Origin of the sequence: Roseburia sp. OM04-10BH, from assembly GCF_003462605.1 — a bacterium.
Classification (GTDB): Bacteria; Bacillota; Clostridia; order Lachnospirales; family Lachnospiraceae; genus Roseburia_C; species Roseburia_C amylophila.
In genome coordinates, this window is sequence record NZ_QTZI01000014.1 from 1 (window position 1) to 57,671 (window position 57,671).

Below are 57,671 nucleotides of genomic sequence, written 5' to 3' on the forward strand. Positions count from 1 at the left end.
TCCATTTTCTGCAAAAAGAGCATCACATCTTGAGTGGAGATGGAAAGAATCATGTAAAAGGCAACAATAGAAATCACCAGGGAGCTGAAAAACAGACCGTTTTCCTTTCGGCTGCGGTGGCTGTTCCGAAGAATGAGATTAGAGAACATTTGCGCTGCCCCCTCCCAGTTGCGCCATCACCTTCAGGATGCGCCCGTAGAACTCCTGCTGGCTTTCGTCTCCACGCCGAAGCTCATGAAAGATCACGCCGTCCTGGATGAACAGAATGCGCTTGCAAAAGCTGGCGGCATTGGAATCATGGGTTACCATCAGGATCGTAGCTTGTTCGTCACGATTCAGGCCGGACAGCTTCTCCATAAGACTTCTTGCGTTCTTAGAATCCAGCGCACCCGTCGGTTCATCGGCAAGGATCATTTGGGGATGTAAGATCAGAGCCCTTGCTGCCGCAACACGCTGACGCTGGCCGCCGGACATCTTGGACGGAAACTTATCCAGAACATCAGTGATTTCCAGATAGTCAGCCAACTGCTTCAGCCGCTGGCTGCTTTCTGCTTCGGATACCCCATGCAAGGAAGTCGGGAGCAGGATGTTTTCCCTGCCAGTCAGGTTGTCCAGCAATTCAAAGTTCTGGAATAGATAACCAACTTTTTTGCCACGGTACTCTGCAAGAGCCTTTCCCTTGAGGGATTGCAGAGTATCGCCTTCCACCTGAATGCTTCCACCTGTGGGTTGAATCACAGTCGCAATACAATTGAGCAGTGTGGATTTACCGGAACCGCTGCTTCCCATAATGCCGAGAAACTCTCCCGGCATCACCTGGAAGGTGATCCCATTCAGTGCCTTTGTTTGACTTGGCACATTGCCATAGATTTTTGTTAAATTTTCAATATTCAAAATGGGTTTCATGTGAATACCTCCTATCATTTGTAATAAAATGATAGCATGGGAACACAGCAAATACCACTTACAGTGGTTGTAAGGATTCAAGATATAAGTGGCGGCTCAAGGGGGACGAGCATATATTTTGTAAGAGCATCAGGCGACAATGATAAAATATACCGGATCGCCTCCTTGGCAAACCAGTTCGTTTTAATTGTATCCCAATCAGCAAGTCGGATAATCTCTGCTGTGCCGTTCTCAAAATCAACTGAAATTTCGCCCCATTCGCCGTCGCAGTCTGCTTGATATTCGTAGATTGCGGCGGCGATTTTCTTTTTGCGCTTGGTTTTGGTTTTCTGTTTCAGCCGGACAGCATGGAGCGCACCTTCGGCAACCAGCAGTTCTGTCAGTTTGTCCACCGCTTTCCGGTAGGCTCGCTCTGCACCGCTGGCTGTGCTGCCCTCAAACATAATCGCCAATTCTTCAAAAGTGGGGCGGTTCTTCCATGAGCCAACTCGCCCGCAGGTCATACAGATTGCTAACCGTTTTTCGAGCAAGGTCTGTTCCCGGTAATTCAGCTTCTCAAATGCCCGCTGTACCTTTTCTGCTTGTATGCCGTTCCAGAGGATGTCGGTATAGTTCCAGCTATCGTCAAGGGCTATATCCTCGCCTGTTTCCTCGCCGTCCTCGTCCGTTATATAGAACGGCTGCTGGTTGCGGATTCCACGGACAACTTTCAGATATTCTTCCGCAAGAGCAAGGTCGCAGTTATACTTCTTGGAAAACTGGTTGACCGCATCTTTGGTGTTATGGTACAGCCACGCCATTGATCGCACCATTTTGTAATTGGTCAGAGAGGATACCGACCATTTTTCTTCGCCCATGCGGAAACGGAGCATAGAATCCCAGATGAACGGATAGATGTATGTAGCATACTCCGCACCCTTGGCAGGATCATAGTCCATCAGCTTTTGGAGCATTTGCTCCCGGCAGGAGATCTTTATATCGATAAATCGGTCTGTGTCGTACAGATTGCCGCCGTCCACACTGAGAAAGCCTTTGATGCGCTTGTTGAGCTGCGTTTCGTAGTGGTGCAGAAAGAACGAAAAATATAGCAAATTCTTTTCCCGCAAAGCAGACAGGATATATTCATTCAGACTGTCCACCGCTGGCGGTTCCGGTTCCAGTTGGAAGATGCGCTCTGCCACATAGGGGATGATGCCGTCACCGTGTGGATTAACTTGGTGCTTCGGTATGTATCCGGTCATGTTCCACGAAAAATCATTTAGCATAGCGCACCTCCCTTCTAAGTAATCAGCGGGAATAATTAACCATAATTCCAAGTTTGTCTTGCAGCATTTATATTATCCAGAAGAACAGATGCAGGATTTGCCTCGTAATAGTACGTGCTCATATCCAAAATGCCTTCTTCCATTTCACCCCACTCTGCTGTGCGAGAAACAAAGATTCTATTATATACACACCAATCGCATGTGGTGGTGAAAGCAGCAATATCTGCAAAGTCTTTTGGAAATACAATTCTTCTTCCATTTGATGTTGGCTTAAGATAGTTCTCCATTATTTCTTTGAAATTCTTCAGATCATAATCCGTAGCGTTTTCCAAAGCTTTACAGACAATCAATTCTTCGTGCGTGAATTCTGTAAGTGTTTCTAAATGGTTTGCAAGAATTAGACCATAAATAACGCAAACCTTTGGGCATTCTGCATTTACGGTTTGTTTGAACAGATTGGCTACGATAATAGCCTTTTCCGGGCTGGAGTTTACATAGTTGTAAAGCTCGTTCAATCTTCTTTCGAGATTAAAGCCAGATGCAAGACCGTTCAGTAGATGGCCGAGTTTGAAGGTATTGTATTCAGATAGAAGATCATTTCCTATTCCGCCTACAATTCCCGCAACTGGGTTTACTACGCCCAACACACCAATAGAGCCAGAACGGATTATTTTGGTCATAGGATTGTCCATAACCCGGCTAAGCGCATTCCCAATATCAGTTAAATCATATTTCTGTGCCATTACATATTCCTCATTTCGTCCGTAATTTTGCTTCTTTCTTCAAAGCAGCCTGTCCCATCTCTTTTTCGTAATCACCTTTGGCATAGGCGACATTGCTCAGCGCTCGAAGCATTTTATCCTTTGCCAGCTTTTTCATAACCTCTGCAAGATCAGCGTCCAGAGTACCACGCTTCACATAGCGGTTTATGGTGTTCAGCCGTTTCTCATAAATCTGTTTCACCGGATGATCGTCCGCAAGCTCCCGTTGTTCTCTGCCTTTCAGGTTGCCGATCTGTCGGCAAGTGCGGTGCAGCTTGTCCCCCGGTGCATAGCCGCCGCAGTATTTGGTGTGCCTTGCGTTGGTGGTGAGGAACCACTTGCCGCAGATTTTGCATTTTTTCGGGGCATGACCAACACATAAGCCCTCAAAAAGATCAGACCGGAACATCCCTACAAAGGATACATAGTGCATCCGCTTGACCAGCTTCGCAACTTTTTCGCCGGGACGGATGACCGATATATACTGAACGGAATTATTCAAAGTAGACATCCAGGCATTGCCCTCCGTGATAGAGAACTCCGGCGGAAAATAGTCGCCGAACATTTTTGCAAAACCCTCTGCGGTGCGTTCTGCTTCATTGCCGTCTGATTTTTCTGCAAAATCAAGCATGGCCGTTTGGTATTCCCCAAGGGAGTATGCCAGATGCCCGAAAACTGCGGTATAGCGTTGGAGCATCATCGCATCGGCAAAGTTCTGGATTTCTTCAAATTGCAAAGAATTGGTTGCGGCTTTTATGGCAAACTCCACATATTTCAGCGCATTGTCCACAGTAAAGACTTTTTCAATCCGTTCTCTGTGCTTTGAGATATTCATATAGGAGAACGGCGGTGTTTGACTGAGAATATCAAGCATCGTCAGAGCAGCTTCCGTTGCAATAGGACAGAGTGCAGAAGCATCCTGTCCGGCGTTTAATATTCCAAGCAGCAGATTGATTTTCTCGCATTGCTCGTTCATCTTTGCGATGGTATCCGCAGGGACATTCAGCGCATCACAGGCAAGAGCGCCGACAGGAAGTGTTTTTCCCTCATATATGACCGTATCCTGCCAAAAATCCAATGTCATCAGTTCTTGGTTCATGCTTGCCCCTCCTGTCCTGTTTTTTCATTTTCTTAATTCTATCATGCTAATGTAAAGAAATCTACATCTATCCATAAGTTGTCCTGTTTTTTGAAACGGGGTTGTCCTCCGATTAGCCTGTTTTTTGAAAAATCCGGCATAACCATAGTAGAAGGAGCCAAACCCCTGCCAATCACGGCGGGTGTTTCGTGCTTTCTAAATACTATGAACGGAGGTTTTTCTATGACAATCTATGAAATCATCAAGGCGGCAATCAGCGTAAAGCAAGCCGCAAAACACTACGGGCTGAATGTCAACCGCAATGGTATGGCTTGCTGCCCGTTCCACAACGACAGGCATCCGAGCTTGAAGCTGAACGAGGATTATTTCTTCTGCTTCGGCTGCGGAGCCAAGGGGGATGTAATCGACCTTGTGGCAAGACTGTTCGATCTGAGCAGTTATGAAGCAGCGCAAAAGCTGGCTGCGGACTTCGGGCTTGACCCGAAACCGCCCACTGCCGCAGCTATGGTCAAGCCAAAGCGTCCCTATATCCGTCAGTTCCGGGAGAATGAAATGCTGTGTTTCCGGGTGCTGACGGATTATCTGCATCTGCTGGAAGATTGGAAAATACGATACGCACCCAAGACACCGGAAGATGCTCTGGATGACCGTTTTGTGGAAGCCTGCCAGATGCTTTTGATTTACAATTCGGTGCAAAGGCTACTCCCCAAAGCGGAGCAGATGCACCGAACAGTGAAAAATCTGCTTTCTCCAAAATCGCTTTCATTTTGTGAGTGCGATACTCTGTCCATACAGGCATATATCCCACTTTGCTGTTCCGTGGGATTTTGTCTGAAACAGTGAAAACACCCATTGTTTCGTAAACTGGGTGCATGGTTTGGAGAAGCACGATTTGGTGAAATGGTTTCGTCCTGCGGTCAAGAACTTTGCTGTTTCCATTACCATTGATTTTCAATGCCCGAAAACAGGTCAGTTCTGACAGCTGATTATTCCTATAAAAAAGGAAAACAGGTAAAACGCTGTGTACATACATACAGAAAACGAAAGACAGGAATCAGTCCTGCCATTCCTCCGGTACGTACGTACATGGCGAAACGTCGTAAAACCCGTTTATATTAGGTCGTGCCACAGCTTCCACACCCATAAATCCCCATACCCGCCGTCCGGCTGAGTTGGTGATGTTGTTGCAATGCTCCAAATTAAATTTCTTTGCATTGGCAACCATGGCATCGCTGAAGCTGCGGGATTTCAGAGGGGCAAGGGAGTTTTCCTCACACCACAGGCGATAGATAGCGTAAAAGTCCTTGGAACTGATGGACGCATCCGCCTTGCGCCGGATATATCCCTCGGAATCCATGAAGTCAAAAATGTTGTTATTGTCACGCTTGACCGCTTCCCGGTTTTCACGGATGCGGTCGCTCTCCGTAAACTTAAAGTTGTTGGCAACAAGCCGCTGCAAGCCTTCAAATGCCCAGAGGAAAATCCCCTCGGCTTCGGCTTTCATCTTCTCTGCAAGATCGGGATCGTCGGCTCTGTCCACGGGCTTTTCCTTGGTAGTCAGCACAAGCTGTCTACGGTAAAAACCATCGCTACGGTCATACAGGGCTTGCAGATCGCCATTGCTGAATGCCATCAACCGGGCGAACATCCAGCCCCGATAGCTCTGTTTACCTTTGCGTTCCAAATCCATCTTGCCCTGTGCGGTTACAATGGATTTTACATAGTTGGTCTGGCGCAGAGCTTCCATCCGCATATCATCATCCACGCACAGCAGGATGTGTTCCAGATCGGCACGGGCGAAGCGGTTTTCGAAAATTTTACCGATACTGCCGTCTTTCATATTCGTGCCGAATATGGTGGACAGCACTGCACCGATTTGAGATTTGCCCTCGCCGCCGTTGCCCTTAATCACCATCATGCGCTGCCCCTTGTTGGAGGGAATCAGGCAGTAGCCGATAAACTCCTGCAAGGTGGGAATATCTTCTTCATAGAGCAAACCGTCCAAAAAGTTCAGCCACAGAGCAGGTGCAGCAGCGTTTGGATTGTAGGAAACAGGCAATCGGCTCTGTACGATTTCCTTTTTCCCCTCGATAAATCTTCCATCCAGCATGAGCGTTCCGTTGGCAACATGGATGCGGTCAGGCTGGGGAGGAAGATCCTCAACCATGGCTTCCAGTTTCAGCAATTCCATGATGTTTTTGATCTTCTGCGGTACGCTGCTGATGGTGTAGCTTTTCAGCTTTTCGTAGACCTCGCCCCGCAGGACAATATCATCCGTTACCCGTCCATTGGGCGTAAAGAAAGCCCTGTTTGCAAAGATGATTCTGCTCTCTTGCAGAAATTCTTCACAAAACAGAGCTTCATTGATATTCTGCCCATCAAACCAGACAGGCAAATTCATATCAGGCGTTTTCCGGTTCTTCGCCATGGTGTGCCACCTCCTTTTTCTTTCGTGCAGTGTACTCTTTCAGAAAGTCGATATACCCGTCCTTCATCAGTTTGTCCACAACAGCTACACGCTGTTCCAATTCGCCCACGGTCAGCACATCTGCCATATATTCGATATGGCAGTGCATCTGGCAGGCTTCCACAAAACGGTCATCATAAGGCTCGTCCGGTGTCTTTGGTGCATAGCGCACTTTCCAATCCTCCAACAGATGCAGATAATCCGTCAGCACCCGGAAACACAGCATTTCATCCTCCCGGAACTGACGGATATAGGGACGCTTTGGCTTGACCATAGCTGCGGCAGTGGGCGGTTTCGGGTCAAGCCCAAAGTCCGCAGCCAGCTTTTGCACTGCTTCATGGTTACTCAGATTGAACAGCTTTGCCACAAGGTCGATCACGTCTCCCTTGGCTCCGCAACCGAAGCAGAAGAAATAATCTTCATTCAGCTTCAAGCTCGGATGCCGGTCATTGTGGAATGGGCAGCAAGTCATACCGCTGCGGTTGACTTTCAGCCCATAGTGCTCGGCAGCTTGCTTCACGCTGATCGCCGCCTTGATGTTTTCATAGATTGTCATAGAAAAACCTCCGTTCATAATAGTCTGGAAAGCACGAAGCACCCGCCGTGATTGGCAGGTGCTTCGCCCTTTCTACTATGGTTATGACGGATTTGAAAAAAAGCAGGCTAAAAGCAGGACAACCTCATTTCAAAAAACAGGACAACTTATCTGATGATGTAGATTTCTTCACATTTGCATGGTATAATTAGAAAAGTGAAAAAACAGGACAGGAGGGCAAGCATGAATCAAGAACTGATGACATTGGATTTTTGGCAGGATACGGTCATATATGAGGGCAAAATATTTCCTATCGGTACTCTTGCCTGTGATGCGCTGAATGTTCCTGCGGATACCCTCGCAAGAATGAACGAGCAATGCGAGAAAATCAATCTACTGCTTGGAATGTTAAACGCCGGACAGGATGCTTCCGCACTCTTTCCTATGGCAAAGGAAGCTGTGCTGACAATGGTGGATATTCTCAGCGAAACGCCGCCGTTCTCCAATATGAATATTCCAAAACATAGAGAACGGATTGAAAAAGTCTTTACTGCGGACAATGCGCTGAAATATATGGAGTTTGCCATAAAAGCCGCAACTAATTCCTTGCAGTTTGAAGAAATCCCGAACTATGCCGATGCAATGATGCTCCAACGATATACTGCTGTATTCGGGCATCTGGCATACTCCCTTGGGGAATACCAAACCGCAATGCTTGATTTTGCGGAAAAATCAGACGGAAATGAAGCAGACCGTACCGCAGAGGGCTTCGCCAGAATGTTCGGCAGCTATTTCCCGCCGGAGTTCTCTATCACGGAGGGCAATGCCTGGATGTCTACCCTGAACAATTCCGTTCAGTATGTATCGGTCATCCGTCCCGGCGAAAAAGTTGCAAAGCTCGTCAAGCGAATCCATTATGTATCCTTTGTGGGGATGTTCCGGTCTGATCTCTTTGAGGGCTTGTGTGTCGGTCATGCACCGAAGAAATGTAAAATTTGCGGCAAATGGTTTCTGACAACCAACGCAAGGCACACCAAATACTGCGGCGGCTATGCGCCGGGGGACAAGCTACACCGCACCTGCCGACAGATCGGCAATCTGAAAGGCAGAGAACAACGGGAGCTTGCAGACGATCATCCTGTTATCCAGATATACGAAAAGCGGCTGAATACCATAAACCGCTATATCAAGCGTGGCAAACTGGATGAGGATTTAGCAGAGGTTATGAAGAAACTGGCGAAAGATAAGATGCTCCGGGCAAAAAGTAATGTCGCTTATGCCAAGGGAACTTATGAGAAAGAAATGGAACAGGTTGCTTTGAAGAAAGAAGCCCAAAAGTGCATTTGAATTTGTTAGGAGGAACAGTCAATGAAAATAGGATTTTTGTTTTTCTTGGTTTTCTGTATAATTGCAATTTTTGCGAGTAAGAAAAAGAAATAAATTTGAAATTGGACGTTGAAAGGAGGTGCGCTATGCTAAGTGATTTTACATGGAATATGACCGGATACATACCAAAATACGCTGTCAATCCGCACGGTGATGGTATCATTCCCTATATGGCAGAGCGCATCTTCCAACTGGAACCGGAACCGCCAGCGGTGGGCAGTCTGAATGAATATATCCTGTCTGCCTTGCGGGAAAAGAATTTGATATATTTCTCGTTCTTCCTCCACCATTATGAGCCACAGCTCAATAAGCGCATCAAAGGCTTTTGGGGTGTGGATGGCGGCGATCTGTACGATACAGACCGTTTTATAGATATAAAGCTCTCCTGCAGGGAACAAATGCTCCAAAAGCTGATGGACTATGATCCTGCCAAGGGTGCGGTCAGCGAGTTTTCCAAAAAGTATAACTGTGACTTTGCCCTTGCGGAAGAATATCTGAGAGTTGTTCGAGGTATCCGCAATCAGCAACCATTCTATGTGACAGATGAGGACGGCGAGGAAACGGGCGAAGATGTTGCTCTTGATGATACTTGGAACTACTCCGACATCCTCTGGAACGGCATACAGGCAGAAAAGGTGCAGCGAGCTTTTGATAAGCTGAACTACCGGGAACAGACCTTGCTTGAAAAGCGGCTGGCAATCTGCATGACCTGCGGGCATGTCGGCTCATGGAAAGGCCGTCCCACCTTTGAGGAACTGGCTGTAATGTTTGAGGGCAGCACTGCCAGCGGTGCGGAGCGAGCCTACCGCAGAGCAGTGGACAAACTGACAGAATTGTTGGTTGCCGAGGGCGCAATCCATGCTGTCCGCTTGAAACAGAAATCCAAGACCAAACGAAAAAAGAAAATCGCCACCGCAATCTACGAATACCAAGCAGACTGCGACGGCGAATGGGGCCAGATTTCATTTGATTTTGAGAACGGCACATCAGAAATAGTCCGACTTGCCGATTGGGATACAATGAAAACAAACCGCTTTGCGAACAAGGCAATAGCCTACCTTCTAAACTGCGAAAACGAGAAGTTGCCAAAGGAAACGATAGTAGCGTTTGAACTATAAAAGGAAATTGACGAGGAACGAGAATGAAAACAATCGCAATCATAGATGATGATATTCATATTGGAGATATGCTGAGAGAAGTGCTGGTGCAAGAGGGCTATTCTGTTCTTCGTGCATACTCCGGCACAGAAGCGTTATATCTTCTTTCACAAAACAAGCCCGATTTGGTGCTGCTGGATCTGATGTTGCCGGGATTGTCTGGCGAGGAAGTTCTGCCCCACATTGAGAACATTCCTGTTATCGTTCTCAGCGCAAAAGTAGATGTGCAAGACAAGGTAAATCTTCTGCTGGGCGGTGCGGCAGATTACATGACCAAGCCTTTTGATACAAAGGAGCTTCTTGCCCGTATCACTGTTCAGCTCCGCAAGGCAGAACAACATGGCGAAACCAAATCTCTTTCCGTTGGCGATTTGGTTTTGGATATGGTTTCCCTTTCTCTGACAGTACAGGAGCAGCCTGTGAAGCTGACCCGAACGGAGTATGCCATCTTAAAACTGCTGATGGAAAATCCCAAACAGGTAATTTCAAAGAGTGTCCTGCTTGACAGAATCAGTCTGGACACACCCGACTGCACCGAGCGTTCTTTGAAGCAGCACATCAGCAATCTTCGTAAAAAGATGCAGGATGTCAGCGGTGTAGACTATATCGAAACAGTCTGGGGAATTGGTTTCAAATTGGCAGAACAAAAAATCTTGACCAAATCTTGACGTTTTTCTTGACCACTTTCTTGACTTTTGTTTTGTAAACTTAGGTCAGCAAAGGAGGTAATACAATATGAACTATATTTTGCAAACAAACAGCCTGACAAAAAAGTATAAAAACTTTCAGGCATTGAATGGTCTTACTATGAATGTTCCCAAAGGTTCCATCTATGGCTTTGTGGGAAAGAACGGCGCTGGTAAGACAACCCTGATCCGCTTGATCTGCGGATTGCAGGAACCGACTTCCGGTAGCTTTTCTCTGTACGGCATCCGCAATGACAGCAAGGATATTATCAAATCCCGCCGTCGCATGGGTGCTGTGGTGGAAACACCGTCCATCTACATGGATATGACTGCGGAGGAAAATCTGAAGCACCAGTATCTCATTCTTGGTCTGCCATCATTTGATTGTATTCAGGAATTGTTGAAGCTGGTAGGTCTCGACAACACGGGAGAGAAAAAAGCGAAGAACTTCTCCCTCGGTATGAAGCAGCGTCTGGGCATCGCTATCGCATTAGCCGGTGATCCCGACTTTCTTGTTCTTGATGAGCCTGTAAATGGTCTCGACCCTCAGGGTATTGTGGAAATGCGAGAACTGATTTTGAAGTTGAACCGAGAAAAACAGATTACAGTTCTTATTTCCAGTCACATTCTGGATGAACTTTCCCGTCTGGCTACTCATTACGGTATCATTGATAATGGTCGCATGGTGAAGGAACTGAGTGCAGAAGAACTGGACACAGTTTGCCGCAAGTGTGTCCGCATGGAAGTGACCGATACTTCTACTCTGGCTCGTGTGCTGGATTCCATGAATCTGGAATATAAAATTATCTCCGCAACAACAGCCGATGTGTTCGCAAAGATCAATGTGACACAGCTGACCGTTGTACTGGCAAAGGAAAACTGCGAAGTGCTGTCTATGCAGGAAAAAGATGAAAGTTTGGAGAGTTATTACATCTCTCTGGTTGGAGGTGATAATAATGCGTAAACTTTTTCGAGCAGCCTTTTACCGTACAGAGAATAAAAAAATGATTCGAATAGAATTAGTGATTGCTGTATTGCTTTCCGCATTCATCATCCTCAACGGTTACTTCCAGACGAATTTGACTAATGCATACATCTATAAGCTGGTCGCCCGTTTTTTTGGATATTCACCCCTGATGGGACCATTTATCGCCGTATTTGCCGCATATTTGTGGGGAACAGACTATGAATATGGAACTCTGCGCAATAAACTAATCTGCGGACACACTCGTGAAGAAGTTTATTTTTCCAATCTTCTCCTGACCATATGTGCTGGACTGAGTACTGCACTAATCTGGTTGATAGTTAATGGGATGCTGGGTATTCCGCTACTGGGTACGGCAAGCCTGAACCTCTCTTTGGGAGAGATGGCATTTTATATTTTTTCAAGCCTTTTGATGGTCGTTGCACTCTCCAGCGTATGTTGTCTGTTGGCAAGTCTGGCGGAGAACAAAAACTCAGCGACACTTCTTTGTCTGGGAGCTGTAGCTGCAATGGTCATAATCGGGATGCTCCTTTATGATCGTTTTGCAGAACCAGAGTTATTGGATGGATGGATGTGGAGTGATACAGACCCAACTGTGCGATGGCATCCCCAAAATATCAAATTCATCGGTGGAACATTTCGTATCCTGCTGGAATTTCTTATCTGTCTGACACCTGGAGGACAAGGTGTAATTCTTTGCGAAGAAGGGGTGGAACACCTGATTTTTCTTCCATTGTGCTCTGCGTTTGTAATTTTTTCAACATCTCTTATAGGAAGTCGTTCCTTTAAGAAAAAGAACCTAAAGTAAGGAGGTAGAAAGATGTTCCCTTGGATTTTGTGTTGTATTTTGCTAATTGTTGTATTTTTTCTAATCACAAAGATTATTTTTATAGAAAAAAGTATTGATGAAATTCATACAGAATTCCAGGAACGTCTTTCCTCCGACACAAACACTCTGATTGATATTTCTTCCAGCGACCCTCATCTGAGAAAACTGGCTTCGGAGATTAATATCCAGCTTCGATTGCTCCGCAAGGAACGCCATCGTTACCAACAGGGCGATCTGGAACTGAAAGAAGCTATCACCAATATTTCCCATGACCTGAGAACTCCGCTTACGGCGATAAACGGTTATCTTGACCTATTGGAACGAGAGGAAAAAAGCGAAACGGTACACTGCTATCTTTCTCAAATCCAAAACAGAACAGATGTTTTAAAAAATCTAACCGAAGAACTATTCAGATATAGTGTGGTTACTTCTTTTCAGGAACTGAAACCAGAACGTATGGATGTTGTCCGGGCATTGGAGGAAAGTCTGCTGTCTTTCTATGCGGTCATGCAGGAAAAAGGCATCCAACCGGAAATCGAATTGCCGGAGGAACCGGTTTTCCGTGAACTGGATGCAGGTGCGGTCAACCGTATCTTTTCCAACATTATCAGCAATGCGCTGAAATACTCTGACGGCGATCTGTCCGTAGTCATGGATAAGAACGGCTGTGTTACATTCAGCAACACGGCGCACAATCTGAATTATGTGACGGTCGGCAGATTGTTTGACCGTTTCTATACAGTAGAAGCCAGTCGCAATTCAACCGGTTTGGGATTGTCCATCGCCAAGCTGCTGATTGAGCGTATGGGCGGAAGTATTGGAGCAATCTACAACAATGACAAACTGCAAATCAAGATAATCTTTGCAAAATGAAATAAAAAAGAGTTTATATGAACGGAGGTGTTTTGATTATGAAGAAATACTTGAAGGAGATACTAATACTCTTAATTCAATTATTTATGTTTTATGTATTTCCATTATTTGCAGGACCAACAGACGTTATGGGAATGATAGTTTTGCTTATTTTAGCAACATTATTGCTTTCAATTCTAATTGGCAGCATTTCAAATCTGAAAGTAAAGTACTTGTATCCAATAATCATAGCAATTACATTTGTGCCATCTGTGTTTATATACTATAACGAGACAGCATTGATACATTCGCTTTGGTATTTGGCAGTATCATCCTTTGGTTTGATAATCGGCATGGTCATTCATAAATTGATTCTTAAAAAGTAGAAAGAGCAAAACTTTCAAAGGCTACCCAGTCAAAAAGATTGGATAGCCTTTATTTATGTTTTCTAAAATTAAAGTTGAATATCTGCCTTAGCCAATAACTATGGGCTTAGAGGTTTAGTGAGCCAGGCAAATCGCTCCAATCGCCGTATCCACAGATTTATACTCTGTAACAGTTTTTCAAATAGGTTTTGGAATCTCCGTTCAATATCAAATCAGCATATCCAATCGGGTCATTGTAAATCAGATAATCCAGTTCCGACCTCTGATACATATTGTCGGCAACCTCGTTCTCAACCGCAATCGTATCAATCGCAATCATACTACCATCAAAGAATTTCAGTTCCACACAAGCGGTATCCATGTTAAACTTACAAGAAATCAATCTATCCATAAGAAACCTCCATTTTACGGGATGTTATATCATCCCAAAATATTTGAATGCTTCTCGGATTGCTTTCTCTTTTTCCGGTGGACACAGAGGCTGTCTGGAATCTTCGGACTTCGGCAGATTGTAGTTCTTACCAACCTCAATCCCACATTTCCGCTTAATCTGTGAGATATACAGGTTTGATACCTTTAATCCGCTATGTTCCAGTACATAGTCCTTGATCTGCGTGTAGGTTGCCCCATCTTGAAATTCGGACATATCCATATCTTCTAAAGAGAACTCAACCCGAATCTTTTTCGAGTCGACCTCACCCTTGGAAAGCAAAACAACCGTCTCAATATTTCCGGACCATGGGAACATGTCCACGCAGCACATCCTCTCCACCTGATATCCTCTGGCGGTTAAAACCTCTAAGTCTCTTGCAAGACTGGTTGGCTTACAGGAAATATAAATCATACGGTCTACGCCATAGTGGATAATCTTCTCCAATGCCTTTGGATGGATGCCATCGCGCGGAGGATCCAATACGATAAAATCCGGTTTTTCGGTAATATCGTCCAATACTTTTAAGACATCGCCGGCTAAAAATTCGCAGTTTTCAAGACCATTTAATGCCGCATTTTCCTTTGCGGCTTCCACTGCCTCTTCTACTATTTCCACACCCACTACCTTTTTTGCGGCAGGTGCTAACATCTGTGCAATGGTTCCGGTTCCGCTGTATAAATCGAATACCACCTTGTCTGCCTTCTCGGTCAGCGTATCTCCGATATAGTCCCTTGCAGTCTGGTAAAGCACCTCTGCTCCAAGAGAGTTGGTCTGGAAGAAAGAAAATGGTGTGATTCTAAAACGAAGTCCTAATAATTCTTCGTAGAAATAATCTTTTCCATATAAAATCTCTGTTCCTTCATCCTTTACTACATCTGCTACACTGTCATTTTTCGTATGAAGAATTCCTGCAATGCTGCCATCTAAATCAAGTTTACATAACGCGTCTTTCATTCCGGTCAGCAAATCTTTTTCTGAAGATACTGCTTCTGTCAGACCATCCAGTATATGCTCTGCACCTGCCGTTACAAGGTCAATCAGGATCTCTTTGGTCTTTACCGCTTTACGCACCAGTAAATGACGCAGATATCCGGTATGCCGCATTCTGTGATAATAGGAAATCTTTTTTTCTGCAAAATACTGCTGCACACAGCTTAATATCTTCCGATAATCTTCATCTACAATTTTACAGTCCGTTACCGAAACAATATCATAAAAGCTGCCACGCTTATGCATGCCAAGAGCAAGGGGGCCATCCTTATATTCATCCCCAAAAGTAAATTCCATCTTATTACGGAATCCGAATTCATTCGGACTTGCTTTTACGCCCTCAAAGCTGTAGGTTTCCGGGTCTACTACCGCATCCATCAGTTTCTTCACCTGCTGTCCTTTTAATGCAAGCTGATCTTCATAGGATAAATTCTGATAAGTACAGCCTCCACAGATTCCAAAATGCGGGCATGGTGCTTCCGGCAGCTCATTTGGTGCTTTCTTCAAAACTTCCAGTAAGCGGCCTTCGCCTTTTCCCTTTCTTACCTTATTTACAGAAAAGGAAATCTCCTGTCCCGGTAATACGTTTTTTACGATTACCTGCTTTCCTTCTTCTACTTTTACGACTCCCTTATTCGGGAAATCCACATATGCAACAGTTCCCTGTAATACCTGACCTTTTTTCATACTTACCTCACACGAACAATTCTTTTCCAGAAACACATGTCATCCGCAGCGTTTCCGGCACACTCAGTAAAAGGGCTGCATGATATCACACAGCCCTTTACATCTTCACCTGTTAAATTATGCAAATGATAATGATTATTTCTCTTCCTCGTCATCCTCGTCAAAGAAATCATCTTCAAAATCATCATCGAAATCGTCTTCAAAATCCTCCAGATAATCTGGTGCAAAGAAACGATATAATCCATAAGCAGCTGCAGCAACTACTACAACAATACCAATGATTGCAAAAATTAAACCAGCTTTTGATTTTTTCTTCTCTTCCATTATTTCCTCTTTCTCCTTTTTATGCAATAATTCTGTTACTTTGTTCACATTTGCGGTTAATAAATTCTTTAATTCTTCCATTTTTTCCATTTCTGACCACTCCTTTTTATGCCAACAACAGTTTTTCATTTTCCTGCCACCTAGAACTCTTTTTATTAATTCATTATAGCATATGTTTCCCCAATCTACTAGAAAAAATTACAAATTCATAAAATTTTTATAACTTTTTCAATTTGGCAAAGGATGCAAACATCTTCTTCACACCTACACCGGAAAAATCAACAGTAACCTCATAATCCCTGCCGCCGTCAATAATCTGCTTTACGACTCCGGTGCCGAATTTCATATGGGAAACGGTATCACCCACAGCATAATCCAACGGCTTTTTCATTGCGGAATTGCCAAAGTTTCTTGCCTCCGGTACGCCAGTTCTGCGCAGTGCCATCGGCTTTGCCGAAAATGCATTTTTCGCCATCATACTTGGTTTCGGAATATCCGGCATTTTTTCCTTCTGGATGGTTCCCGCTAAAAGTTCCCGCGGAATCTCTTTTACGAAACGGGACACCTTATTATACTGTGTTTCTCCTCGTATCATACGCATTCTTGCGCAGGATATGGACAACCGCTCCTTGGCTCTTGTGATTCCCACATAGGCAAGACGACGTTCTTCTTCGATTTCCGCTGTTGGATTTTCCGCACAGATAGCACCGAATCCCGGAAACAGTCCGTCTTCCATTCCTGCCAGATAAACCTGTGGAAATTCAAGACCCTTCGCACTGTGCAGCGTCATCAGCACTACATAGTCCTGTGTCTCATCCACACTGTCAATATCTGCAACCAGTGCTACTTCCTCTAAGAATCCGCTTAAGGTCGGCTCTTCTTCGCTTTCCTCATAAGTAACCGCTTTGGAAATCAACTCATCGATATTTTCCATTCGCTGCTGTGCTTCCTCTGTATTTTCTGCTTCCAGCTCACGGACATAACCGGTTTCTTCAATGATTTCCTGCAAAAGCTCTGATACACTGATATACGGCAACTTGCTCCGCATACTCTGAATCAGCATTACAAACGGTCTGATTTTTGCAGATGCCCGTCCGATTGTGCCAATCTCTTCTGCCATTTTTAAGGCATTATAAAAGGTAAGACCGTTTTCATCGGCATAATCCTGCACCCTGCTTAATGTCGTTGCTCCAATTCCACGTTTTGGCACATTGATAATACGGCGTACCGCCAGATCATCCATGGCATTGTCAATGGTCTTAAGATAAGCCAGTAAATCCTTGATTTCTCTTCTGGAATAGAAGTTTACTCCTCCCACAATCTTATATGGTATGCTGGCTGTGATAAAACGTTCCTCGAAAAGTCGGGACTGGGCGTTGGTACGGTATAATACGGCACAGTCTCCGTAATGATACATGCCTTCCCGCACTTTGCTCCGGATATCTTTTGCTACATAGTCTGCTTCATCAAATCCGGTTTCAAACTGATGAAATGCAATTTTTTCGCCTTCCTCATTCTCCGTCCAGAGACGTTTTGCCTTTCGTCCCACATTATTTGCAATGACCCCATTGGCTGCATTTAAAATATTCTGGGTGGAACGGTAATTCTGCTCCAGCTTGATGGTGACTGCATTTGGAAATTCTTTTTCAAAATTCAATATATTATAAATGTTTGCTCCACGGAATTTGTAAATGGACTGGTCATCATCACCTACCACGCAGAGATTCTTATATTTGCCTGCCAGCAGTTTAATCAGCTGGAACTGTGCCGTATTGGTATCCTGATACTCGTCCACCATAATATAACGGAACCGCTCCTGATAATAATCCAGCACTTCAATATCTGACTGGAAGAGCTCTACCGTCTTCACAATTAAATCGTCAAAATCCAGCGCATTATTTTTCCGCAATACCTGCTGATATTCCCGGTAAACGGCCGCTTCCTTCATTTTCCGGAAATCTCCCTGTGCCCGGAGGGCATATGCTTCCGGGCTGATCAGCTCGTCCTTTGCAGAAGAAATCGCTGCAAGAAAACTTTTTTCCTTATACATCTTCGTATCGATTTCCAGACGCTTGCAAATATCCTTCATAATGGTCTTCTGGTCTTCTGTGTCATATATGGTAAAGTTGGTTCCAAATCCGATATGGTCAATAAAACGGCGCAAAATCCTCACACAGGTAGAATGAAAGGTAGATACCCAGATATTTTCCGAGCCATAACCCACCATGTCATCAATACGCTCCCGCATTTCGCCTGCTGCCTTATTGGTAAATGTAATCGCAAGAATATGATAGGGATTGACTCCCAGCTCCTCAATCAGATATACCGCCCGGTGGGTCAGTACACGGGTCTTTCCGCTGCCTGCGCCCGCCAGCAGCAACACAGGTCCTTCTGTTGTAAATACACCTTTTTTCTGTTCTTCATTTAATGAATCGTATATACTCATAATGCTCCTTTATTCTCCTCAATACCACTTCGCTCAGTATACCATACTTCCTTAGGGGATGGGAACATATTTTCTGTATTTCTTTTTAGATTTCTTTTTGTACTGTCCGTTGAACGCATTCATGGGTTCTTTCCCCATATGTTCATTCTATTGTAGTTGCATCACGCAATGTCATTTACACATCACAGCGTCATTGTATATGCTTTCTGTCATTTTTCTTCTTGTTATCTAGTTTTCAATACTATATAATAGGTATGAGGTGAATTCAAATGACAATTGATGCTAAAGATTTATTAAACAGTATTTTATCCAGTCTGTCGCGGATTGACTATATCCGTCCGGAAAGTATTCCAAATATTGACCTTTACATGGATCAGATTACAACCTTCATGGATACCCAGCTTGCAGCTTCCAAGCGTCATCCCGATGACAAGATTCTGACCAAAACCATGATTAACAACTATGCAAAAAACAATCTGCTTCCACCGCCGGTCAAGAAGAAATACAGCAAAGAACATATTCTGATGCTGATTTTCATTTATTATTTCAAAAACATATTAAGTATCAATGATATCGAAAGTATCTTAAATCCTCTGGCAAAACGTTTCTTCAATGCAGAAGGAGAATTCAATCTGACAACTGTCTATGAAGAGGTGTTCAGTCTGGAACGGGATGAAGTAAAAAATCTGATGAAAGATATTACCAAGAAATTTAACACCAGTTCTACCACCTTTGCAGATGCGCCGGAAGAAGACCAGGATTTTCTTCATACCTTTTCTTTTATCTGCATGTTAAGCTTTGATGTATTTGTAAAGCGTATGTTGATTGAAAAGCTGATTGACGAGACAAAAGAAATGGAAAAAGAAGCCGAAGATGAGCAGCGTGCTGCAGAAAAGAAAGCTTCCGAAGAGAAAAAAGCTTCTGAGAAAAAGACTTCCGGAAAAAAGTCGAACGAATAAAAAGCCATATGCCAGGAAAAAAGCACCGGTTCGAACCGGTGCTTTTCTTTAGCATTTGCGTAATTTTGTACAAAATTTAAATATCGTTTTAATTTTATTTCTACTCTTCGCTTTTCTTTTCCGTTTTTTTCTCTTCTTCCAAAGGTTTCACATTCGTTCTTGCAAATACCATATCATATCCATCACATCCATAATTCAGGGAACGATTCACACGACTGATGGTTGCCGTTGATGCGCCAGTTTTCTCTGCAATATCAAGATAAGTTCTCTGCTCACGCAACATCTTTGCCACTTCATATCTCTGTGAGAATGCCAGTAATTCATTTACCGTACAGACATCTTCAAAGAATTTATAACATTCCTCTTTATTTTCAAGGCTTAAGATTGCATCAAACAAATGATCCACTGCTTCCGTTCTTACATTCTTACTCATTCTGCCTCTCCTTTTCGTATTATACTTTTTTCAATACAAAAATGTTAGCATATTAAAGTGTGAAAGTAAACCGTTTTTCGAAAAATTTTCTTTTCAATTTTTTTCTTTTTCTGAACCTCAAAATTTCTGTTTCTGGAAATTTTTAATCCAGAAGATTCTGCATACTCTTTAAGGTAATTACCAATGTAGATGTATTATGAAGTAATGCAGATACGGTTGGCTGCAGGACTCCTGCCACGCCAAGCACAATCAGTCCTGTATTGAATCCAACAATTGTCCGGTAATTCTTATGAATCCGCTTCATCAATGCATTACTCAGCACCTTTAAGGTTACTATCTCATAAAGATTATCTGCACCGATAGTTACATCTGCAATTTCTCTTGCAATCTCTGCTCCATCACTGATGGCTATTCCAATATCTGCCGCAGATAATGCCGGTGAATCGTTGATACCATCTCCAATCATAATGACCTTGTGTCCTTCTGCTTTGGCTTTCTCTACAAAACTTGCCTTATCTTCCGGAAGTACCTCGGAGTAATACTCGTCTACGCCCACTCTTGCTGCAATGGCGGATGCTGTACGTTCACTATCCCCTGTCATCATAACAACTTTCTTAATTCCGGCTGTCTTTAAGGAATTTACAACGGCTGCTGCTTCATCACGAAGCGGATCTTCAATGCAGATAACGGCTGCAAGGCGGTTCTCAATTGCCATATAAAGGTGTGAATATTCTGATGGAAGGCTGTTAAACTGTTCTTCATAGCCTTCCGGAACCACACATTTTTCATCTTCAAATACAAAGTGATAGCTTCCGATTACCACACTCTTTCCTTCTATGGTGGAAGAAATTCCGTGGGCTACAATATATTCCACCTTAGAATGTAGTTCTTCATGCACAAGATTCTTTTCCTGGGCTGCATCTACGACTGCCTTTGCCATGGAATGAGGGAAATGTTCCTCTAAGCAGGCAGCAATACGTAAAAGCTCTTCCGTGGGCTTATCCGTAAAAGAAACCACATCTACTACGGTAGGCTGTGCTTTGGTCAGAGTACCTGTTTTGTCAAAGACGATGGTATCTGCTTCTGCCATTGCCTCTAAGAATTTGCCACCTTTTACGGTAATATTGTGCACACTTGCTTCACGGATTGCAGACAATACAGATACCGGCATTGCAAGTTTTAATGCACAGGAAAAGTCCACCATAAGAACTGCTAATGCTTTTGTGGCATTTCTGGTAAAGAGCCAGGTAATGCCTGTTCCTAGTAATGTATATGGAACCAGACGGTCTGCCAGATGCTCGGCTTTACTTTCCAGGGAAGATTTTAACTTCTCTGACTCTTCAATCATCGTGACAATTTTTTCAAATTTGCTGGAGCCATTTACTTCTTTGACACGAATGGTCAGTTCTCCTTCTTCCAATACGGTTCCGGCATAGACATAACCTTCTACACTCTTATGCACCGGAAGGGATTCGCCGGTTAAGGATGCCTGATTTACCATCGCATCCCCTTCCGTTACCACGCCATCAAACGGAATGACATTTCCCATATGAATACAGACTTCATCGCCTTCTTTAATCTCAGATGCCGATACCAGTATTTCCTGTCCATCCTGACACAGCCATACTTTACTGACATTTAAGGACATACTTCTTGCCAGATCATCGACGGATTTCTTGTGTGTCCACTCCTCTAAGATTTCTCCAATGCCCAGTAAGAACATAATGGAACCTGCTGTATTGATGTCATTGCGAAGCAGGGATACTCCAATAGCTGTTCCATCCAGCACCGGAACCTCTATCCTGCCCTTCGCCAATGTAGAAATGCCCGCCCATAAATATTTTACAGAACGGAGCATGGTAATTCCTGCACGGATTGGATATGGCAGGAACATCTTACTACCCATACGGAGTACCACTTTATTTACCAGCTTGTCCCAGTAAGTCCGGTTCAGCTCCCTGCCGGAATTCTGTAAAAAAGTCTCTGGCACATCCACTTTCTGATAAGAGAAATGACGCAGTGTCTCTATCATCTCCTCACGATTTCCCACATAACAGACTACTGCATCCTGTAAACGTTCATTTACTTTCACTGAAGTGACACATTTGCAGTTACTCAGGTAATATTCCATCATATCTGCCTGGCGGAAACTCATCCCGCCCTGAATGATATGAATACGAAGTCTTCCTTTTATCTCATGTTTTATAACAAATCTCATATTACATACTTCCTTAGATAAAGAATCACCTACAGCATATTCTGCAGGTGATTCTCATAGTTTACGTGAACAGCGAGCAAAATCGCATGCCCAATGTTTATTCTGCTACAGTTTCTTCTGTTGCATCTTCTACAGATTCATCTGTATATTCTGCTGCTTTAGCAGCTCTGTCTTCATTAATCTGCTGTGCCTCTGCATAAATATCCTCTGCATTCTCCTGGATATTAGAAGCAGTCTTCATGACACATTCCTTTGCACGTAATGCTGCTGCTGTACAGTTTGTGTAGACTTTCTTTGCATCCTTGCTACCTAATATTTTAATTCCGGCTGTTCCAAACAATACACCGGCAGCAAAGATTCCGGTCTTCTTCCAGTTAAATTTTTTCACAAAATCAAACATATGTATTCCTCCTATTTCTGTTTGTTTTTTAGCTTACCGCCATTAAAACCCATTGTCCATACTCTTTTTCGTTATTGAGAATTCTTATCAACAACAGAATCTTATCTTGAAATTTTGATTACGGAAATAATTTCTTCCCAGTGGTCTAAGACATACTGTCCAATAATCGGATCATACATCTTGCCAAGATTATTTTTGATTTCCTGATAACAGTAGTCAAAATCATGTGCTTTGCGATAACTCCGGTTTGAAGTCATGGCATCAATGGAATCGCAGATTGCAATGATTCTTGCCCCCACCGGAATTTCTTCTCCTTTGAGTCCAAGCGGATAGCCCTCTCCATCGAATCGTTCATGATGACAGAGCACGATATATTTCAGTTCTTTTAAATGTCTTGATTTACTCAAAATCTCAGCTCCAATAGAGGGATGTTTCTTCATTGCCTCCCATTCCTCATCATCAAGCTTTCCTTCTTTATTTAAAACAGCATCCGGAACACCAATTTTTCCAATATCATGGAGATGTGCCGCAATATGGATTTGCTGTATATTCTCCGTTTTTAAGCCAATTAACTGGCATACTTTCATAGCCATATCACTGACACGCTGGGAATGCCCCGCCGTATAAGGGTCCTTTGCATCCAGTGCACAGGTAATGCATTCTATAATTTCATGATAATCTATCTCGCCGCAATATTCACAAGTTTTCAAATAATCCCTTCACTTTCTATCCTTCAATGACAAATTTTGCAAATGATAATTCTGCTCCTTTGCCGATTCTGCTGCAGATATTTACCACTCTGGTCATAACACCTGCAAACTGGTTATCTTTGGTTACAATTTTAAGAAGCTGTGTCTCTGCCTCATATTCTGCTTCCTCTACATCTTCTAATTCTAATGTTTCACGAAGAATTTCTTTTACCTGATCCTCTGTTACTTTTTTAGACATCCGATAATATCTTCCCATAATGTGCTTCCTTTCTTAGTTGTTACTACTTTATGTTAGTTCTTTCTAATCCAGTTGTATTATAACACCTGCTATTGAAAATAGAACCTTTCGTATTGATATTTTTTCTCATTATTTCTTAATTTGATTTACCCCTGTATCCACGTTATAATAGTCCTATTACATAAATCTGATTTATCAGCAGAATACTAATACAAAAGAAAGATAAAAGGAGGCTATTTTATGTGCACCGCAGCTACTTATCAAACAAAGAACTTCTACATGGGCAGAACCCTTGATTATGAATTTTCTTATGGTGATGAAGTCACCATCACCCCTCGCAACTATCCTTTTCATTTCCGTCATGCCGGGACTTTAAGCTCCCACTATGCCATGATTGGCATGGCTCATGTAGCACCAGACAATGGTGTTGACTATCCTCTTTATTATGATGCCTGCAATGAAAAAGGTGTCTGCATGGCAGGGCTTAACTTTGTGGGAAATGCCGCTTATGCTGATATTATTGATACAAAAGAAAATGTTGCACAATTTGAATTTATTCCATGGATTCTAAGCCAGTGTGCTTCTGTTTCAGAAGCCAAAGAAAAATTAGTACAGATGAATCTCGTTGGAACTGTTTTTGCCAGCCATTTTCCGGCAGCACAGCTTCACTGGATGATTGCCGACAAAAGTGAAAACATCGTTGTGGAATCCATGGCAGACGGGCTTCATATCTATGACAATCCTGCCGGTGTGCTGACCAACAATCCACCTTTTCCAATGCAGATGTTTGCTTTAAATAATTATGCGGCTCTCTCATCCAGGCAGCCGGAAAATCATTTTTCCGACAAGCTCAACTTACAGGCTTACAGCCGCGGTATGGGGGCTTTGGGTCTGCCGGGCGATTTATCTTCCCAATCCCGTTTTATCCGGGTTGCTTTCACCAGACTACATTCCATTTCCGGCAGTTCAGAAATCGAAAGTGTCAGCCAGTTCTTTCATATCTTAGGTTCCGTCGACCAGCAGCGGGGCTGCTGTGAAGTTGCTGATAACAAATATGAAATTACAATCTACACCTCCTGCTGCAATGCGGATAAGGGAATTTATTACTATACGACCTATGATAATCATTCAATTAACGGAATCGATATGCATCATGAGAACCTGGACAGTGCAGAGTTGATCCGGTTTGCGGTTCTTGATGCGGGTGGGATTCACTGGCAGAATTAGGGGATTGCGATGTGGAGATAACATTTAGAATCAAAGAATTTTGCAGCAGTCAAAGCACATCTGATTTTCTTTTATGTGAAATGTCAACCGTTCTTAGGGGTCTGTTTTTCTTGATGATAAACTGTCTTTTCGGTTGCTTTGACAGAATATTGGTACTGTCCGTCGAGGACAGATGCCACCTAATGTCTGCAAGGGGCACTGGGAATTTCGATATACTTTTCATTTCATCTGGCAACCGGCACAAATTCACATCCATGTTCAAATGTGCCTCGACTGCTGCAAAATTTTTTAATAAATTTTTCTCCCACATCGCAATCCCCTAATGGATGACATATAAAAGGAGCAGACCCGCATCAAAAGTCTGCTCCCTTTACGTCCAAAGTATTTTGTGTGTATTGTAATGTTCCTTACAAGAGTTAGTTTATGCTAACTCTTGTTTTCTGTCAATACCGCTGTTGATATTCTTTTCTCACCTGTGATAACTCCTTATAGATGTTCCGGTGATTTAAAATAATTCAAAAAACTCTTCGCCAGTTCCACATTGGTATTGACCACCAGTTCTTCCGGAAAATCTACCATCTGAATAACTTCCAATGGATATTGATGATTCCCAACTGCAGTATCCACATGTGCATCGGAATCCATGATAACCGGAACTTTATATTCCTTGCAAAGTTCTAACATTTTGCAGCTGTTTTCCTTCGTATTCTGCCGGAAGCCACCCGGTGTCAGGGAGCCATTGTTGACCTCTAACAATACATGATGTTCCTTTGCACCTTCCACCAATGCACGATAATCCACCGGATAATAAGAATCATCCGGATGTCCGATAATGTTTACATAGGGATTTTTCATCACATTCAGATAAGTTTTCGTATTTTCTTCTATGGTTCCCGGATGAAAACACGGACCATGCATACTTGCAACGCACAAATCTATCTGCTTTAAGGTACGCTCCGGCAGATCCACATGCCCTTCCATATCCATGATATTAAGTTCTGCGCCAAACAGCGTATACATTTCTCCATGCTTTCTTTCCAGCACGCGAAGATTATTAAAATATAACTCGCTGCAGGTTCCCGGCATTTTCGGAGCATGCTCTGTAATACCAAAGAGACGGATTCCTTTCTGCTCTGCCGCCTTTATCATTGCTTCAATAGTACTGTAAGCATGTCCGCTTGCAATTGTATGAGTATGAAGGTCTACGTAGTCGTTCATGTTCTGTTCTCCTTTTATATCTCTTGTCTTAATACTGTTTTCTAAATTTCAGACAACCCTATCCTATCCATCATAGCACATTTTCATCTGTCTTTCATACTATAATACAAATGTCTTTTAAGGATGCTCTATGAAACGATTTTATAAAAAAGGTATTTCTCTTTTCTTAATTCTTCTTATGTCCTTCCCGCTTTGTGCCTGCAAATCAGATGATTCTAAAGCATTAACAACCGTAAAATTAAACGAAGTGGCACATTCCATCTTTTACGCACCGATGTATGTGGCCATCGAAAAAGGCTACTTTGAAGATGAGGGAATCGAGCTCTCATTGACCACCGGCTTTGGAGCGGATAAAACCATGGCTGCCGTTGTTTCCGGGGATGCAGATGTAGGATTCATGGGAACGGAGGCAAGCATTTATGCCTACACGGAAGGCGCAAAAGACCATGTCATTAATTTTGCACAGCTTACCCAGCGTGCCGGTAACTTTGTGGTTGCAAGGGAAAACACCGATTCCTTTTCCTATGAAGATATGATTGGAAAAGATGTGCTGGGCGGAAGAGCCGGTGGCACACCGGAAATGGTATATGAATATGTACTCCGGGAAAATGGGGTTTCTCCTTCCGAAGTCAAAATCGACCAGAGTATTGACTTTGGTTCTACCGCAGCGGCTTTTTCCGGCGGGCAGGGGGATTATACCATTGAATTTGAACCATCCGCTACTGCTTTGGAGCAGTCCGGTGACGGCTATGTGGTAGCGTCCATTGGCGTGGATTCCGGCTATCTTCCATATACTGCTTTTTGTGCCAAAGAAAGCTATCTTAAGGAAAATGCCGACCTTATCCAGCATTTCACCAATGCTTTACAGAAAGGCATGGATTATGTAGCAGGTCACAGTCCGGAAGAAATCGCAACTGTCATTGCACCACAGTTTAGTGAAACAGATCTTAAAACCCTTACACTTATTGTAAGCCGCTACTACGACCAGGAAACCTGGAACACAGATTTAATACTCCGGGAAGAAGGCTATGACTTAATGCTTACTATTTTAGAAGAGTCCGGTGTTCTCTCCGGTGCCGCTCCTTATGAAGATCTTGTAAATACAGATTTTGCAGAAAAAGCATCCACACCGTAGTTTAAAATATCAGAAATTAAATCATTATTTAAAAAGCACAGAATATATAGTAAATAACATTACTATACATGCTGTGCTTTTATCACTTAGATATCCTTTTTACATTCCACCCTGTTAGCGAATCATAGAAAATGCACCAACACTGATTAACATCATAATTACACCAGCCAGCAATACGCCAAGCATCACTGCAATAACAGATGATTTAAAATCCATATCTAAGATGCTGGCTGCCAGAGTTCCTGTCCAGGCTCCGGTTCCCGGCACCGGGATTCCAACAAAGAGCAGTAATGCCAGGAATAATCCTCTTCCAGCCTTTGCCTGCAGCTTCTTACCACCCTTTTCACCTTTTTCCAGACACCAGCTGAAAAATTTTCCAATAACAGGCTTATCTGCACCCCAAATCAGTACTTTTCTTGCAAAGAAATAAATAAATGGTACCGGCAGCATATTTCCAATGATAGAAATAATATAAGATGGTATCAATGGAAGTCCAAACCCCTGCGAAAACGGAATTGCTCCTCTCAGTTCAACCAATGGTACCATAGAAACCAAAAATACGATCAGATAATGTAATAACATAATACTCCTTTCCTAATGAATTATGACTGTTTATAGTTTTTCAAAAACGTAATCAGCGTATCCATTTCTTCATCTGTACCAATGGTAATACGCAGGTAATTTGCAATCCGCTCCGGTTTAGAGAAATGACGGACATAAATGTCTTCCTTCTTCAAATCTTCAAACAGCTTCTCCATGGAAATCGTATCGTGGGTTACAAAGAGGAAGTTACTCTTTGAATCATCCATCCGGTATCCCAGTGCCCGAAGTTCTTCCTTGGTACGCTCTCTCGTTGCAATAATCTTCTGTGTTGTCTCTTTAAAATAAGCTTCATCCAAAATAGCAGCCGTTCCCATTTCAATCGTAAGGGAATTTAAGGTGTAAGAATTAAATGAATATTTAACATCATTCAAATATTTGATTAATTCAGGCTGTGCCATCGCATATCCAATCCGCATGCCTGCCATGGAACGGGATTTACTAAAGGTCTGGACTACCAGCACATTGTCATATTTATCAATAAGCGGCAATGCTGATGTTCCACCAAAATCAATATATGCTTCATCCACAATAACAATGACATCCGGATTCTGTGCAATGATGCGTTCCACATCTTCTAACGGAAGCAGTTTTCCTGTCGGTGCGTTTGGATTTGGAAATACAATTCCTCCGTTTTCCCCAGCATAATCCTCCAGGCGAATCGTAAAATTCCTATCCAGTGGAATCTGTTTATATGGAATACGGAATTCCTCTGCCCAGACATCATAGAAAGAATAAGTAATATCCGGAAACAGAATCGGACGACTGGAATTAAAAAATGTCATAAAGCACATGGCAAGTACATCATCTGAGCCAACGCCCACAAATACCTGATTGGAATTTAAACCATATCGTTCTGCAATGGCGTCCGTCAGTTTCTCAATCTTTGGATCCGGATAAAGACGCAGCCGGTCGGTATCAAAAGAGGTTAAAACATCCTTTACTCCCGGTGCCGGTGGATACGGGTTCTCATTGGTATTCAGTTTTATCATTTTCTCTTTCTTCGGCTGTTCTCCCGGAACATACGGGATAACTTTGCGTATATTATTTTCCCATGCTTTCATGTCTTACTCCTTCTATCTGCTGCTTGATTTTATCATTCTTTCGTTTTCCGATTTTTTATTCTGCTGCCTTCAGTCCATACTCTGCTGCCAGCTTTGCAAATGCCTGCATGGAATTTACTACTGTCTCATAAGAAGTGCAGTATGCAAGACGTACATAACCGCCATAGCCGAAGGCACTTCCTTTTACCAGAATCAAATGGTATTTCTTCGCAGCTTCTACAAATTCTTCTTCCTTTGCAACCGGAGATTTCAGCCACAGATAAAATGCTCCCTGTGGTTTGATGCAGGTGAATCCAAGCTTCGTCAGTCCTTCATATAAAGCAATACGGTTGCGGTCATAAAATTCAAGATTAGTCTTTTCCTTTAAGCACTCTGCCACTGCTTTCTGAATGAGGGATGGTGCATTTACAAAGCCAAGAGTACGGTTTGATACGGTAATTCCCTCGATTAATTCTGCGGAATCTGCCGCTTCATCCGGCACTACCACATAACCGATCCGCTCGCCCGGAAGTGATAAAGATTTACTGAAGGAATATCCTACCAGCGTATCTTTATAATATTTCGTCAGGAAATTCTCCTGTACGCCGTCGTAAACCAGTTCACGGTATGGTTCATCGGAAATAAGATAAATGTCGGTTCCAAATTTCTCTTCCTTCGCAGTTAAAATTCTAGCAATCTCTTTTAAGGTTGCATCTGAATATACCACTCCGGTCGGGTTGTTCGGATTGTTGATGATAACCGCTCTTGTATCTTTTGTAATTTTTCGTTCAAAGTCTGCTAAATCCGGCATAAAATCTGCTTCATCTGGCATGACTTCCACAATCTTTGCATCGAAGTTTGCGGCATAGCTTTTATATTCACCAAAATACGGAGCAAATACCATAACTTCATTGCCCGGATCTAAAATCGTCTTAAAAATAATATTCAGACCGCCTGCTGCACCAACTGTCATAATCAGGTTCTTCCCATGGAAATTGGTTCCGAAGCGTTCATTTAAGTTCTCTGCAATTGCCTCTCTTACTTCCTCATAGCCTGCATTTGCCATATATCCATGCACCACAAGTGGGTCTTCTTTATCCAAAATATCATAAATTGCTGTCTTAATTTTTTCCGGTGCCGGTGTAGCTGGATTGCCAAGGCTGAAATCATACACATTTTCTGCCCCATATCTGGCAGCCATTTCTTTTCCTTCCATAAACATGGCACGAATTGCAGAGCTTCCTGCCATTGCCTGTTTTATCTTTTTTGACAACATATCTTATGCCTTCTTTCTCTTTCTATTCTGTTACAGTATAGCTGAGACTATCCGTAAAATCAATCTGTTTTCTTGTTTCCGATGGGAATCTGCGTGATAATAATTGCCACAAACATCAATACGCAGCCTAAAATTTCTTTTGGGGATAATACCTGTCCCAAGATCACCCAGCCAGCCAGTGCGGAAATCACGGATTCCAGGCTCATAATAAGGGATGCGATAACCGGGTTGATGCCTTTCTGTCCTACAATCTGCAAGGTGTAGCCAACGCCGCAGGAAAGAAGTCCCGCATACAACAAAGGCAGCCATGCCGCCTGAATATTGGAAATATCCGGTGTCTCTGTAAACAGCATTCCTACTGCTGAAAGTACTCCGCATACAAAAAACTGTATGCAGGACATTTTTACGCCGCCTACCTTCGGTGAAAAATAATCAACCACCAGTATATGAAAGGAAAATGCCAGTGCACATAAAAGAAGCATGATGTCTGCCCTCTCAATGGTAAAACTGCCGTCCTTCATACAAAGCAGATACATTCCCACAACTGCCAGCGCTACACAAAACCACAGCTTGATTCCCGGACGCTTTCCAATAAAGATGCCGATAACCGGAATCATCACAATATACAACGCCGTAAAAAAGCCAGATTTACCAACGCTTGCTTCCATAATGCCAAACTGCTGCAGATTGGATGCAATGCAAAGAATTACACCACAGGCAATTCCGCCTATCCACAAAGTCTTTTTATCCTCTTTTTCCTGATTTTCTGCTCCTATCTCTTTCTTTTTCTTTAAAACCAGAATAACCGGGATTAGCACCAGTCCCCCCAGAACGCATCGGATTGCGTTAAAGGTAAAGGGACCAATATATTCCATGCCCACGCTCTGGGCTACAAAAGCAACGCCCCAGATGGTTGCGGTCAACAATAATATCAAAGAACTCTTTATCTGCTGTTTCATAAAATCTCCATTCTGTCCTTATTCTTTTGCATAATTTATCATATCGCTCTTATATTAATGCATTCCTTTCCTTCTTGCAAGAGTCATAACATACAACAAAGAGCATCAAAGGCGGTGCTTTTCATCCTTCCAATTGGATAACACCTTGTGCCAATGATGCTCTTTTCTTATGTCAACCAGAATCCCACTCCCGGATAAACATCTTTTTCTATTTATTTACCGTGTCAATAAAGCGTAAAAATGCTTCTCTTCCTTCTTCGGTGCATTTGTATACACCGGCATCCAGAAGAACTTCACGGAATACCAGTCCGATTTCCTTTCGGATAATCCCGTCGATATTTTCTTCCGTAATGCTCTCATATTTCGGCAAAAATTCCTCTACCCAGTCTGCATGCTTACTTAAAACTTCATTGCTCCGTAAATCAGCCCTGGAAAGAATTGCCGTCTTAAGCTGTGCCATCTCGTCCTTCAGACGTGCCGGCAGCACTGCCAGACCCATTACCTCGATTAAGCCGATATTTTCCTTCTTAATATGATGAAGCTTCGCATGCGGATGATATACGCCCAGCGGATGCTCCTTTGTTGTAATATTATTACGAAGCACTAAATCCAGTTCGTAATTATTGCCTCGTTTTCTTGCAATTGGTGTAATGGTATTATGTGGCTCCCCGTCTGTTTCTGCAAAAATAAATGCTGCCTCATCCGTATAGCCACGCCAGGTCAGAAGTATTTTATCTGCCAGCTCAATCAGCCGTTCTGTATCCGGTGCGGACAGACGGATAACTGACATCGGCCATTTTACAATTCCGGCTTTCACATCTTCAAAGCCCGCAAAGGTAATCTCTTTTTCCAGCGGTGCCTTTGCCATGGCAAATTCATAATGTCCACCCTGAAAATGATCATGACTTAAAATCGAGCCTCCTACAATCGGCAGGTCTGCATTGGAACCGACGAAATAATGTGGAAACTGTTTTACAAAATCCAGCAGTTTTCCAAAGGTTGCCTTCTCGATTTTCATCGGTGTATGCTTTCCATTAAACACGATGCAGTGCTCATTATAGTACACATAAGGAGAATACTGTAAGAACCAGTCACTATGATTGATGGTTACCGGAATAATACGGTGATTCTGTCTTGCCGGATGGTTGACTCTTCCTGCATAACCTTCATTTTCCTTACACAAAAGGCATTTCGGATAGCCGCTCTGTTTTGCCAGCTTTGCAGCTGCAATGGCTTTCGGGTCCTTTTCCGGCTTGGATAAGTTAATTGTAATATCCAGTTCACCAAACTCCGTCTCTGCGGTCCATTTCATATCCCGCATGATACGATATCTGCGGATATAATTGCTGTCCTGGCTAAGGGTATAATAATAATCTGTTGCCGCTTTTGCATCTTTCTCATAAAGATCCTGAAATTTATGAATTACTTCACCTGGTCTCGGCATCAGCATTCCCATGATTTTCGTATCAAATAAATCTCGGTATACTACGCTGTTTTCCTTTAAAATGCCTTTTTCATAAGCATAATCCAGCAGACGGTTTAATAATTCTTCCAGACTCTCTTCTGCTTCTTCTCTGCTCATCGGAGTCCGTGACTGATAAGCTGCCACAGCGTCCTCATCTAATTCTTCTAATTCAAACAATTCCAGTAGGCGGTTGATGGTAAATCTTTCATCTTCCTTCGGAACCAGTCCGGTTACCATGCCATATTCTGTTAATTTTAAGATATCTTCACAAATCATGACTTTCCTCCTGTTTCTTATGCCAGTCTGGATGGACCATCTCCAATTTCTACCACATAGAAATCTGCGCTGTATCCAATTTTCTTTTCATAGGCACTGCCTACTGCTTCAATAAAATGTTCTACTGCTTCATCCTTTACAATACTGACGGTGCATCCGCCAAAGCCTGCACCTGTCATACGGGATCCAATGACTCCATCCACCTTCCAGGCTTCTTCCACTAAGGTATCCAGTTCAATTCCGGTTACTTCATAATCATCCCTTAAGGATACATGGGATGCATTCATCAGCTTTCCAAAGGTTTCCACATCATTTTCTTTCAAAGCTTCCACTGCTTTTAGGGTTCTCTGGTTCTCATATACCGCATGTTTTGCCCGACGCATGCGGACCTCACTTCCGATGGCTCCCTTATATTCTTCAAACTGTTCCTCGGACAATTCACCAAGACTTTTGATGTCCACCACCTTCTGTAATTCTGCCAGTGCTTCCTCACACTCTGCACGACGTTCATTATATTTCGAATCACCCAGACCACGCTTCTTATTGCTGCAGGAAATTACAATTTTAGCATCTTTTAAACGAACCGGCGCATATTCATATTTTAAAGTAGCCGTGTCTAAGAAAATTGCATGCTCTGCTTTTCCCATGGCAATGGCAAACTGATCCATGATGCCACAGTTCACTCCATTGAATTTATTCTCTGAAAACTGTCCGATTAAAGCCAGATCCTGATTCGTTACACCAAATCCGAATAAGTCCTTTAAGATATATCCGGTCAGTACCTCAACAGATGCAGAAGAAGAAAGTCCGGAACCATTCGGGATATTTCCAAATAATAACAAATCCAGTCCGGTATCTACCTGCATGCCCTTTTCTCCAAACGCCCAGATAACACCCTTCGGATAATTCGTCCAGTCTGCTTCTTTCTCCGGTTTCAAGCCTTCAATGGAAGATTCCAGCACACCAAGCTGTTCAAAATTCATGGAATAAAATCTCAGTTTCTTATCGGCACGTTTTCTTGCCACGCCATAAGTTCCAATGGTCAGTGCACATGGAAATACATGACCTCCGTTGTAATCCGTATGCTCTCCAATCAGATTCACACGTCCCGGTGCAAAATACACACGGATGTCTCCTTCATCCCCAAATAATTCCTTAAACCTTGTCAAAACCTGCTCCTTCATCAATACATTCTCCTTTCGATTTATTTTCATCCGTTCCTGTTATCCGGCACATTTTCACAGGATATTATTCATCTGTCTTTGTGCTCGTCAGCAACATAATTTATATTTTTTACTTCTTGATAAGATTATACTATATGCCCTGTTTCTTTGCAATATTGCCGTTCTAGTCTGCAACATCTCAATTGCTATTTGGCAACATTTTTCCATATGCATGATAAGGATTTATAAATAACTGTGAAAATATAAAATCTTATATAAAAACACCAGTCTCTGACTGAATGATTCAGATACGAGAGAGAGCTGTAATCATCCAGGCAGAGGCTGGTGTTATTTCTATTTTCAATTTATTTTCAGTGGTTCCTACAGACATTCATCATACTAAAATTGTCTGAACAGAAGCTGGCGTTCTTATTCTTTATTCCAATTCCCTACAATGCTGCTTCAGCAGCTGCCAGCTTGTCCAGTGCACTCTGTGGTACCTTCGCTTTTGCGCCCTCACTTAAGGCATTATAGGCATTTCTTGCATTGGCTACTGCTGCTGCATCTGTGGCAGTTATCGTATCTGGCAATGCCATGATTGTATTCGTTACGTTCTGTGCATCGATACTTTCCTGATTCTGCAATTCCTGCAGGGCCTGTTCATACTGCAACTGTGACAGAGCTGACTCGGCTGCTGTCAGCACATTCAGATTCTTTACATATGCTTTGGCGCTGTCAGATAAAGCATCATACTGGGAACGGACAGATGCAATGGTTCCTGCGGAGTCCAGGGTTACTGTTCCAATGGAGGTGATTGCCTCATCTACTGCAGATGCTGCATCCATATCCTTGCCCTTCTGGCTCTCGGTTCCCGGCAGTTCATAAACAAGCACCGGATAACCAGCTTCTATATTTTCATAAATTGTTTTTGCTGCACTGTATGGAAGATTGATACATCCATGTGAACCGCTTCTTTTATAAATTGTTCCACCAAAAGTACTTCTCCAGCTGGCATCATGCATTCCAACACCACCGTTAAACGGCATCCAGAAAGATACCGGAGACTCATAATCTTCGCCGCGAAGCACCGCATCCTTTGCCTTATAAGTAACACCAAAAGAGCCGGACGGCGTTCCATGATTCTTTGCAAGGTTACCGGAGACAAAATCAGATTCTACCACCAGCGATCCGTTCTTATAGAAAAACAAATGCTGTGCGGTCAGATTGATTTCCACATATGTATTACCATAGTCATTCTCACCATGGCTGTTAGCCGTCTGGGAATAAACCGGCTCTCTTGTTACATCCTTACCGGCTTTCAAATCCTCCAGTATCATTTCCTTTTCAGCTGCATTATCTACCCACCATCCGTAATTTCCACCATAAATTGTCACTGTCTGTCCATAAGAGGTATCCAGTGTCCGGTTTCCATAGGCGGTATTATAATTTTTTGCCATAGCTTTTACATAAGCGCTCAATGCCTCATCATCTACAGACACATTGAAATCATCATCCACAGAAAGCCAGGTACTGATGGTTTCTCCATCCAAAACCACATCATCCTTGCCTTCTGCCTGATAGGTAATCTTCATCTGGGTATATTTATTCAAAGTATCCAATGCATCCTGAAATACATCATCCTCTTCTTTTACCTTAGGGTCTTCATAACAGCCTTCCCCGGAAAGGTCAAATTCCGGCTGCATTTTATCCAAGGCTTCTTTGATTTTCTCCGTAAATGCTTCTTTATCGATTTTTGTTCCATATACCTCCGGCTGCACTTCATAGCCATCCTTTGTATAATCCTTAATCTTTGCATTTTCGGAATCCGTCCATTTGCCTTCATCCATACAGGACAAATTATCCAGAACATCCTTCAATTTTTCTTCATCAAAAGTTATCATGGTTTCCACTTCGTATTTCCGTGGAGAAATAAGATAGTACGGCCATGCAAATCCATTCTGCTTCTTTAAAAGCTCTTTTACCTGCTTATCAAATACCGGCTCCATGTCAATGTCTGTTCCATTGATGCTCTCTGTCTTATCCTCACGCTCCACCAGCTTCATCTCATACCTGGATGCCTGCTTCGTAATCTTCTTTTCCACACCACTGGTTGAGGAAGCGGATACCCCCACATTATTTATCGTGGTACGAAATGCAAAATGGCTCTGAAAAAACAGTGCCAGCACCAGATAAATCACAACTAATATTCCTACAGGAATTCCGATTACACAAAGAAGTTTTTTTCTGCTCATTTTTTCCTTCGCAGTTTCCTGCTGTTTCTCTTCATTCTTCTTCATATCCCTTAACCTTTCTATTTTGCTAGTTTCCATTATAGTTGACCGTTTTTCTTTGTCAATGAAATCCCGCATTTGTAATATTTATTTAAAAAATGAAATACATTTTCTTGTATTCTTGCACAATGAAAATGTTCCTTTTCCATTAAAATCTTAAGAATTCCATAAAAATTATTAAATTCAATTTTATAGCATTGTTTTTTAAAAAATGCTGTGCTAGAATTCCAAAATAGAAGTAGTATTCTTACATTAAAGAAGGGGAATCCGATATTGAAAAAAGGTAACTTTAAGCAAAATCTCAAAGCATTTTTTCAAAAATATAAGCACGCATGGGTTCTGCTGTATGTATTCATATATTTTCCATGGTTTGCCTATCTGGAAAAACATGTGACTTCAAATTTCAACGTAATACATACTGCACTGGATGATAAAATCCCATTTATAGAATTTTTCATCGTACCATATATGTTATGGTTTGGATATGTTGCATATGCGGTTCTTTACTTTTTCTTCAAAAATAAAGAAGATTATTACCGGCTCTGTACATTCCTGTTTGTGGGAATGACTGTATTTCTGGTAGTATCCAGCCTCTATCCAAACGGACATTATCTCCGCCCGCATTCCTTTGAGCATGACAATGTCTTCACCCATATGGTAGCCTGGCTTTATGCAACCGATACACCGACAAACCTGTTTCCAAGTATTCATGTTTATAATTCGCTCGGTGTTCACATTGCAATCTGTAACAGTAAAGAATTTAAGAATCGTCCGAAGTTAAAGCTGGCTTCTTTCATTCTTATGGCCAGCATTATTCTTGCAACCATGTTCTTAAAACAGCATTCTGTATTTGATGTGGTTACTGCATTTGTAATGGCTGCTGTCATGTACTCTTTCGTCTACGGCAGGAACTTTGCTTTCGGCCGCAGCAAGGCAAAAGAATCTTTTGAAAAACAGCTTAAGCACATATAGTTTTTATAAAAGAACTGCTGCTCCATTTTGAGCAGCAGTTCTTTTATTTCAAATGTTCGATTTCATCCATCCAGATACGCACTGATGCATCACTTGGCATTCGCAAATCACCTCTTGGTGATACTGCTACCGTACCGACCTTTGGTCCATCCGGCAGACAGGAACGTTTAAACTGCTGTGAGAAGAAACGGCGGTAGAAGGTCTTTAACCATTTCAAAATCACTGCATTGTCGTACTGCCCCGCAAATGCCACCTGTGCCAGGCGATATATTTTTGCCGGAGCAAAGCCAAATCGCATCACATAATATAAATAGAAATCATGCAGTTCATACGGTCCTACAATATCCTCTGTCTTTTGGGCGATTTTTCCATTTTCCGGCGGAAGCAGTTCCGGGCTGACCGGTGTATCTAAGACATCATACAGCACAGTTGAAAGTTCCTTATTTCCACAGGTGTCCGCATAGTAGTGTACCAGATGACGCACCAGAGTCTTTGGTACGGATGCATTCACTCCATACATGGACATATGGTCACCGTTATAGGTAGCCCAGCCCAATGCCAGCTCTGACATATCTCCGGTTCCGATTACCATACCATTATTCTTATTAGCAATGTCCATCAGAATCTGGGTACGTTCCCTTGCCTGTCCATTTTCATAAGTGACATCATGTACGCTCTCATCCTGACCAATATCCCGGAAATGAATGCGTACTGCTTCTTTGATATCTACTTCTATCAGCTTTGCTCCAAGGCAGCGAATGAGACTTAATGCATTCTCATAAGTACGGTCTGTGGTTCCAAAGCCCGGCATGGTAACCGCATATATCTGTTCTCTCGGAAGATTCAGCCGGTCAAATGCCTGTACCGTAACCAAAAGTGCCAGTGTGGAATCCAGTCCACCGGAAATGCCCACCACTGCGCATTTGCATCCGGTATGCTCTAACCGTTTCTTAAGTCCCATGGACTGAATAGCTAAAATCTCTTCACAACGTTTATCACGCTTGTCCTTATTGCCCGGAACGAATGGCGCCGGATCCACGAAACGGCTCAGCGTTGTATCTGATTTATCAATAAAGAAAGAAAATCTAAGATAATCCCCGCTTCTGCTGCCTGCTGCAAAAGTGCTCATTCTCCGTCTTTCGGATACCAGACGTTCCATATCAATTTCAGAATATACCGTCTCATTGGTAAAACGTTCAGATTCTGCTAAAACCGCTCCGTTTTCTGCAATGATATTATGCCCGGAATATACTACATCCTGTGTGGATTCTCCATCTCCGGCACTGACATAGACATAGCCACAGAGCAGGCGGGCAGACTGTCCTGCAACAAGCTCTCTCCGGTAAATATCCTTTCCGGTTGTCTCATCACTGGCAGAAAGATTTACGATTAAAGTTGCTCCTGCCAGAGCATGGGAAATACTCGGCGGGTTCGGTGTCCAGACATCCTCGCAGATTTCCACACCGATTACCAGCTCCGGCAATACATCATCACACTGGAACAAAATGTGGCTTCCCATCGGTACATGATAAGCCGGTGCAATATCTACACCCTCTGCTTCTTCTTTTCCCGGAGTAAAATATCTTGCTTCATAGAATTCATTGTAATTTGGAATATGGGTCTTTGGCACGATGCCGATAATCTCGCCTTTGTTTAAAGCTGCTGCCACATTATAAAGCTTGCCTTCATGCATCAGGGGCAGACCAACAAATACAACGGCATCCAAAGCACCGAGTTCCTTTGCCAGCCATACCAGCCGCTCCCTTGCGCTTCTTAATAAAGTCTCCTGTAAAAATAAATCGCCACAGGTATATCCGGTAATGCAAAGCTCCGGGCACACAATGACTTTGGCTCCGTTTGCTGCTGCTTCCATTACTGCCGCTTTTATTCGAATGGTATTTTCTACCGGATCTGCGACTACTACTTTTGGTGTTACTGCTGCTACTTTGATAAATCCATCTCTCATTTTCTTATCTCCCTTAAATCATCCGGACTGAATACATAATTCTCATTACAGAAATGACATTTTACTTCAATCGGTTCTTCATCCTTGATTAAATCATCCAAATCTTTCTTGCTTAAGCTTGCCAGTGCTTTTGCCACACGTTCTTTGGAACAGTCACAGCGGAAGGCAACCGGCATCGTATCATTGATTTCAAGCTTCATCTCTCCTAAGATTTCCTCTAAAATCATTTCCGGTGTCATACCCTTTTCCAACATTTCTGTTACAGATGCTATCTGTGCGATTTTCTGCTCCAGGGCATCAATGACTGCGTCCTCTGTAAACGGCATCAGCTGAATGATAAACCCGCCTGCCTGACGCACTGTATTTTCCTTATTCATGAGAACTCCTAAACCCACGGAAGATGGTACCTGCTCGGATACTGCAAAATAATAGGTTAAATCCTCTGCGATTTCTCCGGTCTGAAGCTCTGTCTGTCCCACATACGGATCTTTTAATCCCATGTCTTTTATGACACTTAAAACACCATTTCCAATGGCTCCGCCTACATTTAATTTACCGGCTGCATTGGGTGGCAATATCACGTCTGCCACGCCCGGATAGCCTTTTACACCCCCGTTAGCATTGGCAGTTACCGTAAGGCCATGCATCGGACCATCGCCCTGAATCTGCAGGGTCAGAAGGTCTTTTTCTCCCTTCATCATGCTGCCCATCATTGCTGCTGCGCTCATGGCACGTCCTAATGCTGCTGTTACAATCGGGCTGCTGTTATGACGGACTCTTGCTTCCTCCGTCATCTCTTTTGATGTAATTGCAAATGCACGAATCTGTCCATCTGCAGCTGTTGCTCTCACCATATAATCTGACATTTCTTCTTCCTCTTTCTTCTTATTTCCCCTGTTCTCTTGCGATGATATAAATCCGTTCACTGCAGGCTGTCGGTTCTTTTCCCGTCTCTACGTCAAAGACACCTTCCCATTTCATACCAGCTTCTTCGATTAATTTTCGTACAGTTTCTATCTCATACGCCCGCTGAAAATGTGTTTCTTCATATCTCCGGAACAAATCATCCTCTTCTTTGATAAAAAGTGTTAAATCATACTGATTGACCTGTTCCTCCGGGTCATAATAATTTTCCCAGATAAAGCTGCTGTCCTCTCTGGTCTCGCAGAAGCTGTTATCTCCTAAGAGTTCCTCATATTTATATCTGGTATTCATATCGAAAATAAAGATTCCGCCCGGGTCGAGATAATTATTGACCAGGGAAAATACCTGTCTCAAATCCTCTTCTGACATGATATAATTCATGGAATCGCAGACACTTACTACTGCCCGGATGGTTCCATACAATTCAAACTCCCGCATATCCTGAAGAAGATACAGTATCTCTGTATTTTCCATGGTATATTCTCTGGCTACCGAAAGCATTTCCTCGGAATTGTCCACCCCAATCATATCATAACCTTCTGCCGCTAAAAGTCTCGTCATCCTTCCGGTTCCACAGCCAAGTTCCAAAAGCAGGCCATCTTTTATCCCCTCTGCTTTTAATATGTCCACCAGATATTTTTTCCATGCTTCGTAAGGGACATTGTCCATAAATGTATCATAAACTGTTGCAAATTCTGTATATGCTTCCACACAACCACTCTTTCTGTCCTATTCTTCTGTAATACTAACAATTTTCCCTGATAAAAGCAAGTAGTCGCGCCCTAAGGCTTGATTATTTTTCCCTAAAACTTTATACTTAAAATCATAACACTACTGGGAGGAATTATGACAAGCCAATTAGACCACTATATATCCAACCACATCAAAAGTCTTTACCGGCATAAGCTTTTTTCGCCGATTCTATATATGATACTGTTGATTGTTCTTTGGATTATCTTTCCCATCGGCACCATCTTAAGTCCGAAGGTTATCAACGAAAAAACTTCTCTTGATAAATTATATAAAGAGAATGACCGGTATGTCAGTATTACGCTGACGGATTTAAAATTTACCGGATACACACAGGAAGTCTTAGGGCAGACCCATGGATATTACTACTATACGATTCAGGATGGGTGCTGTAATATCGTACTGCTCTCTCCGAAGACCAGCGAAGAGGGACTTCCGAATATTAACAAAGTAACCGTTCATGCCAAAATCCAGACCGCAACCAAATCCTACCATACCCTGCTTTCTAAAATTGCAGCAGATTTGAACTGGACAGACAGCGGTATTTACGGAGAAAGCTCCTCCTATTATATCAGTGAGCCCGGTTTCCGTTACGGCTTCAGTATCTTTCTGATTCTGCTTTTTGCATGCAGTGGACTTTATGCCATTTTCAGTATCATATGTTATTTTGTATACATTCATTTTCCATGGCTGTCACCGCCCTGCCAGCAGCTTGCCCGGTTCGGTTCTCCGAAGACTCTTCTTATGCAGGCAGAAGAAGAACTGGCGACACTGCCACAGCTGGCTACGGAAGATATGTTTATTACCGAGCATTTCTTTATTGAAATCTCTACGGATGGAATTGCCTTTGTTCCGATTCAGGAAATCATCTGGCTTTATAAACATTCCACCCTGCACAAGTTCTTCTGGTACCATTTCAGTATCTCCTATACACTGTGTATCTCTGCGAAAAAGCACTTATACATCCAGTGTCCGAAGAACTTAAAATCCGATATCGACGGTATCATCGACTACTTAGCAGAAGCAAATCATGATATTCTTGTAGGCTTCAACGAAAAGAACCGCCTGAAGGTACAGGAAATTCAGGGAACACCATTGCAGTTTGAGAAGTTTATTGCATTGTTGAAAAAAAGATTATAAAAAATATGGGAATTCCGCATTACGGTCTTCCCATATTCCCGGTATTTAATATTACCGGCAGGATGTGCTGATTGATTCAATGGCTACTGCCCCGCCACGCACTACTTCGATGGTCCTGAAGCGGCGTTTTAAAAGAGCTATCAGTTCATTGTTGCGGCGTTCTGTCAGCTTGCACTCTAACAATACGCTGTCTTCCCCAATATCTGCCACATCTACTTTAAAGGTTGTTGCAATCTGAAATACCTCCGCTTTATCTTCCACGCTGCAATGCAGCACTTTTGCAAAAAGAATCTCTTTCATATGGATTGGTACATTGGTTAAATCAATTACCTTAATGACCTCTACCATACTGTTTAACTGCTTCTTAATCTGTTCAAATGTAATATCATCACTGGTTACACAGATTGTCATACGGGACACACTCTCATCTTCCGTGGTTCCTACGGTAAGACTCTGGAGGTTATAGGATTTGCCGGAAAAAAGTCCGGAAACCTTCGCCAGTACACCAACCTGGTTTTCTACATATAATGCAATCCATCTGTTTTTCATACCAACGTTCCTCCTATTTCAAAATCATCTGGCTCATTGCAGTTCCACTCTTAACCATCGGAAGTACAATGTCCTCTGTTGCAATCATAAATTCTATTACGGTAGAAGTCTTTTTATTCTTCTTTGCCTCTTCGAAGGCTGCATTCATTTCTTCGGTGTTCGTTACACGAATACCCTTTGCGCCATAGCTTTCTGCCCATTTCACAAAATCCGGTTCATATACCGGGCAGTCTTTTCCCGGTCCCTTACAGTTGTTCGGACATTCCTTATGCTGACGCAGGCAGGTTGCAGAATAACGTTTTCCGTAGAAAAGCTGCTGCTGCTGGCGAACCATGCCAAGATAAAAATTATTTAAAATGCAGACAATTACCGGTGCATCCTGGCATACTGCAGTTGCCATTTCCTGCATATTCATCTGGAATCCGCCATCTCCGGTGATACAGATAACCTCTTTTTCCGGACAGCCGATTTTTGCTCCGACTGCTGCCGGGAATCCAAAGCCCATTGTTCCAAGGCCCCCTGATGTAATAAAGGTTCCACCACGTTCCATCTCAAGATACTGGGTTGCCCACATCTGATGCTGCCCAACATCTGTTGCTATAATGGCTCCTTTGAAATGCTCATTGATTCCTTCCATAATCATCTGTGGGGAAAGTCCCTTATCTCTTCGCATTTCCAGAGGATTTTCTTTGTTCCATTCCTCAATGCGGGCTATCCAGGCTGTTGTTTTCTTCGGTTCTGCCCACTCTGATAATTTTTCCAGTGCGGTTCTTGCATCTGCTACTACCGGTACATCCACCACAACGTTTCTGGAAATGGATGCTGTATCCACATCCACATGAACAATTTTTGCCTTTGGTGCAAACTCATTTAAATCGCCGGTAATGCGGTCATTGAATCTTGTTCCGATGGAAAATAATACATCACACTCAGAAACTGCCATATTGGCTGCATATCTTCCATGCATACCGCAGTTTCCCATATAATAAGGATTGGATGTGCCAATGGCTCCTTTTCCCATAATGGTGGTAACAACCGGCACCTGCATTTTAGTAACAAATTCATCAAAAATATCATTGGCACGGGCAATGTTGATTCCGCCTCCGGCAAGAATCAATGGTTTCTTGGCACTCTTTAAAAGCTTATATGCCTTTTTCAACTGTCCGATATGTACGCCTTCATTTGGCTTGTAACCACGAATCTGCACACTCTTTGGATAATCGGATGGTCCACTCTCTAACTGGATATCCTTTGGGATATCCACAAGAACCGGTCCCGGTTTTCCGGTGGTTGCAATGTGAAATGCCATGCGGATTATTTTTCCCAGATCTTTTCTGTCCCGAACGGTTACGCCGTATTTTGTTATGGAACGGGTCATTCCTACAATATCAACCTCCTGAAAGGCATCATTTCCAATCAACGGAAGTGGCACCTGACCGGTAATACAGACAAGCGGAATGCTGTCAAAATGCGCATCTGCGAGTCCTGTAATAATATTGGTGGCACCCGGTCCGCTGGTTACCAGGCATACGCCTGGCTTTCCGGTAGCTCTCGCATATCCTTCTGCCTCATGAATCAGTCCCTGCTCATGTCTGGGAAGCACCAGGTGAATATCATCCTGTTTATATAATTCATCAAAAAGGTCGGTGACCATTCCGCCCGGATAGCCAAATATGGTATCCACGCCTTCTTCCATCATCGCCTTTACAAATAATTTTCTTCCTGTAATATCCATCTAACGTCCTCCTCTATATCAATCCCATGGTCTTAAGGATAAAAATCCAGCCAGTTAAGGTAAATGCTCCCAAAAGCGTTGTTGTCACAATAATACTTGCTGTCAGCACACCATCATTTTTCATGTTCTTTGCCATAATATAGCAGCTTGGTGTAGTCGGTGATGCAAGCATAATCAGAATTGCAATCATTTTTTCTCCGGTAAATCCCAAGGCTGCTGCCACCGGAAGTAATAAAAGCGGCTGTATCACAAGCTTGATTGCAGATGCTGCAAGGGTCGGTCTGATTTTTGCCAGGGCTTTTCTTCCCTCAAAGCCTGCACCCAGTGCAATCAACGCCAGTGGTGTTGCCATCTTTGCCACATTCTCAATGGTCTTATCTACCATGGCAGGAAAATCAAGGGACAATAATGCTGCCACCATACCAAAGGCAATTCCAAGGATAATCGGATTCTTTAATATGTTAAGAAATGCTTTCTTGATTCTGCCACCATGTACTGCCTCTTCTCCTTCTCCATCTTCATTGGCTTCAAAGGTCAGTACAATAACAGAAAAGATATTATAAAGCGGCACTGCCCCGATAATCATCAATGGTCCCATGGCAGAACTGCCATAAATATTTTCAATAAAAGCAAGTCCCATGACTGCGGCACTGCTCCGGAAGGAGCTTTGCACAAATGCACCACGGATGGATTTATCCTTTACAAAAAGCTTTGTGGCTCCCCAGATTACCCAGAAACAGGCGGTACTTGCCAGTGCACAGAAAAGCACATATTTCAAATCAAAGATTTCCCGGATATTTACCGTAGAAATATCCCGAAATAACATAAATGGCAAGGTCACCTTAAAATTAAACTTATTCGCCACCGTCACAAAATTATCATTGAGCATACCAATCTGCTTTAAGATATAACCGATTACCATCACAAGAAAGATTGGCATGGTGGTATTTAAACTGAAAATAAGATTATTCATTTCTTACACGTTTCTTTCTGCTTATCTTATTCTTTCATATTTTAAGAAGTAATACTCCAGATCAAAATAGGTCTGTTCATCACTGTCTTCTGTAATCTGCCATTCTTCCTTTTCATCCAGATTCGGGAAATAGGCATCTGCATCATATGCATAGTCAATCTTCGTAATATGCGCTACATCGCACTCATCCAAAAGCTGACGGTAAATGCTTTCACCGCCAATAACATAGACATCCTCACTGTTATACTGCTCTAACTCTTTATGCAGTTCGTCTAAATCATGCACCACAATGGCATCCTTCACTTTATAATTTTTATCACTGGTCAGTACAATATTGACACGGTTCTTAAGAGGCTGTCCATTTGGAAAGCTTTCCACGGTCTTACGTCCCATGACTACCACTTTCCCGGTTGTGGTCTGACGGAAAAATTTCATATCATCCGGAATGCTTACCAGTAATTTATTCTTATAGCCAATTGCCCAATTAGCATCTACTGCTGCGATTAAATTCATCTCTTTCACCTGCTCCTTTTATATTGCGATTGGAATATCCTGAATCTGTGGTCCTGTCACATAATTATCAAGACGTACATCATTTCTGGTAAATTCATAGAAATCCTTTACATCCGGATTCAGCCAGAATGTCGGTGCGTCATACGTCGGTCTTTGAATCAGTTCCTTTATAATAGGAATATGCCGGTCATAAATATGTGCATCTGCAATCACATGCACTAACTCTCCCACACGCATATCGCACACCTGTGCCAACATATGCATCAGTACTGCATACTGGCAGACATTCCAGTTATTGGCAGCTAAGATATCCTGGGAACGCTGATTTAAAATTGCATTCAAAGTCAGCTTATCGTCCCCCTTCTTCTGGGTTACATTAAAGGTCATGCTGTATGCGCATGGATAAAGATGCATCTCACTTAAATCCTGATGTACATATATGTTGGTCATGATTCTTCTGCTGAAAGGATTGTTCTTAAGGTCATAAATCACACGGTCTACCTGATCAAACATTCCTTCCTTATATTTATGCTTTACTCCCATCTGGTAGCCATATGCTTTTCCAATGGAGCCTGTCTCATCTGCCCATTCATCCCAGACATGGCTGTGTAAGTCATTGACATTATTGGACTTCAACTGCCAGATCCATAACATCTCATCGGTACAGCTCTTGATTGCTGTCTTTCGTAATGTAATTGCCGGAAATTCTTTGGATAAATCATACCTGTTTACCACACCAAATTTCTTAATTGTATAAGCACTGGTTCCATCCTCCCAATGTGGGCGGACCTTTTCTCCTTCTGTACTTACCCCGTTGTCCAATATATCCTGACACATATCGATAAAAATTTTATCTGCCAGACTCATGCTGCGGCACCTCCTGCGCTAGTTTTTTCACTGTTTAGAGTATATTCTAAATTAATATTGTATCGGATAATCCCACCAAGCGCAAGAGTAGAAAATTTAACATTACAAATTTATGATTGCAGCTTGTGCATTTTCTTTTTTTTCTGCAAGTTGTCTTATCAATTTTTATTATTTTATATATTATGTAATCTTAAAATCTTTCTTTTAAGATTTATGTTAATTTGTTTTCTGATTTTATTATTTTTTAGAAGAAGGGAATGTGCCGGACTGGGGGATGGGCGGAAGAATTGGTCTATCCCAATATGAACCGGTCTGTTCTAATATGAATTGAATTATCGTAGTATGATTGGTTTTTATTTTATCAAAATTTATTATGTCTTGTTTTAATTTCAAGAATTCGTCATTGATTCTCGTCTCTTTATTGCATTGCATTTTTAAGTATAGAAAAAGTACCCGTAAATTTTTCTGTTTTTTACGGATACTTTTCTTATCTTTCTATTTTGTCGATTCGTTAAATCATTCTTTAACTTTATGCTTCATCTATGGATTTTCCAATGTCATGGCGCATATACTTGTTATCGAAGTCTACCCACTCCGTTGCCTTATAAGCATTGGCTCTTGCTTCTTTTAAGGTAGCTCCCTTGGCTGTGATGCCAAGTACACGGCCTCCGTTGGTTACAATTTTTCCTTCCTCATTTAACTTGGTTCCAGCATGGAAACAGTAGTAACCTTCTTTGCCATCAAAGTTCTCAAGGCCTTTGATTTCAAATCCTTTTTCATATGCCACCGGATATCCGTCAGATGCAAGAACAACGCATACAGCTGCATTATCTTCAAACTGTAAATCAATGGTATCTAATTTACCGTCTACGCAGGCTTCCATTACATCAATGATGTCATTTTTCATTCTCGGAAGAACTACCTGAGCCTCCGGGTCACCAAAACGGGCATTGTACTCTAATACCTTTGGTCCATCCTCTGTCAACATCAGACCGAAGAAAATAACACCTACAAATGGTCTTCCTTCTGCTGCCATGGCATCTACGGTTGCCTGATAGATATATTTCTTACAGAAATCATCTACTTCTTTGGTATAGAAAGGACTTGGAGAGAAGTTACCCATTCCACCGGTATTTAAGCCCTGGTCTCCATCTTTGGCACGTTTGTGGTCCTGTGCGGAAGACATAATCTTAATGGTCTTGCCATCTACGAAAGAAAGCACGGATACTTCACGGCCTGTCATGAACTCTTCTATTACCATATGGTTGCCGGCAGAACCAAATTTCTTATCTTCCATGATTTCTTTTACTCCGGCTTTCGCTTCCTCCAAGGTGTTACAAATCAGAACACCTTTACCAAGTGCCAGTCCGTCTGCCTTTAATACGATTGGCATTTTTGCAGTTTCCAGATACTCCAATGCCTTTTTCGGGTCATCAAAGGTCTCATATCCTGCGGTCGGAATGTTATATTTCTTCATCAAATCTTTGGAAAATGCTTTGGATCCCTCTAAGATTGCAGCATTCTTTCTCGGTCCGAATACTTTTAATCCTTCTGCTTCAAATACATCTACAATTCCACCAACCAATGGATCATCCATTCCTACGATGGTAAAATCAATCTCTTTTTCCTTTGCAAAAGCTACCAGCTTGTCAAATTCCATGGCTCCAATGTTCACACATTCTGCCAGCTGTCCGATTCCGGCATTGCCCGGTGCACAATAAATCTTATCTACACGGCTGCTCTTTGCTACGCTTGTCACAATTGCATGCTCTCTTCCGCCGCTTCCAACTACTAATACGTTCATGCTGCTCCTCCTAATCCGGTTATTTTTCATTCATTTCTACTTAATCTTTATTTACTTTTACTCAATTCTAATGGTCTGCTTTTGGAAGAATCTTCACTTTCCCGTCTTCGACTTTTACTCTTCCATTGGCAATTAAATCAATTGCCTGTGGCATAATTTTCCACTCTGCCTGTTCCATCACACGACGCTGCAGAATCTCCGGCGTATCATCCTCTTCAACTGCAACTGCTTTCTGTAAAATGATTGGACCGGTATCTGTTCCTTCATCCACAAAATGCACCGTAGCTCCTGTTACCTTCACTCCACGGGAAAGTGCTCCTTCGTGGACTTTTAATCCATAGAAGCCTGTTCCACAGAAAGATGGAATCAGGGATGGATGAATATTGATTATCCGGTTGCGGTACTGTGCAATCATTTCCGGTGGAATTACCACCAAAAATCCTGCCAGCACAACCAAATCTACTTTATATTCATTCAATTTTTCTAAGAAATCAGCATTGAATGCCGCCCGGTTCTCATAGGATTTTGGAGAAATGCAAAGTGCCTTGATATTATGTTTTTTTGCACGCTCTAAGGCATAGGCATTCGGATTATTACTGATTACCACTTCTATCTTTGCATTGGTAATGGTTCCATTATCCATGGCATCGATAATTGCCTGAAGATTGGTTCCACCACCGGATACTAATACTGCAACTTTTAGCATAATGTAACACCCTTTTCTCCGTTTTCAATCTTACCAACAACATATGGCTTGTCTCCGGCAGATTTGATTGCTTCCATGGTTTTATCTACATCTTCCGGTGCAACTGCGAGTACCATACCAAGTCCCATGTTGTAGGTATTGTACATCATTTTTTCTTCTACATTTCCCTCTTTTGCCATCAGGGTAAAGATTGGCGGAATCGGATAGCTGTTCTTTTCAATCACTGCATGTTTTCCTTCCGGAAGCATACGTGGAACATTTTCATAGAAACCACCGCCTGTGATATGGCTGCAGGCTTTTACACGGATGCCGGCATCTTTGATGGCACGCAGTGCTTTTACATAAATTCTGGTTGGTGCAAGTAATGCTTCTCCCAAAGTAGTTCCCAGTTCTTCATGGTATGTATCAAGGGTTTCTTTATCCATGGTAAAGATTTTACGAACCAGTGAAAATCCATTGGAATGTACTCCGGTTGATGCCATACCAATCAGAACATCACCGTCTGCCAGGGTCTCGCCGGTAATCATATCTTTCTTATCACATACACCTACTGCAAATCCAGCCAGATCATATTCATCCTCTGCCATCAGACCCGGATGCTCTGCAGTCTCTCCACCAATTAATGCTGCATCAGACTGAAGACAGCCTTCTGCTACACCTTTTACGATGGCTGCAATTTTCTCCGGATAATTCTTACCACATGCAATATAATCTAAGAAGAATAATGGTTCTCCACCTGCACAGGCAATATCATTTACACACATTGCTACTGCATCAATACCGATGGTATCATGCTTGTCCATAATCATGGCGAGCTTTACTTTCGTGCCACAGCCATCTGTTCCGGATAACAGTACCGGTTCTTCCATTTCTTTAATCTTCTCTAATGAAAATGCTCCGGAAAATCCGCCCAGTCCTCCAAGAACCTCTGGACGCATGGTCTTCTTTACATGCTCCTTCATCAGTTCTACGGACTTATATCCTGCCTCAATATCCACGCCTGCGTTCTTGTAATCCATTGTTCTTCCTCCTGAAATTATTCTTTATCTTGCTCTTTATTTTTTCAGTGCAAGTATGGAAATGCTTCGCATTTCCATACTACGGGCTTTCGCCCTATCAGACCTTATAAGCAGCCCAACGGACTGCTTATAAGGTCTGGCACTGCTCAATGCTACTTACATTATAACGTCATTTGCTTATAAAAACCAATTATATATAGTAATACCACTAATTAGTTTTACTAATTAATGGTATCTGGTTGCTTATTTCTACTTATAATTTACTTTTATTTCAATCGGGTTGTCCCATCTAATATGGCATGGGTCAAAGCATCTCCCTGATAGGATAATTTCAGTGAAAAGAAGCTCTCCCTCTCTTCTAACAGCCTGAAAAATATCTTATCACCTTCCCAGATAGGCAGATTATATACTTCTTCCTTTGGCATCCATTCCAGTGTTCCTTCGTTGCACTCGGTCATCGTACCGTGGAATTCATCTGCCGTATAAAGAAACATATATTCTGTCGGCCACGCATCGGAATCAAAAGTTACCACGCCCCGCAGCCGATAGGCATCCAAAGTAAGCCCGGTTTCTTCTTTTACTTCCCGAAGCAGGCATTCTTCCGGAGATTCTCCGGCTTCAAAATGACCGCCAACACCAACCCATTTATCCTTATTTACATCATGGCTTTTCTTCACCCGGTGCATCATCAGGTAGCAATTTTCCTTTTCTATATAGCAAAGCGTTGTATTTTCCGAACGTCTTTCTTCCATTTTTCTTTCTCTCTTCCGCTTTCTTTTTTACTTTCTTCCATGACTCTATGGTTCTATGCCGCTATCCGAAGCTTCCGGAAGCATACTTTGAAATAAATAATCTCGGCAATTGCTGTAATCGACCAGGAAAATGCATACAAAAGATATAAGGATGCAATGGTTCCAAAATATGCAAAGATCGTATATACCCAGATTACACGGAATACGCAGGAGCCCATGATAACAATAATGGTCGGCACGATGCTCTTTCCAATTCCGCGGGATGCCGCAATCGTGCAGTCCATAAATGCGGAAAGTGCATAGGAAAATCCCATAATCTTAATCCGCTCCATTCCAGCTTCAATTACCTCCGGTTTGCTGGCAAAAAGAGACAGGAACTGTCTTCCGAAAACCACCAGCAGCCCACCAAAAATTGCACCTGCCAGAAACGAATACAATAAACTGATGCGGTAACTTTTTATCATGCGTTCCCTGTTTCCGGCTCCCATATTCTGTCCCATGAAACTGGCGCATGCCGTATAAAATGCTATCATAATATTAAAAATCAGCGTATCTGCATTGATTGCCGCTGAATTGCCGGACACCATAACCGCATCAAAGGAGTTGACTCCGGTCTGCACAAAAAGATTTGCAATTGCAAAGATTGCATTCTGCATTCCGCCCGGAACGCCAAGCATCAGCACACTTTTCGCCGCTTCCCTATGAAAACGCAGTCTGGATAAGTAAAGCCTGCAGCTATCCTTTCTCCGGCACAGATGAGAAACCACCAAAATAGCTGACACATACTGAGCAATAACGCTGGCAATTGCCACTCCGCCTGTTGCCATATTACACTGAATAACAAAGAAAAGATTTAATAACACATTTAACACACCGGCAATGCTCAGATAAATAAGTGGAAGCTTCGTCTCGCCGGATGCACTTAAAACACCATTTCCAAAATTGTAAATTGCAAGTGCCGGAAGCCCCAGTGCATAGATCCGAAAATATAGTACTGCGCCATCCATAAACTCTGATTTCGTATGTAAAATGTTTAAAAATGGCTCCGCAAATATATTACATATCAGGCACAGTATAAGTCCTGCCACCAGACAAATCAATGCCGCCGTGTGCACGGTTTCTTCCGTTCCCTTCGCATCGCCTACGCCCAGTTTATGCGCTACCCTTACATTAACACCGCCACCCATTCCAATCAGGAAGCCGGTAAATAAGGACACCAACAGCGTGGTCGAGCCAACCGACCCAAGGGGGATATATCCTGCATATTTTCCTACAATTGCTACGTCACTTAAATTAAATAATACTTCTAATATCTGAGAACACATCAACGGTATGCTAAAGAGGAAGATGTTCTTCCATAAAGAGCCGGATGTCATCCCGATACTTTTTCTTCTGCTTTCTGCTTTACTGCTCATAATTTTATTTCACTTTGGTTGGTTTGCTGTTCCTTTCCTGCCATATATCTTCTTTGATAATAATCCATTGTACGATAATCTATTACATCACGCAATCCTCTTACTTTTCCATAGTTAAAGAAGGATAAGCATCAAGCATAGACTGTCTTGCTTCTTTTAAAAATTGTACTACTCGTTCCATGATGTAATCCATTCTTTAATATCTTTTATAATCTACGTCACGTCATAGGAAGCCTTGTCGTTAGCAGAAAGACAGAATTGTTACTGAGCTTACATACGCATACATAACATCGCCTTTCGTGTTATGAGCTAACAGGTATCCTTAACCACTTATTTTATAGCAAATTCTTCAACGAATATATAGCAGTTAATGTGAACAGAACGAAAATTTTTTGATATTCTCGCCTAAAGTTACACAGAAACGCTCATCCACTGTTAGTCGCAAAAGTATATTTTCAACAAATCTGTTGTTGCTTTGTCATTTATGACAGCCCGTCCTATTGTTATGCCATTGCTGATGATAATATATTCTCCGTTTTCATATCTGGCATTTACCAAATCATCTTCCCTTTTTAAGTCTATACATATACTTGATATAATTCCACAAATCTCCTCTTGTGAGCTTCCGCTTTTTATCTCATAAGCATAATCCGCATCTCCTATCTCATTCAGATCAGTTACCAAACAATACTCCGCTCCATTCATCAGCATTTCTTCATTCAAAGTGGGTAATTGAGCCGTCTTATACTCATTAAATAAAAAGATAACTACAAGCGCAATGAATGCCGGAAAAAAGATACCGCCAAACCGCTGTGCATAATTTTGTTCTTCCCACCGCTTGCCATGACCACCAAACAGCGGTATTTTCATCTGCACCAAACCTGCTCCTATACTTACAAGCAAAAAATAAAATATAACTTTTATCAAAGACTCATCCCCCTTTTAATCATTAATAAAAATATCGTTCTTAAAACGACGCCTACTAACCATATAAAACGAAACACCTTGTTATATCTCGAACTATTAGAACACGGAACAAGCCAATGTTCCTGTGGAAACCCCAAAAGGTCTTCTTTTAATTCCTGCTTCAATTCCATGACTATACTCCACATTAATCCAAGCAGCACAATGCACACCGTTCCATAATATGCAATGCTGTTAGCTTTGCCTTATCGTACAAATTTGCAGATTATTCTTGGATTTTGCTCAAATCAAATGCACCGTTCTCAATCAACTGCAAAATTGTGTCTACCAAGTTGTTCTTTACAGTTTCACTTTCATTTTCAGTGCCAGAATACTCTACATAAATAGTGTTCTCTCCCATATCAAAGGTTGCATAATATATTACGGTTTTGATACCTTGACTATTTGACTTTGTTATGAAATATCCTGCATTGATATCAACGCCGTCTACACTTGAAGTGATTGTATTTCCATCAATGATAGTATCTAATAGATTTACACCCTGTTTAGAAACTACCATTCTTGTATCACCAATTTTTCCCTCAAAACCCAGAATATTATGATTGTCAGCATCAAAGTAAGCATCTGCGGTAACAGGCAAGTCTGCAAAAAGCATTTCAATTTCAGCATCGCTCAAAGGTCTTGTTGTTACATTTAAGTCAATTGAAGATTGTGATAAGTCATTTTTAACAAAAGTAATTGTTTCTCCACTATCCAGCGTGGCAATATCGTTTTTTGTACCAAACAGTTTGCTTTGAAAAACTCCCACTCCAATCACAGCAACGAGTACGAAGCAAGCAGCAACAGACACCCATTTTTGCCGATTAGTTATTTTACTTGTTTTTTTCATAGGTTCAGCTTCTTTAATATACTGATTATCGACATTTCCCAATGCCCTTAAAAGTTTCTTTTCTTTCATACAGAGATACCTTCTTTCTCTAACAATTTTTTGAGTTCGTTCCTTGAACGAAATAATGACATCTTGATTTTGCTCTCGCTCATACCATATTCCGTTGCAATTTCTTTAATGGGCGATAAATACCAATATCTTCTCATAAAGATTTTTCGCTGTTCTAATGACAGGGAAGAAAGAAAGCGGTTGAGAATATCCGTTAGAGCAATTTCTTCAACAATGTTTTCTGTACTATCCAACGATGGTATGCACTCTTGTATTTCATCAAAAATCAATGGCATTTGCCCGCCATTACGTTTCTTTGCATTGAGCAGTTCGTACCTGTCCAAAGATAAGTTGCGAGTAATCTTCCCTAAAAAAGTTTTTAGAACAGATGGACGGTTAGGCGGTATGCTGTTCCAAGCTCTTAAATAAGTATCATTTACACATTCCTCGCTGTCTTCGTCATTGTGAAGAATATTAAAGGCTATGTATCTGCAATACTTTCCGTATTTTTTTGAAGTTTCGGATATAGCAGCTTCGGAGCGCTCCCAATATAAATCTAATATCTGTTTATCATCCATAGGCTTCTCCTCCTTTGTATTAAGGCCTTTCACCCTAATAGACGGGGAAAATGTGTCAAGAGTCACTTAAATTCAAAAAATATTTATTCAAAGATTAGCTTTTGATATTAATTCTTCAAGTATCATTTTATTTCATTATCTCATCAGTCTTCACCACATAAGCATAGGCCTCTGGATTTGCCTTTTTCAAGTAACGAAGAGTCAATAACTTTTCATGCACTAATTTATGATTGGCATATTCCCGGAAGTCCCTCACCTTTTCAAACTCTGTATCTGTCAACAAACACATTACCATGTACATAACCATGGTTGCTCTCCCTGCTGCAATTTCCGGACTATAGTTTTCTGCATAAATATGTCCACGTAAGTCACGTATACCTTTAACATATATCGGATACTCCTCTGCTCCGACCTTGCCTCGTGACGCAATACATAAAGCTGACTCAAAGCTATCCCATAAGCAGTCCGTTGGTGTTGCATTTATTCCACGGTATGCAATCTCCGCCAACGCAATCGGTTCATATGTACGCTTTACAACATCGCATTCTTTAAAAACCTCTATTAAAGAACACACGTCATAAAGCTGCTTCATTACTTCCATATCCTTACCTTTATTAAGTTCGACACCTGTCGTATGAGGAGCAAATGCAGTCAGTTTATCTGCAAGAATACAATCTGCACTCGGAATTTTAACTGTTAGATACTCTTCTTCCGTCAGTAGTAAATCATTTCTTATTTCCTTTGTCTCAACTTCTAGCACATCCAATAATATATAAAATTGTTTATTGTTAATTGGTGAATCATAAGTAAATTTAAAATGCCGCTTTTCTATATTGTTTTTTCCGACTCTCTTCTGTTCTTCCACCATCTGAAATGGAAATATAGCAGATGCTTTTTCTAAGTAATCATCCAAATCAGTCCCTGGTTCCACAATAATATCAATATCTGTAGATAATCGACGTGGCTTATCCATTAGCATCATAAGGCAGGTACCACCTTTAAAAATAAATGGCATCCTCACCCTTGCCAAAGCTTCAAGAAGTCCAAAAGCATATACAGTACGTTCTAAAAGCACCGGATCTCTCTTGCTGTCCTTTTGTAGACTGCGAATATATTCCTCACTAAAATTTTCTTTCAAAAGCATTTGCACCTATTCCTTTGTTTTTAATATAATATCCGTTTTATCATGTAGCAGTTTCTTTATTTTCTTTGCGCTCTTTCTTCGATTTGCATATCGAAACAAACAATTTTCATCAATATAGTATCTTGCAAAAGCATCCATATATACACCCGGATATTCTGACTCACTTATAGATGCCAGAAGTAACGGTTCTGACATAATGTCTACTAATAGCTTCTCCAATCTTGTATGCCACGATTTTTCCTGTCCTTTTGGTGCTTCTGTTATAAGCTTTACAATTACAATCATGTTATCCGACCAATACTGATGGTAGATATCTGCCGTTGGATTGATAAGCACTTTTCCAGGATATTTCTCCTTTAATGTATCAAAAACAAATTCCATAATATCTGATTCTACTGATAGGAATATAACATTATGAGCCACTAAATGATTTACGAAATCATTCATTTGAACAAATTCAAATATTGTAAAATTCAAATATGGATATTGTTCCTCTAGTTGCAATGCCACTTCTTCCGCCAATTCCGAATAGTCATGACGGTACACCTGCCGCTTATCATTCGGCAAACAATAATGATTACGTCCCACCCTTACTATCTCACCATCATTGACCATATCTTCAACCTTTTTGTAGAACGAAGCTTCACTTAATTGATATCCTCCCTGACGAAAAGAGACGAATAATTCATTGCGCGTAAATTCCGTCACATTATGAACACCCCTGAAATAAATTTCTTCAGTCATCGTGATATCACCTCCAATTATTTTTCCGGCACTTCACCCAGCCAAGTGCCGGAAATATATGAATAGCGTAATATCTCTTTTCATATTTGTCAATATTTTTTCGGCACTATTATTATTTTAGTGCCATTAATATATTTTGCTTTTCTCAAAAAAATATACCTGGAATTTTTTTACTTTTTCAAGCAAAACGACAAAAAGAGCAATCCACCATAAGATGAATCGCCCTCCATTCAGAAAATATGCCCAGTACCTTTTCTCTTTATCTGTCATAAGCACTTACCTTGCCTTTCCGGTTTTAGGTACGCTTGGAACGATAACATCATCAGACTTTCTGCTATCTACAGACAGCTTCATGAAAACGGAAGCATCAAAAAAGGGGATGTATCTGAATCCACGGTTAACAGATATATTAATCTCCTGGCTCTTAAGCTCAAAACAACCAGCAATCAGGATATGCGCCGCTATGAAAGACCTCACATAAATGAAGTATGGTGTGGTGATTCAAGTATTGGTTCTTAACTGAAAACTCCTGATGGTAAAATAAAGTTCTTCCATAGTGGTCTCCTTTCCGTAAAACTTTGTCAGCATTACCAATCTTCTCCATACTCATCCATTGCATCATCTACACCATCTGCATAATCGCTGTCTCTGTCATATCTGTCATAGTCATAATCGTCATCCATATAGATATCATCATAGCCATCATCATAAGAGTCATATGTACTCTTCTTTGTCGTTGTACTTTTCTTTGTACCACTGCTATATGATGACTTGTTTGTAGAATTTGATTTATTATTGTAACTGCTACTTGAACCAGAGTTACTTGTACTGCTCTTAGAAGTACTGCCAGACGATTTATTGCTATATGATGAACTGCTATGGGATGTACTGCTTCCCGTATATGGTTTATGCAAATAACAATAGCTGCTTCCACTTGCCTGCTTATTATCACATCCTGCCTTAATGCACTTAGGCTCACTTGCTTCACCTATGGAACCTATTACAAACAGAACGCCTATTATTACAAGGAATATTGCCAGTCCCTGTCCAAATGAATTCTTTCTCATACAAATCATCCTTTGCGTCATCCTCGAAGTCTCCGGCATCTCCAAATAATACTTCATGTTCTTCCCTGCTAGTGCAAAGCATTTCTCCTGCAAACATCATTTCTGAGCTATCTATTTCTCCATCGCCATTTAAATCCATCCAATTTCTCATTGCCATACCTCCTGTAATCAAGGTTATTTGTTTCTTTCTGATTATATAGTACTACTTCTCTTATATGATACCATAAATAACCATATAAGAGAAGTTCCTTCATTCCTGCTACACAAGCACAAAATCAAAAATAATTTAAGTTCACCACTTAACATTGTGGCAAAGATTTCCACTTCCATGAATTCCATCTACATTTTTCGACCCAAAAAAACTACACACCTTGAAAATTCATTCAA

Annotated in this window: 56 protein-coding genes and 1 pseudogene; 14 read left to right on the forward strand and 43 right to left on the reverse strand. The window is 42.0% G+C overall.

Going from position 1 to position 57,671, the window contains the following annotated elements:
• Window positions 1-138 precede the first annotated feature (138 nt).
• The 4 genes from DXB43_RS12760 to DXB43_RS12775 all read right to left on the reverse strand — a co-directional run bounded on the left by DXB43_RS12760 (window position 139) and on the right by DXB43_RS12775 (window position 4,031).
• The gene (locus tag DXB43_RS12760) at window positions 139-906 is read right to left on the reverse strand and encodes an ABC transporter ATP-binding protein (protein ID WP_033121505.1); all 768 of its coding nucleotides are present in this window, start codon (window positions 904-906) and stop codon (window positions 139-141) included.
• 77 nt (window positions 907-983) lie between these two features.
• A complete protein-coding gene (locus DXB43_RS12765) occupies window positions 984-2,171 on the reverse strand; it encodes a hypothetical protein (protein WP_033121506.1) in 1,188 nt (395 codons plus the stop codon).
• Between the two features lie 35 nt (window positions 2,172-2,206).
• Complete coding sequence (locus DXB43_RS12770) at window positions 2,207-2,914, reverse strand: hypothetical protein (protein ID WP_055228676.1); 708 nt, start codon at window positions 2,912-2,914, stop codon at window positions 2,207-2,209.
• Between the two features lie 10 nt (window positions 2,915-2,924).
• Window positions 2,925-4,031, reverse strand: coding sequence for a DUF6076 domain-containing protein (locus DXB43_RS12775; protein WP_033121508.1), 1,107 nt, complete (start codon window positions 4,029-4,031; stop codon window positions 2,925-2,927).
• A 222-nt stretch (window positions 4,032-4,253) separates the two neighbouring features.
• Between DXB43_RS12775 and DXB43_RS12780 the strand changes: the two genes are divergently transcribed.
• On the forward strand, window positions 4,254-4,874 hold the full coding sequence (locus tag DXB43_RS12780; RefSeq protein ID WP_243006022.1) for a CHC2 zinc finger domain-containing protein: 621 nt from the start codon (window positions 4,254-4,256) through the stop codon (window positions 4,872-4,874).
• A gap of 211 nt (window positions 4,875-5,085) precedes the next feature.
• Here the strand turns inward: DXB43_RS12780 and DXB43_RS12785 are convergent, their stop codons facing one another.
• Both DXB43_RS12785 and DXB43_RS12790 read right to left on the reverse strand, forming a co-directional pair.
• Window positions 5,086-6,459: a DNA primase family protein gene (locus tag DXB43_RS12785; RefSeq protein ID WP_117947750.1), complete on the reverse strand. Its 1,374-nt coding sequence runs from the start codon at window positions 6,457-6,459 to the stop codon at window positions 5,086-5,088.
• Window positions 6,434-7,054 carry a CHC2 zinc finger domain-containing protein gene (locus DXB43_RS12790; protein WP_117767770.1) on the reverse strand — a complete coding sequence of 207 codons (621 nt, stop codon included), beginning with the start codon at window positions 7,052-7,054 and terminating at the stop codon, window positions 6,434-6,436. Before DXB43_RS12790 ends, DXB43_RS12785 begins: the two co-directional genes overlap by 26 nt.
• Window positions 7,055-7,276: 222 nt before the next feature.
• Here DXB43_RS12790 and DXB43_RS12795 point away from each other — a divergent pair, with 222 nt between their 5' ends.
• The 7 genes from DXB43_RS12795 to DXB43_RS12825 all read left to right on the forward strand — a co-directional run bounded on the left by DXB43_RS12795 (window position 7,277) and on the right by DXB43_RS12825 (window position 13,314).
• The gene (locus DXB43_RS12795; protein ID WP_055303620.1) at window positions 7,277-8,380 is read left to right on the forward strand and encodes a DUF6076 domain-containing protein; all 1,104 of its coding nucleotides are present in this window, start codon (window positions 7,277-7,279) and stop codon (window positions 8,378-8,380) included.
• Window positions 8,381-8,505: 125 nt separating this feature from the next.
• Window positions 8,506-9,537: a hypothetical protein gene (locus DXB43_RS12800; protein ID WP_117841782.1), complete on the forward strand. Its 1,032-nt coding sequence runs from the start codon at window positions 8,506-8,508 to the stop codon at window positions 9,535-9,537.
• Between the two features lie 23 nt (window positions 9,538-9,560).
• Window positions 9,561-10,244: a response regulator transcription factor gene (locus DXB43_RS12805; protein ID WP_055303618.1), complete on the forward strand. Its 684-nt coding sequence runs from the start codon at window positions 9,561-9,563 to the stop codon at window positions 10,242-10,244.
• A gap of 67 nt (window positions 10,245-10,311) precedes the next feature.
• Window positions 10,312-11,226 carry an ABC transporter ATP-binding protein gene (locus tag DXB43_RS12810; RefSeq protein WP_055303617.1) on the forward strand — a complete coding sequence of 305 codons (915 nt, stop codon included), beginning with the start codon at window positions 10,312-10,314 and terminating at the stop codon, window positions 11,224-11,226.
• Window positions 11,219-12,055: an ABC transporter permease subunit gene (locus tag DXB43_RS12815; protein ID WP_158557451.1), complete on the forward strand. Its 837-nt coding sequence runs from the start codon at window positions 11,219-11,221 to the stop codon at window positions 12,053-12,055. The genes DXB43_RS12810 and DXB43_RS12815 overlap by 8 nt, the downstream gene beginning before the upstream one ends.
• 12 nt (window positions 12,056-12,067) lie before the next feature.
• Complete coding sequence (locus DXB43_RS12820; protein ID WP_055303615.1) at window positions 12,068-12,949, forward strand: sensor histidine kinase; 882 nt, start codon at window positions 12,068-12,070, stop codon at window positions 12,947-12,949.
• A 38-nt stretch (window positions 12,950-12,987) separates the two neighbouring features.
• Entirely contained in the window at window positions 12,988-13,314 is a 327-nt protein-coding gene (locus DXB43_RS12825) for a hypothetical protein (protein WP_055303614.1), read from the forward strand.
• 157 nt (window positions 13,315-13,471) lie between these two features.
• On the opposite strand, the gene DXB43_RS12830 is transcribed toward DXB43_RS12825, so the two are convergent.
• The 4 genes from DXB43_RS12830 to pcrA all read right to left on the reverse strand — a co-directional run bounded on the left by DXB43_RS12830 (window position 13,472) and on the right by pcrA (window position 18,194).
• On the reverse strand, window positions 13,472-13,705 hold the full coding sequence (locus tag DXB43_RS12830; RefSeq protein WP_055303613.1) for a DUF6061 family protein: 234 nt from the start codon (window positions 13,703-13,705) through the stop codon (window positions 13,472-13,474).
• 24 nt (window positions 13,706-13,729) lie between these two features.
• Entirely contained in the window at window positions 13,730-15,424 is a 1,695-nt protein-coding gene (gene rlmD / locus DXB43_RS12835; RefSeq protein ID WP_117947751.1) for a 23S rRNA (uracil(1939)-C(5))-methyltransferase RlmD, read from the reverse strand.
• A gap of 135 nt (window positions 15,425-15,559) precedes the next feature.
• Window positions 15,560-15,838, reverse strand: coding sequence for a hypothetical protein (locus DXB43_RS12840; protein ID WP_022242638.1), 279 nt, complete (start codon window positions 15,836-15,838; stop codon window positions 15,560-15,562).
• 127 nt (window positions 15,839-15,965) lie between these two features.
• On the reverse strand, window positions 15,966-18,194 hold the full coding sequence (gene pcrA, locus DXB43_RS12845; protein WP_117947752.1) for a DNA helicase PcrA: 2,229 nt from the start codon (window positions 18,192-18,194) through the stop codon (window positions 15,966-15,968).
• 269 nt (window positions 18,195-18,463) lie between these two features.
• On the opposite strand from pcrA, the gene DXB43_RS12850 reads away from it, so the two are divergent.
• The gene (locus tag DXB43_RS12850) at window positions 18,464-19,153 is read left to right on the forward strand and encodes a DUF1836 domain-containing protein (RefSeq protein WP_117841779.1); all 690 of its coding nucleotides are present in this window, start codon (window positions 18,464-18,466) and stop codon (window positions 19,151-19,153) included.
• 100 nt (window positions 19,154-19,253) lie between these two features.
• Here the strand turns inward: DXB43_RS12850 and DXB43_RS12855 are convergent, their stop codons facing one another.
• The 5 genes from DXB43_RS12855 to DXB43_RS12875 form a co-directional block, all read right to left on the reverse strand.
• Window positions 19,254-19,586: a YerC/YecD family TrpR-related protein gene (locus DXB43_RS12855; protein ID WP_117841778.1), complete on the reverse strand. Its 333-nt coding sequence runs from the start codon at window positions 19,584-19,586 to the stop codon at window positions 19,254-19,256.
• Between the two features lie 142 nt (window positions 19,587-19,728).
• Window positions 19,729-21,804, reverse strand: a complete 2,076-nt coding sequence (locus DXB43_RS12860; protein ID WP_117841777.1) for a heavy metal translocating P-type ATPase — start codon at window positions 21,802-21,804, stop codon at window positions 19,729-19,731.
• Between the two features lie 97 nt (window positions 21,805-21,901).
• Window positions 21,902-22,204 (reverse strand): DUF6110 family protein, encoded by a 303-nt coding sequence (locus DXB43_RS12865; protein ID WP_022243411.1) that lies wholly within the window; start codon window positions 22,202-22,204, stop codon window positions 21,902-21,904.
• 101 nt (window positions 22,205-22,305) lie between these two features.
• Window positions 22,306-22,914 (reverse strand): HD-GYP domain-containing protein, encoded by a 609-nt coding sequence (locus tag DXB43_RS12870; RefSeq protein ID WP_117841776.1) that lies wholly within the window; start codon window positions 22,912-22,914, stop codon window positions 22,306-22,308.
• Window positions 22,915-22,930: 16 nt separating this feature from the next.
• The gene (locus DXB43_RS12875) at window positions 22,931-23,170 is read right to left on the reverse strand and encodes a hypothetical protein (protein WP_117699171.1); all 240 of its coding nucleotides are present in this window, start codon (window positions 23,168-23,170) and stop codon (window positions 22,931-22,933) included.
• Between the two features lie 222 nt (window positions 23,171-23,392).
• On the opposite strand from DXB43_RS12875, the gene bsh reads away from it, so the two are divergent.
• Window positions 23,393-24,379, forward strand: a complete 987-nt coding sequence (bsh, locus tag DXB43_RS12880) for a choloylglycine hydrolase (protein ID WP_117947753.1) — start codon at window positions 23,393-23,395, stop codon at window positions 24,377-24,379.
• A 486-nt stretch (window positions 24,380-24,865) separates the two neighbouring features.
• Here bsh and DXB43_RS12890 read toward each other — a convergent pair whose 3' ends face one another.
• Window positions 24,866-25,597 (reverse strand): phosphatase, encoded by a 732-nt coding sequence (locus DXB43_RS12890; protein WP_117947755.1) that lies wholly within the window; start codon window positions 25,595-25,597, stop codon window positions 24,866-24,868.
• Window positions 25,598-25,727: 130 nt separating this feature from the next.
• On the opposite strand from DXB43_RS12890, the gene DXB43_RS12895 reads away from it, so the two are divergent.
• Window positions 25,728-26,732: an ABC transporter substrate-binding protein gene (locus tag DXB43_RS12895; protein ID WP_117841773.1), complete on the forward strand. Its 1,005-nt coding sequence runs from the start codon at window positions 25,728-25,730 to the stop codon at window positions 26,730-26,732.
• A gap of 114 nt (window positions 26,733-26,846) precedes the next feature.
• Here the strand turns inward: DXB43_RS12895 and DXB43_RS12900 are convergent, their stop codons facing one another.
• The 7 genes from DXB43_RS12900 to DXB43_RS12930 all read right to left on the reverse strand — a co-directional run bounded on the left by DXB43_RS12900 (window position 26,847) and on the right by DXB43_RS12930 (window position 35,811).
• A complete protein-coding gene (locus tag DXB43_RS12900; protein WP_117699128.1) occupies window positions 26,847-27,314 on the reverse strand; it encodes a COG2426 family protein in 468 nt (155 codons plus the stop codon).
• A gap of 20 nt (window positions 27,315-27,334) precedes the next feature.
• On the reverse strand, window positions 27,335-28,396 hold the full coding sequence (gene hisC, locus DXB43_RS12905) for a histidinol-phosphate transaminase (RefSeq protein WP_117841772.1): 1,062 nt from the start codon (window positions 28,394-28,396) through the stop codon (window positions 27,335-27,337).
• A 55-nt stretch (window positions 28,397-28,451) separates the two neighbouring features.
• Window positions 28,452-29,651 (reverse strand): pyridoxal phosphate-dependent aminotransferase, encoded by a 1,200-nt coding sequence (locus DXB43_RS12910; protein ID WP_117841771.1) that lies wholly within the window; start codon window positions 29,649-29,651, stop codon window positions 28,452-28,454.
• Between the two features lie 59 nt (window positions 29,652-29,710).
• Window positions 29,711-30,610 carry a DMT family transporter gene (locus DXB43_RS12915; protein ID WP_117841770.1) on the reverse strand — a complete coding sequence of 300 codons (900 nt, stop codon included), beginning with the start codon at window positions 30,608-30,610 and terminating at the stop codon, window positions 29,711-29,713.
• Between the two features lie 208 nt (window positions 30,611-30,818).
• Window positions 30,819-32,351, reverse strand: coding sequence for a UDP-glucose--hexose-1-phosphate uridylyltransferase (gene galT, locus DXB43_RS12920; RefSeq protein ID WP_117841769.1), 1,533 nt, complete (start codon window positions 32,349-32,351; stop codon window positions 30,819-30,821).
• Window positions 32,352-32,368: 17 nt separating this feature from the next.
• Window positions 32,369-33,535: a galactokinase gene (locus DXB43_RS12925; protein ID WP_199534364.1), complete on the reverse strand. Its 1,167-nt coding sequence runs from the start codon at window positions 33,533-33,535 to the stop codon at window positions 32,369-32,371.
• Between the two features lie 428 nt (window positions 33,536-33,963).
• On the reverse strand, window positions 33,964-35,811 hold the full coding sequence (locus tag DXB43_RS12930; RefSeq protein ID WP_243006021.1) for a peptidoglycan binding domain-containing protein: 1,848 nt from the start codon (window positions 35,809-35,811) through the stop codon (window positions 33,964-33,966).
• A 267-nt stretch (window positions 35,812-36,078) separates the two neighbouring features.
• Between DXB43_RS12930 and DXB43_RS12935 the strand changes: the two genes are divergently transcribed.
• The gene (locus DXB43_RS12935; RefSeq protein WP_117947756.1) at window positions 36,079-36,777 is read left to right on the forward strand and encodes a phosphatase PAP2 family protein; all 699 of its coding nucleotides are present in this window, start codon (window positions 36,079-36,081) and stop codon (window positions 36,775-36,777) included.
• A 43-nt stretch (window positions 36,778-36,820) separates the two neighbouring features.
• Here DXB43_RS12935 and DXB43_RS12940 read toward each other — a convergent pair whose 3' ends face one another.
• Genes DXB43_RS12940 through DXB43_RS12950 form a run of 3 tightly spaced genes read right to left on the reverse strand, consistent with a single transcriptional unit; the run spans window position 36,821 to window position 40,378 of the window.
• Window positions 36,821-38,743, reverse strand: a complete 1,923-nt coding sequence (locus DXB43_RS12940) for an NAD(+) synthase (protein ID WP_117947757.1) — start codon at window positions 38,741-38,743, stop codon at window positions 36,821-36,823.
• On the reverse strand, window positions 38,740-39,609 hold the full coding sequence (gene hslO / locus DXB43_RS12945; RefSeq protein WP_117947758.1) for an Hsp33 family molecular chaperone HslO: 870 nt from the start codon (window positions 39,607-39,609) through the stop codon (window positions 38,740-38,742). Before hslO ends, DXB43_RS12940 begins: the two co-directional genes overlap by 4 nt.
• 19 nt (window positions 39,610-39,628) lie before the next feature.
• Window positions 39,629-40,378, reverse strand: a complete 750-nt coding sequence (locus DXB43_RS12950; RefSeq protein ID WP_117947759.1) for a class I SAM-dependent DNA methyltransferase — start codon at window positions 40,376-40,378, stop codon at window positions 39,629-39,631.
• Between the two features lie 135 nt (window positions 40,379-40,513).
• On the opposite strand from DXB43_RS12950, the gene DXB43_RS12955 reads away from it, so the two are divergent.
• On the forward strand, window positions 40,514-41,557 hold the full coding sequence (locus DXB43_RS12955) for a DUF6709 family protein (RefSeq protein WP_117947760.1): 1,044 nt from the start codon (window positions 40,514-40,516) through the stop codon (window positions 41,555-41,557).
• A 51-nt stretch (window positions 41,558-41,608) separates the two neighbouring features.
• On the opposite strand, the gene ilvN is transcribed toward DXB43_RS12955, so the two are convergent.
• The 15 genes from ilvN to DXB43_RS13035 all read right to left on the reverse strand — a co-directional run bounded on the left by ilvN (window position 41,609) and on the right by DXB43_RS13035 (window position 56,217).
• Window positions 41,609-42,106, reverse strand: coding sequence for an acetolactate synthase small subunit (gene ilvN / locus DXB43_RS12960; protein ID WP_117698016.1), 498 nt, complete (start codon window positions 42,104-42,106; stop codon window positions 41,609-41,611).
• 13 nt (window positions 42,107-42,119) lie between these two features.
• Window positions 42,120-43,841, reverse strand: a complete 1,722-nt coding sequence (ilvB, locus tag DXB43_RS12965) for a biosynthetic-type acetolactate synthase large subunit (RefSeq protein ID WP_117947761.1) — start codon at window positions 43,839-43,841, stop codon at window positions 42,120-42,122.
• Window positions 43,842-43,854: 13 nt separating this feature from the next.
• Window positions 43,855-44,814, reverse strand: coding sequence for an AEC family transporter (locus DXB43_RS12970; RefSeq protein ID WP_117947762.1), 960 nt, complete (start codon window positions 44,812-44,814; stop codon window positions 43,855-43,857).
• A 21-nt stretch (window positions 44,815-44,835) separates the two neighbouring features.
• Window positions 44,836-45,327: a dihydrofolate reductase gene (locus DXB43_RS12975; RefSeq protein ID WP_117947763.1), complete on the reverse strand. Its 492-nt coding sequence runs from the start codon at window positions 45,325-45,327 to the stop codon at window positions 44,836-44,838.
• Window positions 45,328-45,345: 18 nt separating this feature from the next.
• The gene (gene thyA / locus DXB43_RS12980) at window positions 45,346-46,194 is read right to left on the reverse strand and encodes a thymidylate synthase (RefSeq protein ID WP_117698015.1); all 849 of its coding nucleotides are present in this window, start codon (window positions 46,192-46,194) and stop codon (window positions 45,346-45,348) included.
• Window positions 46,195-46,723: 529 nt separating this feature from the next.
• Window positions 46,724-47,998: a phosphoribosylamine--glycine ligase gene (gene purD / locus DXB43_RS12985; RefSeq protein ID WP_117947764.1), complete on the reverse strand. Its 1,275-nt coding sequence runs from the start codon at window positions 47,996-47,998 to the stop codon at window positions 46,724-46,726.
• A 67-nt stretch (window positions 47,999-48,065) separates the two neighbouring features.
• On the reverse strand, window positions 48,066-48,704 hold the full coding sequence (gene purN, locus DXB43_RS12990) for a phosphoribosylglycinamide formyltransferase (protein ID WP_022243387.1): 639 nt from the start codon (window positions 48,702-48,704) through the stop codon (window positions 48,066-48,068).
• Window positions 48,698-49,723: a phosphoribosylformylglycinamidine cyclo-ligase gene (purM, locus tag DXB43_RS12995; protein WP_022243386.1), complete on the reverse strand. Its 1,026-nt coding sequence runs from the start codon at window positions 49,721-49,723 to the stop codon at window positions 48,698-48,700. Before purM ends, purN begins: the two co-directional genes overlap by 7 nt.
• A 266-nt stretch (window positions 49,724-49,989) precedes the next feature.
• Complete coding sequence (locus DXB43_RS13000) at window positions 49,990-50,475, reverse strand: NUDIX hydrolase (protein WP_117947765.1); 486 nt, start codon at window positions 50,473-50,475, stop codon at window positions 49,990-49,992.
• 53 nt (window positions 50,476-50,528) lie between these two features.
• The gene (locus tag DXB43_RS13005; protein WP_117947766.1) at window positions 50,529-51,890 is read right to left on the reverse strand and encodes an MATE family efflux transporter; all 1,362 of its coding nucleotides are present in this window, start codon (window positions 51,888-51,890) and stop codon (window positions 50,529-50,531) included.
• Window positions 51,891-52,325: 435 nt separating this feature from the next.
• On the reverse strand, window positions 52,326-52,760 hold the full coding sequence (locus DXB43_RS13010) for a hypothetical protein (RefSeq protein WP_227710007.1): 435 nt from the start codon (window positions 52,758-52,760) through the stop codon (window positions 52,326-52,328).
• 319 nt (window positions 52,761-53,079) lie between these two features.
• A complete protein-coding gene (locus DXB43_RS13020; protein WP_117947767.1) occupies window positions 53,080-53,772 on the reverse strand; it encodes a hypothetical protein in 693 nt (230 codons plus the stop codon).
• Window positions 53,769-54,329: an RNA polymerase sigma factor gene (locus DXB43_RS13025; RefSeq protein WP_022243687.1), complete on the reverse strand. Its 561-nt coding sequence runs from the start codon at window positions 54,327-54,329 to the stop codon at window positions 53,769-53,771. The genes DXB43_RS13020 and DXB43_RS13025 overlap by 4 nt, the downstream gene beginning before the upstream one ends.
• A gap of 127 nt (window positions 54,330-54,456) precedes the next feature.
• A complete protein-coding gene (locus tag DXB43_RS13030) occupies window positions 54,457-55,473 on the reverse strand; it encodes a nucleotidyl transferase AbiEii/AbiGii toxin family protein (RefSeq protein ID WP_117947768.1) in 1,017 nt (338 codons plus the stop codon).
• A 6-nt stretch (window positions 55,474-55,479) separates the two neighbouring features.
• Window positions 55,480-56,217: a DUF6577 family protein gene (locus DXB43_RS13035; protein WP_117698008.1), complete on the reverse strand. Its 738-nt coding sequence runs from the start codon at window positions 56,215-56,217 to the stop codon at window positions 55,480-55,482.
• 330 nt (window positions 56,218-56,547) lie between these two features.
• Here DXB43_RS13035 and DXB43_RS15940 point away from each other — a divergent pair.
• Window positions 56,548-56,730: pseudogene (locus DXB43_RS15940) on the forward strand (IS481 family transposase); the annotation flags it as partial.
• A gap of 74 nt (window positions 56,731-56,804) precedes the next feature.
• On the opposite strand, the gene DXB43_RS13045 reads toward DXB43_RS15940, so the two are convergent.
• A complete protein-coding gene (locus DXB43_RS13045; protein WP_199534303.1) occupies window positions 56,805-57,284 on the reverse strand; it encodes a hypothetical protein in 480 nt (159 codons plus the stop codon).
• Entirely contained in the window at window positions 57,202-57,435 is a 234-nt protein-coding gene (locus tag DXB43_RS15170; RefSeq protein WP_118540901.1) for a hypothetical protein, read from the reverse strand. The genes DXB43_RS13045 and DXB43_RS15170 overlap by 83 nt, the downstream gene beginning before the upstream one ends.
• Window positions 57,436-57,671: the final 236 nt, after the last annotated feature.

What these genes read in the sequence shown, in the direction of transcription:
- DXB43_RS12760 (WP_033121505.1), bottom strand. Translation starts at nt 906, where the DNA reads ATGAAACCCATTTTGAATATTGAAAATTTAACAAAAATCTATGGCAAT.
- DXB43_RS12765 (WP_033121506.1), bottom strand. Translation starts at nt 2,171, where the DNA reads ATGCTAAATGATTTTTCGTGGAACATGACCGGATACATACCGAAGCAC.
- DXB43_RS12770 (WP_055228676.1), bottom strand. Translation starts at nt 2,914, where the DNA reads ATGGCACAGAAATATGATTTAACTGATATTGGGAATGCGCTTAGCCGG.
- DXB43_RS12775 (WP_033121508.1), bottom strand. Translation starts at nt 4,031, where the DNA reads ATGAACCAAGAACTGATGACATTGGATTTTTGGCAGGATACGGTCATA.
- DXB43_RS12780 (WP_243006022.1), top strand. Translation starts at nt 4,254, where the DNA reads ATGACAATCTATGAAATCATCAAGGCGGCAATCAGCGTAAAGCAAGCC.
- DXB43_RS12785 (WP_117947750.1), bottom strand. Translation starts at nt 6,459, where the DNA reads ATGGCGAAGAACCGGAAAACGCCTGATATGAATTTGCCTGTCTGGTTT.
- DXB43_RS12790 (WP_117767770.1), bottom strand. Translation starts at nt 7,054, where the DNA reads ATGACAATCTATGAAAACATCAAGGCGGCGATCAGCGTGAAGCAAGCT.
- DXB43_RS12795 (WP_055303620.1), top strand. Translation starts at nt 7,277, where the DNA reads ATGAATCAAGAACTGATGACATTGGATTTTTGGCAGGATACGGTCATA.
- DXB43_RS12800 (WP_117841782.1), top strand. Translation starts at nt 8,506, where the DNA reads ATGCTAAGTGATTTTACATGGAATATGACCGGATACATACCAAAATAC.
- DXB43_RS12805 (WP_055303618.1), top strand. Translation starts at nt 9,561, where the DNA reads ATGAAAACAATCGCAATCATAGATGATGATATTCATATTGGAGATATG.
- DXB43_RS12810 (WP_055303617.1), top strand. Translation starts at nt 10,312, where the DNA reads ATGAACTATATTTTGCAAACAAACAGCCTGACAAAAAAGTATAAAAAC.
- DXB43_RS12815 (WP_158557451.1), top strand. Translation starts at nt 11,219, where the DNA reads ATGCGTAAACTTTTTCGAGCAGCCTTTTACCGTACAGAGAATAAAAAA.
- DXB43_RS12820 (WP_055303615.1), top strand. Translation starts at nt 12,068, where the DNA reads ATGTTCCCTTGGATTTTGTGTTGTATTTTGCTAATTGTTGTATTTTTT.
- DXB43_RS12825 (WP_055303614.1), top strand. Translation starts at nt 12,988, where the DNA reads ATGAAGAAATACTTGAAGGAGATACTAATACTCTTAATTCAATTATTT.
- DXB43_RS12830 (WP_055303613.1), bottom strand. Translation starts at nt 13,705, where the DNA reads ATGGATAGATTGATTTCTTGTAAGTTTAACATGGATACCGCTTGTGTG.
- rlmD (WP_117947751.1), bottom strand. Translation starts at nt 15,424, where the DNA reads ATGAAAAAAGGTCAGGTATTACAGGGAACTGTTGCATATGTGGATTTC.
- DXB43_RS12840 (WP_022242638.1), bottom strand. Translation starts at nt 15,838, where the DNA reads ATGGAAAAAATGGAAGAATTAAAGAATTTATTAACCGCAAATGTGAAC.
- pcrA (WP_117947752.1), bottom strand. Translation starts at nt 18,194, where the DNA reads ATGAGTATATACGATTCATTAAATGAAGAACAGAAAAAAGGTGTATTT.
- DXB43_RS12850 (WP_117841779.1), top strand. Translation starts at nt 18,464, where the DNA reads ATGACAATTGATGCTAAAGATTTATTAAACAGTATTTTATCCAGTCTG.
- DXB43_RS12855 (WP_117841778.1), bottom strand. Translation starts at nt 19,586, where the DNA reads ATGAGTAAGAATGTAAGAACGGAAGCAGTGGATCATTTGTTTGATGCA.
- DXB43_RS12860 (WP_117841777.1), bottom strand. Translation starts at nt 21,804, where the DNA reads ATGAGATTTGTTATAAAACATGAGATAAAAGGAAGACTTCGTATTCAT.
- DXB43_RS12865 (WP_022243411.1), bottom strand. Translation starts at nt 22,204, where the DNA reads ATGTTTGATTTTGTGAAAAAATTTAACTGGAAGAAGACCGGAATCTTT.
- DXB43_RS12875 (WP_117699171.1), bottom strand. Translation starts at nt 23,170, where the DNA reads ATGGGAAGATATTATCGGATGTCTAAAAAAGTAACAGAGGATCAGGTA.
- bsh (WP_117947753.1), top strand. Translation starts at nt 23,393, where the DNA reads ATGTGCACCGCAGCTACTTATCAAACAAAGAACTTCTACATGGGCAGA.
- DXB43_RS12890 (WP_117947755.1), bottom strand. Translation starts at nt 25,597, where the DNA reads ATGAACGACTACGTAGACCTTCATACTCATACAATTGCAAGCGGACAT.
- DXB43_RS12895 (WP_117841773.1), top strand. Translation starts at nt 25,728, where the DNA reads ATGAAACGATTTTATAAAAAAGGTATTTCTCTTTTCTTAATTCTTCTT.
- DXB43_RS12900 (WP_117699128.1), bottom strand. Translation starts at nt 27,314, where the DNA reads ATGTTATTACATTATCTGATCGTATTTTTGGTTTCTATGGTACCATTG.
- hisC (WP_117841772.1), bottom strand. Translation starts at nt 28,396, where the DNA reads ATGAAAGCATGGGAAAATAATATACGCAAAGTTATCCCGTATGTTCCG.
- DXB43_RS12910 (WP_117841771.1), bottom strand. Translation starts at nt 29,651, where the DNA reads ATGTTGTCAAAAAAGATAAAACAGGCAATGGCAGGAAGCTCTGCAATT.
- DXB43_RS12915 (WP_117841770.1), bottom strand. Translation starts at nt 30,610, where the DNA reads ATGAAACAGCAGATAAAGAGTTCTTTGATATTATTGTTGACCGCAACC.
- galT (WP_117841769.1), bottom strand. Translation starts at nt 32,351, where the DNA reads ATGATTTGTGAAGATATCTTAAAATTAACAGAATATGGCATGGTAACC.
- DXB43_RS12925 (WP_199534364.1), bottom strand. Translation starts at nt 33,535, where the DNA reads ATGAAGGAGCAGGTTTTGACAAGGTTTAAGGAATTATTTGGGGATGAA.
- DXB43_RS12930 (WP_243006021.1), bottom strand. Translation starts at nt 35,811, where the DNA reads ATGAAGAAGAATGAAGAGAAACAGCAGGAAACTGCGAAGGAAAAAATG.
- DXB43_RS12940 (WP_117947757.1), bottom strand. Translation starts at nt 38,743, where the DNA reads ATGAGAGATGGATTTATCAAAGTAGCAGCAGTAACACCAAAAGTAGTA.
- hslO (WP_117947758.1), bottom strand. Translation starts at nt 39,609, where the DNA reads ATGTCAGATTATATGGTGAGAGCAACAGCTGCAGATGGACAGATTCGT.
- DXB43_RS12955 (WP_117947760.1), top strand. Translation starts at nt 40,514, where the DNA reads ATGACAAGCCAATTAGACCACTATATATCCAACCACATCAAAAGTCTT.
- ilvN (WP_117698016.1), bottom strand. Translation starts at nt 42,106, where the DNA reads ATGAAAAACAGATGGATTGCATTATATGTAGAAAACCAGGTTGGTGTA.
- ilvB (WP_117947761.1), bottom strand. Translation starts at nt 43,841, where the DNA reads ATGGATATTACAGGAAGAAAATTATTTGTAAAGGCGATGATGGAAGAA.
- DXB43_RS12970 (WP_117947762.1), bottom strand. Translation starts at nt 44,814, where the DNA reads ATGAATAATCTTATTTTCAGTTTAAATACCACCATGCCAATCTTTCTT.
- DXB43_RS12975 (WP_117947763.1), bottom strand. Translation starts at nt 45,327, where the DNA reads ATGAATTTAATCGCAGCAGTAGATGCTAATTGGGCAATTGGCTATAAG.
- thyA (WP_117698015.1), bottom strand. Translation starts at nt 46,194, where the DNA reads ATGAGTCTGGCAGATAAAATTTTTATCGATATGTGTCAGGATATATTG.
- purD (WP_117947764.1), bottom strand. Translation starts at nt 47,998, where the DNA reads ATGAACGTATTAGTAGTTGGAAGCGGCGGAAGAGAGCATGCAATTGTG.
- purN (WP_022243387.1), bottom strand. Translation starts at nt 48,704, where the DNA reads ATGCTAAAAGTTGCAGTATTAGTATCCGGTGGTGGAACCAATCTTCAG.
- purM (WP_022243386.1), bottom strand. Translation starts at nt 49,723, where the DNA reads ATGGATTACAAGAACGCAGGCGTGGATATTGAGGCAGGATATAAGTCC.
- DXB43_RS13000 (WP_117947765.1), bottom strand. Translation starts at nt 50,475, where the DNA reads ATGGAAGAAAGACGTTCGGAAAATACAACGCTTTGCTATATAGAAAAG.
- DXB43_RS13005 (WP_117947766.1), bottom strand. Translation starts at nt 51,890, where the DNA reads ATGAGCAGTAAAGCAGAAAGCAGAAGAAAAAGTATCGGGATGACATCC.
- DXB43_RS13010 (WP_227710007.1), bottom strand. Translation starts at nt 52,760, where the DNA reads ATGAAAATACCGCTGTTTGGTGGTCATGGCAAGCGGTGGGAAGAACAA.
- DXB43_RS13020 (WP_117947767.1), bottom strand. Translation starts at nt 53,772, where the DNA reads ATGAAAGAAAAGAAACTTTTAAGGGCATTGGGAAATGTCGATAATCAG.
- DXB43_RS13025 (WP_022243687.1), bottom strand. Translation starts at nt 54,329, where the DNA reads ATGGATGATAAACAGATATTAGATTTATATTGGGAGCGCTCCGAAGCT.
- DXB43_RS13030 (WP_117947768.1), bottom strand. Translation starts at nt 55,473, where the DNA reads ATGCTTTTGAAAGAAAATTTTAGTGAGGAATATATTCGCAGTCTACAA.
- DXB43_RS13035 (WP_117698008.1), bottom strand. Translation starts at nt 56,217, where the DNA reads ATGACTGAAGAAATTTATTTCAGGGGTGTTCATAATGTGACGGAATTT.
- DXB43_RS13045 (WP_199534303.1), bottom strand. Translation starts at nt 57,284, where the DNA reads ATGAGAAAGAATTCATTTGGACAGGGACTGGCAATATTCCTTGTAATA.
- DXB43_RS15170 (WP_118540901.1), bottom strand. Translation starts at nt 57,435, where the DNA reads ATGAGAAATTGGATGGATTTAAATGGCGATGGAGAAATAGATAGCTCA.